The sequence below is a fragment of the Nocardia sp. BMG51109 genome, from assembly GCF_000526215.1.
Taxonomy (GTDB): Bacteria; Actinomycetota; Actinomycetes; order Mycobacteriales; family Mycobacteriaceae; genus Nocardia.
Genome location: NZ_JAFQ01000004.1, coordinates 7691391 through 7747542, shown reverse-complemented (window position 1 = coordinate 7747542; position 56152 = coordinate 7691391). Strand labels below are relative to the sequence as shown.

Annotated in this window: 54 protein-coding genes, 1 pseudogene and 1 riboswitch (1 of these 56 running past the window's edge); of the genes and pseudogenes, 33 read left to right on the top strand and 22 right to left on the bottom strand. The window is 70.6% G+C overall.

Annotation, left to right across the window (positions count from 1 at the left end):
• The first annotated feature begins 42 nt into the window (after positions 1–42).
• Positions 43–687 (top strand): TetR/AcrR family transcriptional regulator, encoded by a 645-nt coding sequence (locus D892_RS0136450; RefSeq protein WP_024805982.1) that lies wholly within the window; start codon positions 43–45, stop codon positions 685–687.
• A gap of 204 nt (positions 688–891) precedes the next feature.
• Here the strand turns inward: D892_RS0136450 and D892_RS0136445 are convergent, their stop codons facing one another.
• From D892_RS0136445 to D892_RS0136435, 3 genes are read right to left on the bottom strand one after another with little or no spacing between them, the layout of a single operon-like run.
• Complete coding sequence (locus tag D892_RS0136445) at positions 892–1728, bottom strand: ABC transporter ATP-binding protein (RefSeq protein ID WP_024805981.1); 837 nt, start codon at positions 1726–1728, stop codon at positions 892–894.
• Positions 1725–2723 (bottom strand): iron ABC transporter permease, encoded by a 999-nt coding sequence (locus D892_RS0136440; RefSeq protein WP_232236251.1) that lies wholly within the window; start codon positions 2721–2723, stop codon positions 1725–1727. The genes D892_RS0136445 and D892_RS0136440 overlap by 4 nt, the downstream gene beginning before the upstream one ends.
• A gap of 47 nt (positions 2724–2770) precedes the next feature.
• Positions 2771–3796 (bottom strand): ABC transporter substrate-binding protein, encoded by a 1026-nt coding sequence (locus D892_RS0136435; protein ID WP_024805979.1) that lies wholly within the window; start codon positions 3794–3796, stop codon positions 2771–2773.
• 40 nt (positions 3797–3836) lie between these two features.
• A riboswitch (cobalamin riboswitch) is annotated at positions 3837–3968 on the bottom strand.
• 164 nt (positions 3969–4132) lie between these two features.
• On the opposite strand from D892_RS0136435, the gene D892_RS0136430 reads away from it, so the two are divergent.
• The 13 genes from D892_RS0136430 (at position 4133) to D892_RS0136370 (ending at position 17069) form a co-directional block, all read left to right on the top strand.
• The gene (locus D892_RS0136430) at positions 4133–4789 is read left to right on the top strand and encodes a maleylpyruvate isomerase N-terminal domain-containing protein (protein ID WP_024805978.1); all 657 of its coding nucleotides are present in this window, start codon (positions 4133–4135) and stop codon (positions 4787–4789) included.
• A 189-nt stretch (positions 4790–4978) separates the two neighbouring features.
• Positions 4979–5920, top strand: coding sequence for a phosphate/phosphite/phosphonate ABC transporter substrate-binding protein (locus tag D892_RS0136425; RefSeq protein WP_024805977.1), 942 nt, complete (start codon positions 4979–4981; stop codon positions 5918–5920).
• Positions 5905–6678: a phosphonate ABC transporter ATP-binding protein gene (phnC, locus tag D892_RS0136420; protein WP_024805976.1), complete on the top strand. Its 774-nt coding sequence runs from the start codon at positions 5905–5907 to the stop codon at positions 6676–6678. The genes D892_RS0136425 and phnC overlap by 16 nt, the downstream gene beginning before the upstream one ends.
• Positions 6675–8261: a phosphonate ABC transporter, permease protein PhnE gene (gene phnE, locus D892_RS0136415; RefSeq protein WP_024805975.1), complete on the top strand. Its 1587-nt coding sequence runs from the start codon at positions 6675–6677 to the stop codon at positions 8259–8261. Before phnC ends, phnE begins: the two co-directional genes overlap by 4 nt.
• 307 nt (positions 8262–8568) lie before the next feature.
• On the top strand, positions 8569–8997 hold the full coding sequence (locus D892_RS43010) for a response regulator (protein ID WP_198037078.1): 429 nt from the start codon (positions 8569–8571) through the stop codon (positions 8995–8997).
• Between the two features lie 334 nt (positions 8998–9331).
• Entirely contained in the window at positions 9332–10057 is a 726-nt protein-coding gene (locus tag D892_RS0136405; RefSeq protein WP_024805973.1) for a GntR family transcriptional regulator, read from the top strand.
• Complete coding sequence (locus tag D892_RS0136400; protein ID WP_024805972.1) at positions 10054–10488, top strand: phosphonate C-P lyase system protein PhnG; 435 nt, start codon at positions 10054–10056, stop codon at positions 10486–10488. The genes D892_RS0136405 and D892_RS0136400 overlap by 4 nt, the downstream gene beginning before the upstream one ends.
• Positions 10485–11198, top strand: coding sequence for a phosphonate C-P lyase system protein PhnH (gene phnH, locus D892_RS0136395; RefSeq protein ID WP_024805971.1), 714 nt, complete (start codon positions 10485–10487; stop codon positions 11196–11198). The genes D892_RS0136400 and phnH overlap by 4 nt, the downstream gene beginning before the upstream one ends.
• Positions 11198–12310 carry a carbon-phosphorus lyase complex subunit PhnI gene (locus D892_RS0136390; RefSeq protein ID WP_024805970.1) on the top strand — a complete coding sequence of 371 codons (1113 nt, stop codon included), beginning with the start codon at positions 11198–11200 and terminating at the stop codon, positions 12308–12310. The genes phnH and D892_RS0136390 overlap by 1 nt, the downstream gene beginning before the upstream one ends.
• Positions 12310–14112 carry an alpha-D-ribose 1-methylphosphonate 5-phosphate C-P-lyase PhnJ gene (locus tag D892_RS0136385; protein ID WP_024805969.1) on the top strand — a complete coding sequence of 601 codons (1803 nt, stop codon included), beginning with the start codon at positions 12310–12312 and terminating at the stop codon, positions 14110–14112. Before D892_RS0136390 ends, D892_RS0136385 begins: the two co-directional genes overlap by 1 nt.
• Before the next feature lie 5 nt (positions 14113–14117).
• Positions 14118–14852 carry a phosphonate C-P lyase system protein PhnL gene (locus D892_RS0136380; protein ID WP_024805968.1) on the top strand — a complete coding sequence of 245 codons (735 nt, stop codon included), beginning with the start codon at positions 14118–14120 and terminating at the stop codon, positions 14850–14852.
• Positions 14849–16033, top strand: a complete 1185-nt coding sequence (locus D892_RS0136375; RefSeq protein ID WP_024805967.1) for an alpha-D-ribose 1-methylphosphonate 5-triphosphate diphosphatase — start codon at positions 14849–14851, stop codon at positions 16031–16033. Before D892_RS0136380 ends, D892_RS0136375 begins: the two co-directional genes overlap by 4 nt.
• 232 nt (positions 16034–16265) lie before the next feature.
• Positions 16266–17069 (top strand): inositol monophosphatase family protein, encoded by an 804-nt coding sequence (locus D892_RS0136370; protein ID WP_024805966.1) that lies wholly within the window; start codon positions 16266–16268, stop codon positions 17067–17069.
• A gap of 321 nt (positions 17070–17390) precedes the next feature.
• Here D892_RS0136370 and D892_RS0136360 read toward each other — a convergent pair whose 3' ends face one another.
• From D892_RS0136360 to D892_RS0136350, 3 genes are all read right to left on the bottom strand, one after another.
• Positions 17391–18035 carry a sulfatase-like hydrolase/transferase gene (locus D892_RS0136360; protein WP_024805965.1) on the bottom strand — a complete coding sequence of 215 codons (645 nt, stop codon included), beginning with the start codon at positions 18033–18035 and terminating at the stop codon, positions 17391–17393.
• An 18-nt stretch (positions 18036–18053) separates the two neighbouring features.
• Positions 18054–18680 carry a sulfatase-like hydrolase/transferase gene (locus D892_RS0136355; RefSeq protein WP_156959851.1) on the bottom strand — a complete coding sequence of 209 codons (627 nt, stop codon included), beginning with the start codon at positions 18678–18680 and terminating at the stop codon, positions 18054–18056.
• Between the two features lie 584 nt (positions 18681–19264).
• On the bottom strand, positions 19265–20338 hold the full coding sequence (locus D892_RS0136350; protein ID WP_024805963.1) for a YhjD/YihY/BrkB family envelope integrity protein: 1074 nt from the start codon (positions 20336–20338) through the stop codon (positions 19265–19267).
• Between the two features lie 288 nt (positions 20339–20626).
• Here D892_RS0136350 and D892_RS0136345 point away from each other — a divergent pair, with 288 nt between their 5' ends.
• A complete protein-coding gene (locus tag D892_RS0136345) occupies positions 20627–22345 on the top strand; it encodes a DEAD/DEAH box helicase family protein (protein WP_036567731.1) in 1719 nt (572 codons plus the stop codon).
• A 216-nt stretch (positions 22346–22561) separates the two neighbouring features.
• Here D892_RS0136345 and D892_RS0136340 read toward each other — a convergent pair whose 3' ends face one another.
• A complete protein-coding gene (locus D892_RS0136340) occupies positions 22562–23320 on the bottom strand; it encodes a helix-turn-helix transcriptional regulator (protein ID WP_232236418.1) in 759 nt (252 codons plus the stop codon).
• 111 nt (positions 23321–23431) lie between these two features.
• Between D892_RS0136340 and D892_RS0136335 the strand changes: the two genes are divergently transcribed.
• Positions 23432–24001 carry a class I SAM-dependent methyltransferase gene (locus D892_RS0136335; RefSeq protein ID WP_024805960.1) on the top strand — a complete coding sequence of 190 codons (570 nt, stop codon included), beginning with the start codon at positions 23432–23434 and terminating at the stop codon, positions 23999–24001.
• A 5-nt stretch (positions 24002–24006) separates the two neighbouring features.
• Here the strand turns inward: D892_RS0136335 and D892_RS0136330 are convergent, their stop codons facing one another.
• Together D892_RS0136330 and D892_RS0136325 are read right to left on the bottom strand one after the other, a co-directional pair.
• Complete coding sequence (locus D892_RS0136330; protein ID WP_024805959.1) at positions 24007–24567, bottom strand: PadR family transcriptional regulator; 561 nt, start codon at positions 24565–24567, stop codon at positions 24007–24009.
• A gap of 94 nt (positions 24568–24661) precedes the next feature.
• Positions 24662–25048, bottom strand: coding sequence for a hypothetical protein (locus D892_RS0136325; protein ID WP_036567730.1), 387 nt, complete (start codon positions 25046–25048; stop codon positions 24662–24664).
• Positions 25049–25625: 577 nt separating this feature from the next.
• Here D892_RS0136325 and D892_RS43005 point away from each other — a divergent pair.
• Complete coding sequence (locus D892_RS43005; RefSeq protein WP_051499334.1) at positions 25626–25850, top strand: hypothetical protein; 225 nt, start codon at positions 25626–25628, stop codon at positions 25848–25850.
• 48 nt (positions 25851–25898) lie between these two features.
• Here D892_RS43005 and D892_RS0136315 read toward each other — a convergent pair whose 3' ends face one another.
• Positions 25899–26492, bottom strand: a complete 594-nt coding sequence (locus tag D892_RS0136315; protein WP_024805957.1) for an SWIM zinc finger family protein — start codon at positions 26490–26492, stop codon at positions 25899–25901.
• 1 nt (position 26493) lies between these two features.
• Positions 26494–28563 (bottom strand): DEAD/DEAH box helicase, encoded by a 2070-nt coding sequence (locus D892_RS0136310; protein WP_024805956.1) that lies wholly within the window; start codon positions 28561–28563, stop codon positions 26494–26496.
• Positions 28564–28682: 119 nt separating this feature from the next.
• Between D892_RS0136310 and D892_RS0136305 the strand changes: the two genes are divergently transcribed.
• Positions 28683–29435, top strand: a complete 753-nt coding sequence (locus D892_RS0136305; RefSeq protein ID WP_024805955.1) for a TetR/AcrR family transcriptional regulator — start codon at positions 28683–28685, stop codon at positions 29433–29435.
• 88 nt (positions 29436–29523) lie between these two features.
• Here D892_RS0136305 and D892_RS0136300 read toward each other — a convergent pair whose 3' ends face one another.
• Positions 29524–29718, bottom strand: a complete 195-nt coding sequence (locus tag D892_RS0136300; protein WP_024805954.1) for a hypothetical protein — start codon at positions 29716–29718, stop codon at positions 29524–29526.
• 378 nt (positions 29719–30096) lie between these two features.
• Here D892_RS0136300 and D892_RS0136295 point away from each other — a divergent pair, with 378 nt between their 5' ends.
• From D892_RS0136295 to eutC, 6 genes are all read left to right on the top strand, one after another.
• Complete coding sequence (locus D892_RS0136295) at positions 30097–30504, top strand: DUF952 domain-containing protein (protein ID WP_024805953.1); 408 nt, start codon at positions 30097–30099, stop codon at positions 30502–30504.
• Between the two features lie 35 nt (positions 30505–30539).
• Complete coding sequence (locus D892_RS0136290; RefSeq protein WP_024805952.1) at positions 30540–31022, top strand: cation:proton antiporter regulatory subunit; 483 nt, start codon at positions 30540–30542, stop codon at positions 31020–31022.
• A gap of 4 nt (positions 31023–31026) precedes the next feature.
• On the top strand, positions 31027–32211 hold the full coding sequence (locus D892_RS0136285) for a cation:proton antiporter (RefSeq protein ID WP_024805951.1): 1185 nt from the start codon (positions 31027–31029) through the stop codon (positions 32209–32211).
• Between the two features lie 354 nt (positions 32212–32565).
• Positions 32566–33984, top strand: a complete 1419-nt coding sequence (gene eat / locus D892_RS0136280; protein WP_024805950.1) for an ethanolamine permease — start codon at positions 32566–32568, stop codon at positions 33982–33984.
• Complete coding sequence (locus D892_RS0136275; RefSeq protein WP_024805949.1) at positions 33981–35390, top strand: ethanolamine ammonia-lyase subunit EutB; 1410 nt, start codon at positions 33981–33983, stop codon at positions 35388–35390. Before eat ends, D892_RS0136275 begins: the two co-directional genes overlap by 4 nt.
• A gap of 343 nt (positions 35391–35733) precedes the next feature.
• Positions 35734–36543, top strand: coding sequence for an ethanolamine ammonia-lyase subunit EutC (eutC, locus tag D892_RS0136270; RefSeq protein ID WP_255360312.1), 810 nt, complete (start codon positions 35734–35736; stop codon positions 36541–36543).
• Positions 36544–36625: 82 nt separating this feature from the next.
• Here eutC and D892_RS0136265 read toward each other — a convergent pair whose 3' ends face one another.
• The 4 genes from D892_RS0136265 to ppgK form a co-directional block, all read right to left on the bottom strand.
• Positions 36626–37459 carry an MHYT domain-containing protein gene (locus tag D892_RS0136265; protein WP_024805947.1) on the bottom strand — a complete coding sequence of 278 codons (834 nt, stop codon included), beginning with the start codon at positions 37457–37459 and terminating at the stop codon, positions 36626–36628.
• Between the two features lie 657 nt (positions 37460–38116).
• Positions 38117–39709, bottom strand: coding sequence for a Na+/H+ antiporter (locus D892_RS0136260; RefSeq protein ID WP_024805946.1), 1593 nt, complete (start codon positions 39707–39709; stop codon positions 38117–38119).
• A gap of 194 nt (positions 39710–39903) precedes the next feature.
• Positions 39904–41253, bottom strand: a complete 1350-nt coding sequence (locus D892_RS0136255; RefSeq protein WP_232236248.1) for an RNA polymerase sigma factor — start codon at positions 41251–41253, stop codon at positions 39904–39906.
• Positions 41254–41480: 227 nt separating this feature from the next.
• A complete protein-coding gene (gene ppgK / locus D892_RS0136250) occupies positions 41481–42239 on the bottom strand; it encodes a polyphosphate--glucose phosphotransferase (RefSeq protein ID WP_024805944.1) in 759 nt (252 codons plus the stop codon).
• 169 nt (positions 42240–42408) lie between these two features.
• Here ppgK and D892_RS0136245 point away from each other — a divergent pair, with 169 nt between their 5' ends.
• Positions 42409–43332: an inositol monophosphatase family protein gene (locus tag D892_RS0136245; RefSeq protein ID WP_369801792.1), complete on the top strand. Its 924-nt coding sequence runs from the start codon at positions 42409–42411 to the stop codon at positions 43330–43332.
• 89 nt (positions 43333–43421) lie between these two features.
• Here D892_RS0136245 and cei read toward each other — a convergent pair whose 3' ends face one another.
• Complete coding sequence (gene cei / locus D892_RS0136240; protein WP_024805942.1) at positions 43422–44099, bottom strand: envelope integrity protein Cei; 678 nt, start codon at positions 44097–44099, stop codon at positions 43422–43424.
• Positions 44100–44655: 556 nt separating this feature from the next.
• On the opposite strand from cei, the gene D892_RS0136235 reads away from it, so the two are divergent.
• Entirely contained in the window at positions 44656–44958 is a 303-nt protein-coding gene (locus tag D892_RS0136235; protein WP_024805941.1) for a DUF4193 domain-containing protein, read from the top strand.
• A 117-nt stretch (positions 44959–45075) separates the two neighbouring features.
• On the opposite strand, the gene D892_RS0136230 is transcribed toward D892_RS0136235, so the two are convergent.
• On the bottom strand, positions 45076–45555 hold the full coding sequence (locus D892_RS0136230; RefSeq protein WP_024805940.1) for a DUF3093 domain-containing protein: 480 nt from the start codon (positions 45553–45555) through the stop codon (positions 45076–45078).
• 214 nt (positions 45556–45769) lie between these two features.
• On the opposite strand from D892_RS0136230, the gene dut reads away from it, so the two are divergent.
• A complete protein-coding gene (dut, locus tag D892_RS0136225) occupies positions 45770–46240 on the top strand; it encodes a dUTP diphosphatase (protein WP_051499333.1) in 471 nt (156 codons plus the stop codon).
• Positions 46241–47448: 1208 nt separating this feature from the next.
• Positions 47449–48189 (top strand): annotated as a pseudogene (locus D892_RS48995) (DUF3710 domain-containing protein); the annotation flags it as partial.
• Positions 48190–48201: 12 nt separating this feature from the next.
• Here D892_RS48995 and D892_RS0136215 read toward each other — a convergent pair.
• Positions 48202–48660, bottom strand: coding sequence for a nuclear transport factor 2 family protein (locus D892_RS0136215; RefSeq protein ID WP_024805937.1), 459 nt, complete (start codon positions 48658–48660; stop codon positions 48202–48204).
• A gap of 122 nt (positions 48661–48782) precedes the next feature.
• Entirely contained in the window at positions 48783–49499 is a 717-nt protein-coding gene (locus D892_RS0136210; protein ID WP_024805936.1) for an alpha/beta fold hydrolase, read from the bottom strand.
• 371 nt (positions 49500–49870) lie between these two features.
• Between D892_RS0136210 and D892_RS0136200 the strand changes: the two genes are divergently transcribed.
• From D892_RS0136200 to D892_RS0136190, 3 genes are all read left to right on the top strand, one after another.
• Positions 49871–50287, top strand: a complete 417-nt coding sequence (locus D892_RS0136200; RefSeq protein WP_084161360.1) for an OB-fold nucleic acid binding domain-containing protein — start codon at positions 49871–49873, stop codon at positions 50285–50287.
• A gap of 147 nt (positions 50288–50434) precedes the next feature.
• The gene (locus tag D892_RS42995) at positions 50435–51043 is read left to right on the top strand and encodes a DUF3159 domain-containing protein (protein ID WP_051500046.1); all 609 of its coding nucleotides are present in this window, start codon (positions 50435–50437) and stop codon (positions 51041–51043) included.
• 185 nt (positions 51044–51228) lie between these two features.
• A complete protein-coding gene (locus tag D892_RS0136190; RefSeq protein WP_051500044.1) occupies positions 51229–51858 on the top strand; it encodes a sigma-70 family RNA polymerase sigma factor in 630 nt (209 codons plus the stop codon).
• A gap of 65 nt (positions 51859–51923) precedes the next feature.
• Here D892_RS0136190 and D892_RS0136185 read toward each other — a convergent pair whose 3' ends face one another.
• Both D892_RS0136185 and D892_RS0136180 read right to left on the bottom strand, forming a co-directional pair.
• Positions 51924–52730, bottom strand: a complete 807-nt coding sequence (locus D892_RS0136185; protein ID WP_024805932.1) for a TrkA family potassium uptake protein — start codon at positions 52728–52730, stop codon at positions 51924–51926.
• Positions 52727–53398 carry a TrkA family potassium uptake protein gene (locus D892_RS0136180; RefSeq protein ID WP_024805931.1) on the bottom strand — a complete coding sequence of 224 codons (672 nt, stop codon included), beginning with the start codon at positions 53396–53398 and terminating at the stop codon, positions 52727–52729. The genes D892_RS0136185 and D892_RS0136180 overlap by 4 nt, the downstream gene beginning before the upstream one ends.
• Positions 53399–53619: 221 nt before the next feature.
• Between D892_RS0136180 and D892_RS0136175 the strand changes: the two genes are divergently transcribed.
• Both D892_RS0136175 and D892_RS0136170 read left to right on the top strand, forming a co-directional pair.
• Positions 53620–55608, top strand: coding sequence for an APC family permease (locus D892_RS0136175; RefSeq protein WP_024805930.1), 1989 nt, complete (start codon positions 53620–53622; stop codon positions 55606–55608).
• Positions 55609–55660: 52 nt separating this feature from the next.
• On the top strand, positions 55661–56152 hold the 5' end (the start) of the coding sequence (locus D892_RS0136170; protein WP_036571110.1) for a class I SAM-dependent RNA methyltransferase. It continues 813 nt past the right edge of the window; the window shows 492 of its 1305 coding nt (coding positions 1–492); the start codon lies at positions 55661–55663; its stop codon lies beyond the right edge, outside the window.

Here is a 56152-nt window from a genome sequence, read left to right as displayed (position 1 = left end):
CCTGACGGTAGTCAATAATTGAGGATCTGTAGAATGACTGGTATGTCGACAGTTTCGTCGGGTTCGAATGGTGACTACCGTCAGACACGAGCCGTGCCGGTCCGGGCCCGGTCGCACGCCAGCCGGGAGGCGATCGTGCAGGCCGCCCTGGCGTTGTGGCGCACCAAGGGGTTCGCCGGCACCACGGTCACCGATGTCTGCAAGGCCGCCGGGGTGTCGAAAGCGCTGTTCTACGTGTACTTCTCGCGCCGGGAGGACGTGCTGCTGGAGGCCGAGGTGTTCACGATGCGCGACGCCCACGCCGCCGCCGAGGCCGTCGTCGCCCGGCCCTACGAACTCCTCGACCTGATCGCGGCGATCATCGAAACCCTGCAGGAGCGTTTCCGCCGCTACCCGCCGGAGCTGGTCTTCGAAACGGTTCTGGAAACCTATCGGCTCGAGCAGCGCACCCTGGCCGACGGTGCCACGGAGGCCGACATCTCGTTCCTGTTCCTGGATCCCTTCCGGCAGGCTCAACGGGACGGCAAGCTCCCCGCGGACGTGGACGTCGAGCGGGCCGCCCGGGTCGCCCAGGTCCTGGTGGCCGACGGCGTAAGATGCTGGGCCGCAACAGGATTCGTCGGCACGTCACCGGCTCGATCGCTGGCCGCGGAGATCGGCACGCTCGTGCACGCGATCCGGCGCTAGTTCCGGCAGGGGCCGCCGCCATGTCCTCGCCCTCGGCAAGCTCCCGCCTCGGCACCGTCGTGCGCCGGCCGTTGTCCACATCGCTCGGCGTTCGGCCGTCATCACGGCATACTCCCGGCCCGGGTCCACTACCGGCACTGGTGGATCCGGGCCGAGGATGCGCCGGAACGGCAGAGGCGGCACGCCGGGAACCGGCGGGTGCCGTCACGGCGGAACGGCGGAACCGCCGGTCGTGGTACCGGGCGTTGCGGTGTGAGCCGGGTCTTCCGGTGGATCCGCGGCCCGGGCGGGGCGGCGGTAGTGCACCCGCGGAACGCCGTTCGCGACCGTGACCGTGGCCCGCACGCCGTAGACCTGTTCCACGAGGTGTTCGGTCAGGGTGTCGGCGGGGCTGCCGTGGGCGGCGACCCGGCCGCGGTCGAGGACCAGCACGTGGTCGCAGAACATGGCGGCCAGGTTGAGGTCGTGCAGGGCGACGACGGCGGTGAGCGGCAGGCGGGTGACCAGCTCCAGGATGTCGAGTTGATGGGCGATGTCGAGGTGGTTGGTGGGTTCGTCGAGGAGCAGTTCGCTCGGCTGCTGGGCGAGGGCGCGGGCGATCTGGGCGCGCTGCTGTTCGCCGCCCGACAGCGTGTGCCAGGTCCGCCGCGCATATCCGGTGAGGCCGGTGGCGGCCAGGGCGGCATCGATCGCGGCTTCCTCCTCGCCGTCGCGTCCGAACAGGTCGCGATGCGGAATCCTGCCGAGCCGCACCACATCTCGCACGGCGACATCGACATCGGTATGCGCATGCTGGCCGACCAGGGCGATGCGCCGGGCCAGCGGACGCCGGCCGAGCCGATGCACGTCGGAGCCGTCCAGGGTGATGGCGCCGCGGTCGGGCCGGGCGAGTCCGGCCAGCAGCCGCAGCAGCGAGGACTTGCCGGATCCGTTGGGGCCCAACAGTCCTACGGTCCGGCCGGGCTCCGGGGCGATACTCACCCCGTCGATGACGAGCGTCCCGCCGCGGGTCCACTCCAGGTGGCGCGCCTCCAGCGTCATACGGTGCTCCTCGTCCGCAGGAGCAGCAGCGCGAAGGCGGGCACGCCGATCAGCGCGGTGACGACCCCGACGGGCACCTCCTGCGGCGCGAAGACGGTGCGCGCCAACGCATCCACCCACACCAGGAACACCGCCCCGAGCACGGCCGTCACCGGCAGCAGCCGGCTGTGCCGGGGCCCGGCGAGCAGGCGCGCGGCGTGCGGCAGGACGAGCCCGACGAATCCGATCGCCCCGGCCGCGCTGACCAGGACCGCGGTGATCAGCGCGGTCACGGCCAGGAGCAGCAGCCGGGCGCGGGCCACCGCGATGCCGAGGGTGGCCGCGGTGGCGGCGCCGAAGGTGAACGCGTCGAGGGTCGGCGCCTGCCACAGGCACAGCGCGAACCCGGCGGCGCACACCGCCGCGGCCGCCGCGACATCGGTCCAGTCGGCCCCGGCCAGCGAGCCGAGCATCCAGAACAGCACGCCGCGGGTGCGTTCGGCATCGGCCGAGGACAAGACGACGACCGAGGTCAGCGCGGAGAACAGCTGGGTGATCGCGACACCGGCCAGCACCACCCGGGCGGTGCCGCCACCCGCGGCCGCGGCCAGGCCGAGCACGGCGCCGAAGGACACCAGCGCCCCGGCGAACGCCCCGGTGGACAGCGACACTGTGCCGCCGCCGAGGCCGAGCACCGCGATCGCCACCGCTCCGGTGGAGGCGCCCGAGGAGATGCCCAGCACGAACGGGTCGGCGAGCGGATTGCGCAGCAGCGACTGCATGATCACGCCGCACATCCCCAGACCGGCACCGCACAGCGCGGCCAGCAGGGCGCGCGGAAGGCGCAGTTCCCAGACGATGCCCGCGCGGATCGGCGACACCTCCGCGGCACCGACGCCCAGCCGGTCGAACAGCACCGCGTACACATCACCGACGGACAGCTCGGCCGGGCCGACGGTGACCGTCACCGCGATCGAGAGACCCAGCACGAGCAACCCGCACAGCACCGTCGTCACCGGTCGCAGGGTCGCCCCGTGATCGCGACCGACGGCCGTGCGCGGGCTCACGTTCCGTAACCCCACTGCTCCAGCGCGGCCGACACCTTCTCGACGCCGTCGACGGTGCGGATCGACGGATTCAGATCGGCGCCGCCCACCACGATGTAGCGGCGGTCGCGCACGGCACTCAGACGCGCTGTGACGGGGTCGGATTCGAGAAAGGAGATCTTGCTGTCCAGGCCGTCGCCGGTGATCGTGCGGCGGCTCAGGTCGGCGAGTACCAGGGCGGCCGGATCGCGGTCGAGCACGGTCTCCCAGCTCACCTGCGGCCACTCGTTCGTGGTGTCCTCGAACACGTTTCGGGCGCCGACGGCGTGCGTGATGATGCCCGACGAACCGCAGCAGCCCGCGACGTAGGGGGTATTCGTATCGGCGAACCAGAACGCCAGCGATGCCCGGCTCGCCGCGATCCGGCCGGCGGCCGCCTCGTAGCGGGTGCGCAGCTCGGTCACCAGCCGCTCGCCGCGCTCGCGGACATCGAACACCGCCGCCAGCTCCCGGACTTCCCGGTAGATCGCCTCCATCGTCAGTGGTCGGGTGCGGTTGCCGTCGGCGTTGACGCTGTTGTCGTCCATGCCGTCGCAGTCGGTCGGCGACAGGTAGGTCGGCACGCCCAGCCGCTCGAACCGGTCGCGCTCGGCGACCCCGCCGGGACCGAGGGTGCCGCCGAACGACGCGGAGACGAAATCGGGTTCGGTGTCGAGGACGACCTCGAAGGACGGATTGTTGTCGGCCAGGCGCGGCACCCGGGCGTTGGCCTCGGCGAGATTCGCGCGCACGGGATCGGTCCAGGTCGCGGTGCCGGCCATGCGATCGGCGAGGCCGAGCGACAACAGGATCTCCGCCGAGCCCTGGTTGAGCGCGACCGCGCGCCGCGGCGGCGCGTCGACGGTCACCCGGTGTCCGCAGTTGGTGAGGGTCATCGGGTGGCCGCCCGCGCCGGGCGCCGCCGCCCGGTCGGGACCGGAGGTCGAGCAACCGGTCGTCAGCAGAACGAGAAGTGCGGCGAAAACCGCGGCAGGACAGCGCATCTAGGCGTCGACTCCTTGCATCGGGGCCTGTACGCGAGGCCGGAATCACACTCGACGCGGGGAGCGATCGGACTTCACCCGAGGGTGTCACCGTTGCGCGCCAGTCCCGGATTCGCACCGGGTTCCCTCACCGCGTCACGGTCGCACAGCAACCGCGACGATGGTAACGGACGTTGCGATGTCCGGAACACGCGCATGCCAGGCGGGGACGGCCGTCAGGGTTCGGCGGCGATCGGCGTACCGCGCCCGCGCGCGATGGAATCGGCCGCCGGGCAGGATATCCCGGCGGGCGACGCGGGTGTGCTCGTGTCGGTGCCCGGCAATACGCTTGCCGCTGTGGACGCTTTCTCTCGTTCCTGGGCAGCCCTGCGCACGGCGGTTGCGGACCTTCCCGACGAGGACTTCGCCCGCCCGTCCGGATGTACGGGCTGGCTGGTGCGGGACCTGGTGTGCCACTTGATCATCGACGCGCAGGACGTGCTGATCACGCTCGTGACACCGGCGTACGCCGCGCCGACCCGCGACGAGGTGAGCTACTGGGAGGTCACCGATACGCCGCCGACGGGCGACCACCCGCTCGACGCGCTGACCGTCCGGCTGGCCGCCGCGTACCGGGAGCCGAGCCTGCTGAAATTCCACCTCGACGATGTCGGCTCTGCGGCCGGGCGCGCCGCCGAACTCGCCGATCCGAACCTGTCGGTCGGCACCCGCGACATGATCCTCACGGCGGGCGACTACCTCCGCACCTACGTCCTGGAGTGGACGCTGCACCACCTCGACCTGATCGCGCATCTCCCGCACGCGGCCGAACCACCCGAGGAAGGGCTGGCACGGGCCCGCAGACTACTGGAGAAGATCGCCGGGACGGCGTTCCCGGAGTCGCTGCCGGACAAGGACGCCCTGCTGATCGGCACGGGCCGGCGGGCCCCGACCGATGCGGAGCGGACCGAACTGGGCGACCTGGCGGCGCAACTCCCGTTCATCCTGGGCTGACTGCCGGGCCGCCGAGTATGCCCGGTGTTCGCCCGCGACCTATCAGGCGTCCGGCAAGTAGGCACCGGCAAGTTGTCCGGTCGAGTTACCGGAGAAAACCTGGTTCGTTCGATTGCTGGTAACCCGGGTTTCGTCGCCGTGGCATCGGCGCGCTACAGCCTCGTCGGCAGGACCAGCGAGGAGGACCAGATGGGCTATCAGTGGTGGCGCGGCGTGGCGCTGGCCGGAGCGGCGTTGCTGCTCTCGGCCTGCGGCCAGAGCGCGGTGAACGACGGCGGCGGCGACTCGCGCAATCCCGATGAACTGGTGTTCGCCGCGATTCCGAGCGAGAACGCGTCGAGCGTGCAGGCGAGTTTCCAGAACGTGATCGACCTGCTGCAGAAGGAGACCGGCAAGACCGTCCGGTTCCAGCAGGCCACCAACTACGCGGCCGTGATCGAGGCGCAGCGCAGCGGCAAGGTCGACATCGCGCAGTACGGGCCACTGTCCTACGTGGTCGCGCGCAACACCGGCGTCGAGGCGACGGCGATCGCCGCGCAGGTGCAGGAGAAGGGCCTGCCGCCCGGATACCGCTCCTACGGCGTGGTCGAGACCGGCTCGCCCATCCGGGACCTGGCCGGGTTCAAGGGCAAGAAGATCTGCTTCGTCGACCCGAACTCGACCTCGGGCACCCTCTACCCGCGGGCCGGTCTCGTCGATGCCGGCGTCAACCCCGACACCGACATCACCGCGGTGATGGCGGGCGGGCACGACGCGTCGGCGCTCGGTGTCGCCACGGGGCAGTGCGACGCCGGATTCGCCTACGACACGATGGTCGACAAGCAGCTGATCGAGAAGGGCCAGCTGAAGCCCGGCGACCTGACCACGGTGTGGAAGTCGGAGATCATCGCCGGTTCGCCGGTGGCGGTCAGCGACGACCTGGATCCGGCGCTGAAGGAGAAGGTGGCCACGGTCTTCCAGCAGCAGGCCAACGTCGACTATCTCGAGACGAGCGGGGTCTGCAAGCCCGGCGAGAAGTGTGAGGTCGACGACGCCGGCGACTGGGGCTACGCGAAGGTCGACGACGCATTCTTCGACACCGTCCGACACGTGTGTGACGTCACGAAGGCCGAACAATGCACGACCGCGTAGAGAATGCCGTCGAGTTCGCGGGTGTGACCAAGCGCTTCGGTCACACGGTCGCGCTGGAGGACGTGTCGTTCGACGTCCGGCGGGGCGAGGTGGTCGTGCTGCTCGGCCTGTCCGGATCCGGGAAGTCGACGCTGCTGCGGCACGTCGACGGCCTGCACACCCCGACCGGCGGCCGGGTGCTCGCGCTGGGGACCGACGTGGGCGAGGCGCGCGGCACGCGGCTGCGCGATCTGCGCCGCCGGATCGGGTTCGTCTTCCAGCAGTTCCATCTCGTCGGCAGCCTGTCGGTGCTGGAGAACGTGTGCACCGGCGCGCTCGGCCGGCTGCGCGGGCCGCGGCTCGGCCTGATCAGCTATCCGAGGTCGGTCCGGCTGGAGGCCGTGGAGCAGCTGGAACGGGTGGGCCTGGGGCCCCAGGTGTTCCAGCGCGCCGACACGCTGTCCGGCGGTCAGCAGCAGCGGGTCGCGGTCGCCCGGGCCCTCATGCAGCGGCCGGAGATCCTGCTCGCCGACGAGCCGGTCGCCTCCCTGGACCCCGAATCCTCGGCGCAGGTGATGCGGCTGATCCGGGACATCGCGGTGGAGCGGAACCTGACCGTGCTGTGCAGCCTGCACCAGGTCGAGCTGGCGCTGGCCTGGGCGGACCGGATCGTGGGGCTGCGTTCGGGGCGGGTCGTGCTGGACGGGCCCGCGCACAGCCTGGGCTCCGGTGCGGTATCGGCCGTCTACGGTGAGGTCCCGCTGGCGGCCACCGCATGACCGTTCGCACGCTGGACCGGCCGAAGGCCGCGCCGGTAGCCGGGACGCTCGTGCTGCTGGCGTTGTTCGCGCTGGCCGCGTGGGCGGTCGGCGACCTGCGGATCAACGCCGCGACGATGATCGACAGCGCCGGCAACGCCGCGGACTTCGCCGAGCGGATGTTCCCGCTCGACTTCCCGCCCGTCGGGGAGCTGCTGGGGCTCGCCGGGAAGACGCTGGCCATCGTCGTGTGCGCGACGCTGCTGTCGGTCGTGCTCAGCCTCGTGCTCGCCGTCCTCGCGGCGGGGAACACGACCCCGAACGGCGCCGCGCGGTTCGGCGCGCGGGCGGTCATCGTGGCGGCCCGCGCCCTGCCGGACGTGGTGCTCGCGATCGTGTTCTTCCGGGTGTTCGGGTTCGGCGCGCTCGCCGGGGTGCTGGCGATGGGCCTGCACTCGGTGGGCATGGTCGGCAAGCTCTACGCGGACGCGATCGAGCAGATCGACGAGGGCCCGCGGGCCGCCGTGCGCGCGGGTGGCGCCGCCTCCGGGCAGGAGCTCGTGGCGGGAGTGCTGCCGCAGGTGCTGCCCGCGCTCGTGGCGACCGCCCTGCACCGGCTGGATATCAATCTGCGGATCTCGGTGGTGCTCGGCTTCGTCGGTGTCGACGGGCTCGGTTTCGCCATCTCCACGTCGCTCCAGCAGCTGGACTACCGGCGCGGGATGGCGCTGGCGCTGATCGTGCTGGTGCTGTGCGTGCTGGTCGAGCTGCTGTCCGGGGCGGTCCGCCGAGCCCTGCTGCGCCCGAGCACCACCGTTCCGCCGCCGCTGCGGCCGGACCAGGTGAGTCCGCAGTGGACGGCGGGGCGGATCCGGAAGACCGCGTACGCGGCGCTGACCGTGCTCGTCGTGCTGGCCTCGATCCAGGGCGCCGGACTGTCGATGGGGCAGTTCTTCGGCGCGCTGGGCGATCTCGGGGATTCGATCGGCCTGTTCTGGCCGCCGAAGTTCATCCCCGGCCTGCTCGACGACCTGTGGGTGACGGTCAAGATCGCGCTCGCCGCCACCCTGCTGGGTGCGGTGCTGGCGGTGCCGCTCGGCGCGCTGGCCGCCCGGAACGTGGCGCCGCGCGTCGCTCGCGGGTTCCGGTTGGTGATCGTCGTCGTCCGGGGCATCCCCGAACTGGTGCTGGCGATCGTGTTCGTGGTGATCAGCGGGCTCGGCGCGGTCGCGGGCGCGCTCGCGCTGGCGGTCGGCGCCGTCGGATTGCTCGGCAAGCTGATCGCCGATTCGCTGGAGGAAGTCGACCCGGGCGTCGAGGAGGCGGTGCGCGCCACCGGCGCGGGTCGCTGGCAGGCATTCTTCTCCGCGACGTTGCCGCAGGCCGCACCGGCATTCGTCGCGCACGTGCTCTATCAGCTCGACACCAATATCCGCTCGGCCACGCTGCTGGGCATCGTCGGCGCGGGCGGGATCGGATTCGATCTGCTCACCGCGTCCCGGGTGCTGGAGTTCGGCGTCGTCACGGCGATTCTGCTGCTCGTGTTCGCGGTCGTGATGGCCGTCGAACTGCTCGCCGTCTGGCTGCGCCGCGTCGTCCGCTGAACCGGCGGGAATCCGGGCGCCGGATCGGGTCGGTGTCGAACGGTCGCCGTGCCGATGACCATCCGGTGATCGATGGGTTTCGATCCGGTCACGGTCGGCGGCCGGCGCGTTCGCGAACATCACGGTTCGGTGGCAATTGCGGGATTCCTGGCAGGAATCTCACATTCTTATTGCTGATCGGTAGCTGGCTGGCCTAGGTTCGAGATCCGGCGCGTGAAACCCGTCTGCTTCACAAGGGAGTCGGAGCAGGAGTCGATGGCGACGGACAACGATGGGTCGGGGCCCGATCGACGAACAGGTTCGCATTATGACTACATATCGCCTTTCGCCCGATCGGGCGCAGCAACCGCATATTTCCCGGCACGTTTCCGGCCCGGGGCTCGGCCGGGTGCTGGTGGTGGAAACCTATGCGACGACCGCCGAAATGGCGCTGATGGTGCTGTCCGCGGCCGGTTACGACGCGATGCGCAGCACATCCGCGCAGCAGGCCGTCGCCGCCGCGCAATGGTGGCGTCCCGACCTCGTCCTGCTCGATCTGATCCTGCCCGACCTGCCCGGCGTGCAAGCGTGCAGGCTGCTGCACGATCAGTCGCCCGCGCCGATCATGATCATGTCCACCGAGACCGACCCGGAGGTGATCTCGGCGGCCATAGCGGTCGGCGCGTGCGAATATTTGCCCAAGCCTTTCCGTACCGGGGAGCTGCTCACTCGTATTCACTCCCGCCTGCACGACTAGGAGACCGCGCCGCCGGCCCGAGGCGAGATTGATTCCGGACCGTCGAGCGGAAGAAATTCCGGGACTGTGCCCCGGAAGGGGCTCGATGCGATCGCGCCGGAATCGGTGTAGATCAAGGCCGTTGCGTCCGGTGAATCACAGCGGCGTCAGAAAGTCGTTGGGGCGGAAGCCGGTTGCCCGGACAATGGCGTCGGCGCGATATCCGCCCGCCCCGCCCCCGTTCCGAGTGCTGATCCGGTGGGCGAAACAACTGTTCCGGATGTTTACCTGCGGGCGCGGAGTCGTTGGTTCGCGGGCAGTTGTCCGGACAAGCTGAACCAGCAGGCTCTGCCTCGTGATTGGTTATCTGGAGATCGCGGACACGGTCGCCGCCGAACTGCACGGTTCCGCGCCGGGCACGCGGGTCGCGAGCGAGCCCGAACTGGCCGGCCGGTTCGGGGTGGGCCGGGCGGCCGCTCGGTCGGCGTTGCAGGAATTGGAGCGCCGCCTGCTGGTCCGCCGGGTGCAGGGCGCGGGGACGTTCGTCAACTCGCGCATCGACTATGTCATCTCACGCACCCGGCCGCCGTCGTGGCACGCGACCGTCGAGGCCGCCGGCGCGACACCCCGGTCGGTGGTGCGGGATGTCGAGCGGGTCGATCTGCCCGAGGCCGTCGCGACGCGGCTCGAACGGGAGCCGGGCACGCCCGCGCACCGCGTGATCCGCGAGTTCTACATCGACGACCTGCTGGCCGCCTGGACCGAGGAGTGGATCCCGGTCGATGTCGTGCCCAATCTGGACACCGCCCTGCAGGTCGTCGACTCGATCGACGCGGTGCTGCGGCAGATGGGCCGGGTCGTCCCGATCCGCGCGTGGTACCGGGTGAGCCTGGAGATGCCGCCCCCGCACGTGCTGCGCGAGCTGCGGGTGGAGTCGAGCTGCCCCGTGTACATGGGCGAGAGCCTCAGCCGCGACGCGGACAGCGGCCGGGTTCTGATGACCAGCGTCGGCTGGACCAGGGCGGATGCCGTCCGGGTGATCGTCGAGCTGTCCGAAACGATTCTGGAGGAACACCGATGACGGATGCCCTGAGCCGCGAACAGCGGTGTGCGCTGCTCGCCGAGGCCGAACGGGACGAGCTGGTCGCGCTGGCCGACGAATGCCTCGCCGACGGCGCCCCCGTGCGCGTGCTGACCGGTCCCGTGGTCGGCGTGGTCGTCGCGCAGGTCCGGGAACCCGTTCTGGCGGAACGGTTTCTGCTGGGCGACGTGCTCGCCTGCCGCGCCGAGGTCGAGCTGTCCGGGCGGCGCGGCTGGTCGATGCGCCTGGGTGACGACCGCGCCGCGACCCTGGCCGCCGCGGTGCTCGACGCGGAGGTCGAGGCCGCCCGCCCGGCCGCCGGGCGCGTCGACGACCTGTGCCACACGGTCGCGCGGCGGCGCACCGAGCGAGAGGCCGCGGAATGGGCCGAAATCGCCCCCACGATCGTCGAATTCGAGGAGCTGACATGACCGGAGTCGTGCTGGACCGGATCGCCGCGGCGACGTTGCGCCCGGATGAGTCCCGGCAGGTGTTCCGCGCGGTATTGGACGCGCTGTCGCGGCCCGGCCGGATCGAACAACTGCCGGCCGAACGTCTTCCCGCGACACCCGCGGCGCTGCTGCCGGTGCTGGCGCTGGCCGATCTCGGCACCGGCGTCGCGGTGCTCGACGACGGCGCGGCCTGGGCGGAGGTGATCGGAGTGGTCACGTCCGCACCCGAGGCGCCGCTGGGTACCGCCCGTTTCGTCGCCGCGACCCGGACACCGAGCCCCGGCGAACTGCGTGAGGCATGCCGAGGCCGAGCCCTCGCCCCGGAGGAGGGCGCCCTCGTCTGCTTCCCGGTGCCCGACCTCGACAGCACCGACCTCGGCGGCACCGCACCCGGTGGCACCGGAGTCGGCAGTGCCGGAATCGCTGGTGTCGGCGGCACGGCCCTCGCCGGTGAGAAAGTCGGCGTTACCGGAGTCGGCGGAACGAATGCCGTTGGTGCGGAATGGATCCTGTCCGGGCCCGGTGTCCCCGGCCGCCGCGCGCTGTCCGGCCCGGACGGTGCGCTGGTGGCGGCGCGGGCCGAGGCGGTGGCCGGTTTCCCGGCCGGTATCGATCTGCTGCTGATCACTCCGGACGGGCGGATGGCCGGGATCCCCCGCACGACCGTCATCGAAGGAAAGGATCTCTGATGGGGTATTCGGGAGCGCGCGGCGGGCTGGCGGCCATCCTCGCCGCGGAAGATCTGGTGCGCCACGCCCGCGACCACGCCCCGGCGCCGTGGGCGCCGACCGGGCAGATCACCGCCCGGTTCCGCCTGGCGGTGGACCGGGTGATGGGGGAGGGCGGCCTCTACCACGAGCCGACCGCCGCGGCGGCGCTGCGGCAGGCCGAGGGCGACACCCTCGAGGCCGCGCACCTGGTACGGGCGTACCGGTCCACATTGCCGCGGCTGGCGGTCAGCGAGCCCGCCGATCCGGACGAGATGACGGTGCTGCGCCGCATCGTGCCCGCATTCCGCGACCCGGGCGGCCCGCAATTGCTGGGCCGCACCACCGACTACACCGGCCGCCTGCTCGAACAGCCGCAGGCACAACCGGATTCGCCGGCGGACGGTCCCGAACCGGCGCCCGAGCGCACAGCCGAGCAGCGCCGGCCGGGCCGGTTCCTCGACCTGCTGCGCAAGATGGACCTCGTCGCCGATCAGCGCCTGCGCGACGATCCGGACCCGGTCGACATCACCCGGACCCCGGCCCGCCCGCCGGCCGCGCGGTCGGCGGTGCTGGCGTCGATGGCGCGCGCGGAGACCGGCGGCCTCGTCGGCCTGTGGTACCGGTCGATCCTCGGCCCGGACGGCGACGTCCACGAGGTGACGCTGGGCGAGGTCCGGCACGGCCGGATCCCGCTGCGGGTGCGCCACCCGCACACCGGAAATCCCGTGCGGCTGGGCGAGTTCCGGGCCTCCGAGGCCGAGGCGATCGAGAACCTGGACGGCGCCGACGAGGACCGCAGCAAGCTCGACGTCGGCTACGGGCTGTGCTTCGGCCACAACGAGCGCAAGGTGATCGCGATGGCCAACCTGGACATCGCCAACCGCCGCTTCGGCCGCACCGGCCCGCTGGAACAGCTGCTGCTGCTCACCACGGACGGACTGGATTCCACCGGATTCCTGGAACACCTGAAGCTGCCGCACTACGTCACGTTCCGCTCGATCGTGGAACGCAAGCAGGCCGTGCGGGCCGCCCTCGACGCCGGCGAGGAACCGGACGAGCGGGTCGCCGAACCCTTCGGAAAGGAATGCTGATGACCTCCACGATCGACCTGCTGCGGGAGACCGAGCAGGACCGGGGCATCCTGGACGACACCACCAAGCGGGAGATCCGGCGCGCGATCCTCACCGCCGTCTGCGTGCCCGGCTACCAGGTGCCGTTCGGTTCCCGGGAGATGCCCGTCGCGCGCGGCTGGGGTTCGGGCGGGCTGCAGGTGACGCTCGGCGTGATCGGCCCCGAGGACACCGTGAAGGTGATCGACCAGGGCGACGACGCCGGGGTCAACGCCACCAATCTGCGCCGCATGATCGCCTCGTCGGTCGGCTGCGCCGAATCCACCGACACCCGCGAGGCCACGGTCGTGCAGAGCCGGCACCGGATTCCGGAGGAGGCGCTCGGCGCGGAGCATGTGCTCGTGTTCCAGGTGCCCGTGCCGGAACCCCTTCGCGGCGTGGAGAAGTCGGTCGTCGAGTGCGCCCGCATGCATGCCGAGGACGACTACGCCAAGATCTGGGTCAGCCTCTACGAGGATCTGGTCCGCAACGGCATGATCACCAAGGGCAGCGGCTACCCGGTGCTGGTCGGCGGCCGCTACGTGATGGCGTCCAGCCCGATCCCGCGCTGGGACGTGCCCCGGTTCGATCACTGCGAACACCTGAACCTCTTCGGCGCCGGGCGGGAGAAGAAGATCTACGCGATCCCGCCGCACACCGACGTGCGCCCGCTGGCCTTCGACGATGTTCCCTTCGAGGTCGAGCACGCACCCGGCGCGCGGTGCCGGCTGTGCGGCAGCGACGACGTATTCCTCGTCGAGGCCGGTGCGGGCAACGGATACCTGTGCAGCGACACCGAATGGTGCGAGCGGCTGCGGTCCGGCGACGCCGACGTGGCCGCCCATCACGCCCGCGCGCCGCTGCATCTGCTGCCCGATCCCCACGCCCGCACGGCCGGGGCGAGCGCAGTCGAACCGTACGTGCCCCCGGCGCGCCGCACCGGCGGACCGGAGTGGGCCCTGCGCGTATCGGGTCTCGGGAAGGTGCACGGCCGGGGCGGCGGCGCCGCGGTGGCCGGCACCGGTCCCGAGCACGGGACCGCGATCAGCCCGGCCACCGGCGCGATCGTCGCCGCCTGGGACGTCTCGTTCGACGTCGCCCCCGGCGAGGCCCTCGGCGTGATCGGCGAGTCGGGTTCGGGGAAGTCCACCGTGCTCGGCTGCGTCATCGGCGACCAGGAGCCGACCGCGGGCCAGGTGCACCTTGCCGCGGTGGACGACGGAAACGTCGACGTGCTGCGCTTGCCCGCGGTGGATCGCCGTCGCCTGCGCATCACCGAAGTGGCTGTCGTGCACCAGGATCCGGCCGCGGGCCTCGATCTCGACGTGACCGCCGGCGGCAATATCGCCGAACGCCTCACCGCCGTCGGCTGGCGCGGCTTCCACGCCATCCGGCGCCGCGCCGCGGAGCTGCTCGACCGGGTCGAGGTCCCGCTGTCGCGGATGGACGATCCGGTCCGCACGTTCTCCGGCGGCATGCGCCAGCGCGTGCAGATCGCCAAGGCGCTGGCGACCGATCCGCCGGTGCTGCTGCTCGACGAGCCCACCACCGGACTCGACGCGTCGGTCGCGGCCGGGGTGCTCGACCTGCTGCGCGGCCTGCTCGCCGAGCGGGACGTGGCCGCCGTCGTGGTCAGCCACGACTTCGCGGTGATCGAGGCGCTCACCGACCGGACCGTGGTGATGCAGCTCGGGCGGATCGTCGAGCGCGGCCTGACCGATCAGCTGTTCCACGACCCGCACCACCCGTACACACAGCGGCTCGTCGCCGCGGCCAGGAGGTGACACCCATGGAGCCCGTTTTGACCGTGCGGGGACTGCGCAAGACGTTCGTCCTGCACACCATCGACGGCCGGACCGTCGAATCGCTACGCGGCGTCGATCTGGACGTGCGGGCCGGTGAGCACATCGCGCTCGCCGGTCCCAGCGGTGCCGGCAAGTCGTCGCTGCTGCGCTGCGTCTACCGCACCTATCTGCCCGACGCCGGCGAGGTCCGGCTGCACACCGGCGAGGCACCGGTGGAGCTGACGGGCCTGGCCGACCGGGCGATGGCGCGGCTGCGCGGCCGCGAGATCGGCTATGTGTCGCAATTCCTTTCGGCGCCGCCCCGGACCGGACCGTGGGAGGTCGTGGCGGCGGCCGCCCGCCGCCGCGGCCTCGATCGCGCGGCGGCCAAGGACGCCGCGGCGGCCTCGCTGCGGCGGCTGAACCTCGACGAGGCGCTGTGGGACATCGACTGCGGGGTGCTGTCGGGCGGAGAGCGGCAGCGGGTGAACCTGGCCGCGGGCACCGTCCGCCCGCCGCGGCTGCTGCTGCTCGACGAGCCGGTGTCGGCGCTCGACCCGGCGAACCGGGAGGCCGCCCTCGAACTCATCGATTCGCTGACCGCACAAGGGGTTGCCGTGCTCGCCGTATTCCACGACCTCGACGCCATGCACCGGCTCGCCGGCCGGGTCGTGCTGATGTCGGGCGGCGTGGTCGACAGGTCGGGCAGCCCGGCCGAGCTGCTGGCGGGTGTCGCATGAGCACCGCGATCGCCACCCCCTGGACGCTCGCCGCACCGCCGGCGGACTACGTGCTCGGCCACGTGCGGGCCGTACTGTCCGACCGCATTCTCGAGGACGCGCGAATCGTGGTCCGCGACAACCGCATTGCCGCGGTCGACCCGCATCCGGCGGGTTCCGCCGCCGACGTGGACGGCCAGGGCCTGCTGTGCCTGCCCGGGCTGGTCGACACGCACAGCGACGGCCTCGAGAACGAGCGGCTGCCGCGGCCGGGCGCCGAACTTCCGGTCGAGTTCGCCATGCTGTCGTTCGAGGGCAAGCTGCGCGCGGCGGGCGTGACGACGGTTTTCCACGGCGTCGGATTCGAGGAGAGCCACGGCCGCGGCATGCCGCGCACCGTCCAGCAGGCGAGGACGGTGTGCGGGGCGGTCGACTCCCACCGCGGCGGTCTCATCGACCACCGGATCCTGTACCGCCTCGACGTGCGCAGCGCGGAAGGGCTTGCCGCGCTACAGGATCGGCTCGACCGCGTGCCCGACGGCGCGCTGGTGTCGCACGAGGACCACACGCCGGGACAGGGCCAGTACGCCGACCGCGCCTACTACGAGCGCTACCTGGCCGGGCGCCGGGGGATGTCCGCGGCCGAGGCGCGCGACCACGTCGACCAGCTCATCGCCGACCGCGACCGCATGCTCGGCGTGCGCGAGCAGTCGCTGCGCTGGCTCGGCGCCCGCGCTGAGCGGATCCGGCTGCTGGGCCACGATCCCAGCTCGGCCGAGGAAATCGCCGAGCTCGTCGGCCGCGGTGGCACCATCGCCGAATTCCCGACCACGGTGGAGGCGGCCCGCGCCGCGCGCGAGCGCCGCCTGCCGGTCGTGATGGGCGCGCCCAACATCCTGCGCGGGGGCTCGCACAACGGGAACGCCTCCGGGCGGGATCTCGTGCGCCAGGGGCTGGTGACGGCGGTGGCGTCGGACTACCTGCCGTCCGGCCTGCTCGCGGCCGCGATGCTGCTGGTCGCGGAGGGACTGGCGACCCTGCCGGCCGCCGTGGGGCTGGTCACCAGCGGGCCAGCGGAGGTCGCCGGACTGGCCGACCGCGGCCGCCTCGCACCGGGTTTGCGGGCCGATCTCGTGCTCGCGGAGGCACGTGCGCCGTGGCCCGTCGTGCGGTCGGTGCTGTCGGTGGGAGGCCACCGATGATCGGAGAGGGGATTCCAGTCGCACCCGAAACACTCTTGGGCACTGGTGAATTCGTGCCGCTGCCGGGTTGCGGAGGATCGGTGGTGACGGCGTCGGTCACGCCCGGGGTTCGCCACAACCGGACCGGCCGCCGCCTGTGGACGAGCCATGTCTGCCGCATCCGATCGGCGGGACCCTGGGCGGATTCGGCTCTCGCCGAGTCGCTGTGGTCCTGCGGGCGGGGAGGTATGCGGTGACCGACATCGAGATTCCGGAGGGGACCCACCCGGCGCTGGCGGCCGTGGCCCGCGCCGCGGCGGCGGCATTCCACGACGCCCGGGCCCGGTACGCTCGCGCCGAACTCGCGGAGAAGGTGGCGATGGGCGCCGACGGCACCCCGACCACCCGGCTGGACCTGCTGGTCGATTCGGCCGTCGCGGACGCGGCCGCCGCCGCGCGGGTCAACCTGATCACCGAGGAGATCGGCGTGGTGGACAACGGCTCCGCCGTCACGCTGGTGGTCGACCCGGTCGACGGCACCGCGAATGCCGTTGCCGAGGTACCGTTTTCGGCATTCGCCGGGGTGGTGGCGATCGACGGCAAGGCGACCGAGTCGCTGACCACCTGGCTCGACACGGGCCGCAGCTGGCACGCCGAGACCGGCGAGCCGGTGCCCTGGCGCACGACCGGCCGCCGTCGTCTCGACGGCGCGGCGGTGAGCCTGCTGCGCCCGCACCGGGAGAACGAGGAGGCGTGGCTGCGGGTCGTCCGCCGGGCTTCCCGGGTGCGCATCCTGTCGAGCAGCTGCCTCGAGGCCGCACTCGTCGCCCAGGGTTCCACCGACGCCTTCGCCGACGCCGGCTCCGACACCCACCGCATCATGGATATCGCCGCCGCGGCCGTCCTTGTCCCCGCGGCGGGCGGCGCGGTGATCGACGCCTTCGGCCGCCCCGTCGAAATAGATCCGGACCTCAGCCGCCGCTGGTCCGGTGTGGTCGCCGCCACCCCCGAACTGGCGGATGAACTCGCCGCCGAGATCCGTGGCCTCGGTGCGTAGCCGACGCCGTCCGATTTCCTGGGATCGTTCCGAGCGATGTTGGTGCGGCGTGAATTCCGGACGCGAGCATGCGGAGTGCCGCGCTGCCGGACCGGGTTCGGATGGCCGTCGAACGCCGAGCACGCCGGGCGGTCGACGCACCCGCCTACCGGTTCGGGTGAACCCGGCCGACCGACGACGTCGGAGCGTCCCGGCCCGAACGTCGACCCGAACCGGTTACGTACCGAAATCCCGGACGCGCGGCATCGGCCGGCTCGAGGATCGGAGGACCGCAACGCGGGGGAGAGGACCGGTGCAACGGCGTGCAGTGGTTCCGCTGCTTCAGCGCCGTCCCGGGCCGGTGGGATGGAGCTGGTCGGCTGTCAGGGCGTCGACGAGGCCGTTGAGTTCGTCGACCAGGGGAGCGGCGCCGCCGTTGTGGGCGAGGTTGTGTAGTTCCAGCGGGTCTTCCTGGCGGTCGTAGAGTTCGTAGTCGAATTCGGTGCGGGGCCCGTCGAGGGAGTCGGGGGTGGAATAGCGGGCGAAGCTGTAGCGGGGTGTGATGGCGCCGCGCAGGCAGTATCTGACGCCGGGGCTCTGGCCGCCGCTGGATTTGGCGTCCGAGGTGAGCAGGAGGGCGTCGCGGACGCTGCCGCCGGGGGCGGACAGCAGCGGGCTCAGGTCGCGGCCGGCGACCGGGCCGAGAAGGTCGGTGCCGGCGAGGGCGGCCAGCGTGGGGACGATATCGATGTGGCTGGTCAGGCCGGTGACCGTGGTGCTGTGGGTGGCGGGGTTGCGTGGGTCGGCGATGGCGAGGGGGACGCGGTTGTTCTCGCGGTAGATCATCGCGCCCTCCTGCCGAAGCCCGTGCGCGCCACCGAGTTCGCCGTGGTCGGCGACCTTGACGACGACGGTGTTGCCCGCGGCCGCGCTGCCGTCCAGGGCGTCGAGCACCCGGGCCATCAATTCGTCGGTGTGGCGCAGCAATTCGAGATACCAGTTGCCTCACTGCCGCCATTGTTGTTGTCCGAGTGCGGAGTTCACCTCGTTGGGCATGACGCCGCCGACGGCCTCGTTCATGGTCCGCCACACGCTCTGTACCCGCGGCTTGGTCGACAGGTCGGATTCGAAGTTCGGGGGGACGTCGGCGCCGTAGTCGGGAACGGCGTCGAGCCGGTAGAACCGCGGGCAGTACATCATGTCGTGCGGGTTGACCATGCTGACCACACACAGCCACGGATCGGGACCGGTGCCGTTGCGGCCCAGCCAGTCGACGGCATGATCGACCACGCCGGGGTCCTCCTGCAGCCCCTCGTTCGGGCCGCCGCCGGACAGAATGTCGTACGCCTCGTCGAATCCATAGCCCGACAACGCCGTCGGGTCGGGGCCGACGGGATCGGACAGGTGCCACTTGCCGATGTAGGCGGTGCGATAGCCGGACTTCTTCAGCACGGTGCCGAGCGTGGGTATCGCGGTGTCGAGATCGGCGCTCGCCGTGCTCATTCCGCCGAGCAACTGCCCCATCGGATCGTTGCCCTTGACGTTGTCGGTCATCCGGCTGTCCGGCGCGTGCAGCCCCGTGAAGAACGTCGAGCGGGCCGGCGTGCACGGCGCGGTCGGCGTGTGATGCATGGCGAACCGCACCCGCCACCCTCGATCCTGGCCCGCGCGGGCAGGGTGAAACCTTGCGGCAGTACGACGTCGGCGCGTTCCTGATCGGTCATGATGACCAGGATGTTCGGGCGGTCCGCCGGGGCGGCGCCCGCCGGTGCGGAACTCAGCGCACCGACAGACGGAACGATCGGTGCGGCGGCCATCATGGACAGGATCCGCCGCCGGCTGGGATGCGGATCCGGGGTTCGAGGAGCGGTGGGGGCCACGGTAGAACCTTCCGTCGAGGGACAGGAGTGTGGGGTGTCGTGCGGCGGTCGATCGGTTCGCCGGTTTCACCGCGCCCCCATCCGATTCGCCTTCCGGTGATCGAATGGGCCGGTGTCCCGGCCGTGCTGTGGCTGGCGGCCCGCACGCCGCGAGCGGGTGCACCGCCTACTTGCGGACGAGGCCGCGGAGCGTGTCGGTGAAGACGGCGGTCAGGGCCGCCTGATCGAGACGTGCCCGCCGGCTCGACAGTCCCCGGAAGACGCCCGCTCCTCGGGCAGTGACATGCGACGACACCTGGCGGACGCGGCGGTGCCGAACGTGGCGTTCCTCGTCTGCTACGGAATGATGCGCAGGGTCTGCGTCCGGTCCGTGCGCGCCGGTTTCTTCGGTGATGCCGTCGGCGGAGTGTCGTCTCCCGGCGCCGGACCGTTGTTGCGCATCTGTTTGCCGAGCCAGCGCCGCAGCTGTTCGAACCGGGTGGTGCGGGCCGGCCAGAACTCCTGCACGGTGGCGTTGAACTCCGCCCCGAGAATCACCGCGAAGCCGAGGAAGAAGGTGAACAGCAGGAAGGCGATCGGGGTGGCCAGCGCGCCGTAGCTGATCCCGGCGCGGGTGATCCAGGCCAGGTAGCGCCGCAGGATTTCGCTGGCGGCCATGAAGAACAGGCCCGCCACCAGCGCGCCGCCGAACAGGCGGTGCCACGGCAGCGTCCGGTGCAGGGCGAGTTTGTACAGCGTGGTCAGCCCGACGATCAGCAACAGCGCCGTGGCCGGGTAGTAGAAGCCGTCGAGCAGCTGTAACCCGGGCTCACGCCAGCTATCGGGCAGCACCCGGCCGATGAGGGTCGGGCCCAGCGCCACGAGCGGCAGCACGAACACCGCGACCACCAGGAACAGCACGTACAGCAGCAGCGCGAAGATGCGCTGCCAGACCGGGTGGCGGGCGTCCTGCTGGTCGTGGGCGCTCACGATGGAATCGACGAAGGTCGCCATCGCCGACGAACCGGCCCACAGCGACAGCACGAACCCGAACGACACCACGGCGCCGCGCCCGCGCCCGAGCACATCGGCGACGGTCGGGGCGATCAGGTCGTCCACCACGGTCGAGCTGAACAGGTTCCGGCTGAAACTGATGATCTTGCTCTCGACGATCTCCACCGTGTCGGGCCCGAACCACCCGCCGACATAGCCGAGGCTGCCGAGCAGCCCCAGCAGCAGCGGCGCCAGCGACAGCGTCTGCCAGAACGCGGCCGCGGCGGACTTGGCGAAGATCGAATCGTTCCACGCCTTCACCGCGACACGCGCGATGACCTGCCAGGTCCGGTGCAGCGCGTGCCCGATGCGACGACGAACCGCCGCAACCGGACCGGCTGCGGCGCGGCGGGCGGCAGGTCCGTCGTGCGCATTCATCGTGCCTACAGCATCGCCCACGGCCGTGCCGTATAGGCAAATGGCTGGAGAACGTGTCGCGTGTGCCGTCCGGAGCGGTGGGCCATCTCACATATCCCCGGGACCGGGCGTGGCGCCGTCGGCGGCCGATGGCGCGCCGGCCGAGCCGCCGAGGGAGAAAGCAGGTGGCACAACCCCTTCCGCAGCCGGCGTGATCGGCCGGGCGCGATCGGCGAATCCGCCGGGCGGTCGAAGCCGAGCGCGCGTCGGATTGGCTTGGTGTCGGTGGGGGTCGCTAACCTCTGTGGAGTGACTTCGGGTGGTGCTGGTTCGTTACGTGCATGGCAGCGCAGGGCTCTCACCAAATACCTGACGTCGCAGCCACGCGATTTCCTCACGGTGGCGACGCCGGGCGCCGGTAAGACGACGTTCGCGCTGCGGCTCGCCTCGGAGCTGCTGGCCGACCGCACGGTCGATCAGATCACGGTCGTCGCGCCGACGGAGCACCTCAAGCACCAGTGGGCTGCCGCGGCGTCCTACGCCGGGATCGCGCTGGACTCCAACTTCTCCAATTCCACGGGCGGCACGTCCGGCGACTACCACGGCGTGGCCGTCACCTACGCCCAGGTCGCCTCGCATCCGTTCAAGCATCGGGTGCGCACCGAGAACCGCCGCACGCTGGTGATCCTGGACGAGATCCACCACGCCGGCGATGCGAAGAGCTGGGGCGACGCGGTCGCCGAGGCATTCGACGACGCGACCCGCCGGCTGGCGCTGACCGGTACTCCGTTCCGCAGCGACGATTCGCCGATCCCGTTCGTCACCTACGAGCCCGACGAATCCGGTTTCCCGCGCTCCAGCGCCGACTACTCCTACGGCTACTCGGAGGCGCTGGCCGACGGCGTGGTGCGTCCGGTGGTGTTCCTCGCCTACTCCGGCGACGCGCACTGGCGCGACAGCGCGGGCGAGGAGTATTCGGCCCGCCTGGGCGAGCCGCTGAGCGCGGAACAGACGGCCCGGGCCTGGCGCACCGCGCTGGACCCGGCCGGTGACTGGATGTCGAAGGTGCTCACCGCCGCCGACACCCGCCTGCGCCAGCTGCGGGCCACCGGCATGCCCGATGCGGGCGGCCTCGTGATCGCCACCGATCAGGACCGCGCCCGCGAGTACGCCGAGCTGCTGCAGCACATCTCCGGAACGAAGCCGACGGTGGTGCTGTCCGACGATCCCAGCTCGTCGGGCCGGATCGGCGAGTTCGCGGCGAATACCGAGCCGTGGATGGTCGCGGTGCGCATGGTGTCCGAGGGCGTGGACGTGCCGCGCCTGGCCGTCGGCGTATACGCCACCAGCGCCTCGACGCCGCTGTATTTCGCCCAGGCGATCGGCCGCTTCGTCCGCGCCCGCAGGCAGGGGGAGACGGCGAGCGTCTTCCTGCCGTCGGTGCCGGTGCTGCTGGATCTGGCCGCGCAGCTGGAGATCCAGCGCGATCACGTCATCGGCAAACCGCATCGGCAGAAGGACGGCCTCGACGACGAACTGCTGATCGAGGCCAACAAGCAGGAGGACGAGCCGGGCGAGGAGGAGCGCAAGTTCGTCGCGCTGGCCGCCGACGCCGAGCTGGATCAGGTGATCTACGACGGCGATTCGTTCGGCACCGCGACGTTCGTCGGCAGCGACGAGGAGGCGGATTACCTCGGCATCCCGGGCCTGCTGGATGCCGAGCAGATGCGCGCGCTGCTGCGCGAGCGCCAGACCCGCCAGATCAGCGAGCGCAGCGAGGCCGCCGCGGCCCCGGCGCCGGAACCCGGCCCGAGCGCCGCGGCCGCGGCCGAGCGGGTCGCCACCGCCGACCGCCTGAGCGAACTGCGCCGCGAACTCAACAGCCTGGTCGCCATGCACCACCACCGCACCGGCAAGCCGCACGGCGTCATCCACGGCGAGCTGCGCCGCGAATGCGGTGGGCCGCCGACGGCCCTGGCGACCACGGAGCAACTGTCCCAGCGCATCTCGGCGCTGCGCCGGATGTAGTTCGGGTGGTGAACGTGGCTTCGCCGATCGCCGCGGTCGTGGCCTTGCTCTGAGACATGGACCCACAGGATCGGCCGGTCCCCGACGCGGCGATGGACTATGATGCGATTTTCGCGCACGACGGCCGCTGCCGTGGCGACGAGGACTTCGCGCTGTACCTGTTCCGGTGGTCGGCGGTGTCCTCGGGACGGTCGGATGCGCAGCGACGCTCGGGCATCAGCGAGCGAAGTATCGGCCCGGTGAGATGCCGACCGCGCGGCGGAAGGCGGCGACGTAGGTGCTGGGGGAGGCGTAGCCGACTCGGTCGGCGATGCGGGCCAGTGGGAGTCCGGATGCCAATAGTGGTAACGAGGCCGCCAAGCGTATCTGGGTTCGCCACTGCCCGAAGGTGATTCCGGTTTCTGTGAGGAACAGCCGGGCCAGCGTGCGCGGGCCGGCAGCGGCCTGCGGGGCGAATTCCGCGAGCGTCCGGTCGTCGGTCGGGTTGTGCAGCAGTGCCTCGGCGACGACTCGCGCCCGGGGGTCGGTGGGCATCGGCGCGCCCACGGGGATCACCTCGACCGGTTCGAGGAGATCGAACACCACCGCCTCGGCCCGTCGCCGGCGATCCGGGTCGAGGGTGTCGCGGACACCGTGCAGTTCACCTGTGGCGCTGCCTTTTTCGTAGTTCCCTCCGGTGAGGTAGTCGAACAGCTCGTGCAGCAGGCCGCCGACCCGCAGCAGCGCGGGTGCGGCGAACCGCACCGGGCAGCGGTCCGGTTCGACGAAGATCCCGCGCATGGCCGCGCCGTCGGAGGTGCCGGTGCGATGCACCAGCCCGCCGGGAATCCAGAGGGCCCGGGTCGGCGGCAGCACCCACTGTCCGCCGTCGGCCTCCACGGCCAGGACTCCTCGTGAGGCCCAAGCGATTTGGTGCTGCGGGTGCCGATGCGGCTCGAACCAGTACCCGGCGGGGAGCGTGCCCACGCCGAACATCATCGCGGTGGGGCCGGTGGGAGCCGCGGCATTCGGAGGTTGACCGTTTAGCGACACGATCTGTCAGCGTAGCGTCTCGCGGCCAGCGTCGCGGGCTCCTACCGTCGGCTCATGGGAATGAATCTGCCGCACCGCCTGCTCTGCCGCTCCGCCGCGTGGGAACGCACCAGCGCGACCAAGATCGTGCCGTGGGCGGTCTCGGACGTCGACCTGGGCGACTCGGCCCTCGAGATCGGGCCGGGCTACGGCGCGAACGTCGAGGCACTGCGCCATCGCGTACCGCAGCTCACCGGGCTCGAAATCGACCCGGCACTCGCGACCCGCCTACGCGAACGCAAGAGCGGTCGGATGCGGGTACTCGACGGCGACGGCACCGCAATGCCGTTGCCGGACGAAGAATTCAGCTCGGTCGTCTGCTTCACCATGCTCCACCACGTGCCCTCGCCCGCACAGCAGGACGCCCTGTTCGCCGAGGCGTTCCGGGTACTCCGCCCCGACGGCACCTTCGCCGGCAGCGACGGCATCGACCGCCTCGGCTTCCGCCTGCTCCATATCGGCGACACCTGCGTCCCGGTCCCTCCGGACACGCTCACCGACCGCCTGACCCGCGCCGGTTTCACCGGTATCGAAATAGACACCACCGCAACAAGTTTCCGCTTCCGAGCCCGCCGCGCCGGCTGATCCGCTCAGTCGTCGGCCATCCGGAAGGCGCCGTCCTCGAGCCGTCCGATCAGTCGCCGGGTCCACGCCGCCCGGCTGTCGGCGGTGTCCAGCCACAGGCCGATGACCTCGCCGACCGGGCCCCAGGTGTCGAGATCGGTGTCCGGCGGAAGGTGGGTGGTGATGCTCGCCCGCCATTCGTCCAGCTCACCGGCTCGCTCTTCGAGCAGCGCAATGGCATCGGTACGGGACAGATCGTCGATGAACCCCACGGCCGCGGCGAGCACGTCCATTCGGGGGTCGCGGCGGGCCAGCGCCGAGCGCAGCAGCTCGAGATACGCCCGCTCGCCGCCGGCCGTCACCTCGTACTCCATGCGCGGTGGCCCACCCGCCTCGCTCGGTGCGGTGCCGTGCACGCGCAGCAGCTCGTCCCTGGTCAGGGATTTCAGTGCGTTGTACACCGAACCCGAAGTGGCCCTGGCCCATTCGTGTGCACCCCAGGACTCCAGGTCCGCGCGCACCTGGTAGCCGTGCGCGCGGCCGCGACGCCGGACCGCGCCGAGAACGAGCAATCGAACCGCCGTCACGGGGAGTCTCCTGTTCGAGGTATCAGGCGGTGCTGTTCCGCGCCTGATGGGGGCCTACGTGGTTACGCAAGCTACCTCCTTCGGCCCTGACCCATCAGGCGAGGGTGGTGACCCACCACAGTGTGCCGAACGGGTCGACGAAGCCACCCGTGCGGCTACCGTCGTCCTGGATGGTGACCGCCGCCGCGGACCGCGCGCCGGCGGCGATCGCCCGGTCGTGGACACCGTCCGGGTCCGGCACCGTGGCCCACAGCTGGACGTGCACCGGCTCGGCGGGTGAACTCAGGCAGCGGCCGCCGTCGGGACCCGAGTCGGCGAAGAACACCGAGCTGTCGCCGATGCGCGCCTCGGCGTGGATCACCCGCTCCGGGTTCGATTCCAAGGGGATCATGGTCGACACCTGTGCACCGAAGGTGCGTTCCAGGAACGCACCGTATACGCGCGCATCGTCGACCATGACGTAGGGCCTTATCGCAGACATCCGATCTCCTGACCAGCCATATGTGTTGACAGGTCGACCGTAGCTCGAGTAGCCAAATTTGGCTAGCTCGATTCCGTCGCCCCGGATGGTCGTCGAACAGCGGCCGGCGGTCGCTCATTCGTCCGATCGATCCGGTCGGTGTCGCAGCGACACGCAGGCGAAGCCGGGACGCTACGGCATGTGCCGAGGTTGCGTTCCTCGATGGGGGGGCACGCCGGTGTCCGTGACTCCGGGAACCGGCCCGGCACTGCTCTTCACGCCGGGGCGAACGGGATGCCGTCACCGCCGGCCTCGGCGGTGGCGGGTTCGACCGGCCCACGGGTCGACGACTCCTTCCTACGCTGGGTAATCGCAAGACGGAAACGGACTCGCGCCGAACGGGTTTCGGTACGAGGCCATTCAGTGGTGTCGAGTGGCCTTCGACCGGACGGCAGCCCATGAGTCTTCGAAACCGGCCGGTGAGCTGGTGGGGAGAATGGGCGCATGATCGGGCGTTCGACTACCTGGCGCCGTCCGCCGATCTCGGGGCGGCGTCGGCCGAGGAGTTCGGTGTCACCGATATCGACGGGTGCGGGCGATGGTTCTCGACCATCATCGGCTGCGGCGCACCGGCGACCGGAGGACGGAGACCTTCCGGGTCGCCGACCGTATCGACGCCGGCCGGGGTCCGGTGCGCCGGGCGGAGGTGAAAGCCGTTGTCGCCGAGCTGCCGTACCTCGGGTTCCACACCTTCCTCCTGCGATACGCCGCAGCCTACGGTCTCCGGCACCCGACGCGACCGCTCCCCATGCTCCGCTGGTAGCCGAGACTGCCTGGACGGGCGTGTACTGGTGCGGGAGATACGCAGAAGTTACTGTCCCTCATGCACATTCGCGGATCTTCCACTCCCGTCCGGGACCGGACCGAAGAACATCGCGGGATCGAGGGTGTCGATCGGTGTCCAGCGGGGTGGCGGCGCGTCGGTGTCGGCGGGGGCGTTGTCGGTGTCCCGGTATCCCTGTAACTCCAGGGCCAGCCAGGGGTTCTCGTCCACGGCACGGGCGAGGGCATAGCAGGTGGCGAGCAGGTGCAGGCAGCGGGACTTACGGGCCGAGCAGGAGCAATCGCTGTTATGCAGCCGCGGGGCCACGGAGATCCCCGCGTCGCGCAGTGCCCGGTGCGCGCTGTCGGGGAGTTCGACCGTGCCGGAGGGGATCCGGGCCGAAACCGCCCCGATCGTCTCGGCGGACAGGGGTTCCACCTCGAGATAGGTTACCGATGCCTCGGATCCGCGATGGATGGCGGCGCGCACCGTCCGCCCTTCGAGCTCCAGCTGAACTCCGCCGTTGCGGGCGACGCTGCGCGCCCGGGGAAGTAGCGGTTCGGGCCGCGAGATCGATACCGGCTCGGCCAGGCGCACCCAGTCCATACCCCAGGCGGTGTATCCGAATTCGTTGTCGGCCAAGTCAGTTCACTCGCTTCCGGCGCAGGATATCCAGCAGATGGTCGTCGTCCAGGCGAGCCAGGGCGGCGATGCCCGAATCGCCGCCCGCCGCACCGGTATCGGTGAGGTCGGCGAGGGCGGACTTGCGGCCGTGCATGCCGGCGATGTGCTCCTCCACGGTGGTACCGGTGGTGAGCGTGGTGATGGTGACCGGGCGGGTCTGGCCGATCCGGTGTGCCCGGTCGGACGCCTGGGATTCGACGGCCGGATTCCACCAGCGGTCGTAGTGCACCACGTCGGCGGCGCGGGTCAGCGTCAGCCCCGTACCGGCCGCGCGCAGGCTCAGCACCAGCACCGGTGGGCCGTCCTCGGACTGGAAGCGGCGCACGATCTCGCCGCGCTCGGTCGCGTTCAGCCCGCCGTGGAAGAACGGCGCCGCGACCCCGAGCTGCTCGGCACAGTACCGGACCAGCAACTCTCCGGTGCGCCGGTACTGCGTGAAAACCAGTGTGGGCGAACCGGTATCGAGATTGTTGGCCAAAATGTCGGCACAGACGTCGAACTTGCCGGAGCGGCCCGTCAACTCGTCCAAGTCCCCGCTCACCAGCCCCGGATGGTTGCACACCTGCTTGAGGGCGGTGAGCGCCGCCAGCACGCGGGTGTGCCGCTGTGCACCACTGCCGAAGCCGTCGGCCTCGGCCCGGTCGAGCACCTCGTCGTAGAGGCGCTGCTGCTCACCGGTGAGATCGCAGACCAGATCGCAGTGGATCTTCGGCGGCAGGGCGGCCGCCACCTGAATCTTCTTGCGTGCCAGCACGATCGGTTCGATAGTGTCGCGCAGGCGGACCGCGGCCGCCGTGGAGCCCTCGTGGATCGGCCGCACGAACCGCCGCCGGAACTGCGCCTTGTGCGTGAACGCCCCGGGCGTCACGAGATTGAGCAACGCCCACAGCTCGTCGAGATGGTTCTCCACCGGAGTGCCGGTGAGCGCGATCCGGGCATCGGCCGCCAGCGCCCGCGCCGCCCGCGACACCTGCGTCCGCGGATTCTTCAGCACCTGCGCCTCATCGAAAACCACGGTCGCCCACTGCTGTTCGGCCAGGATGCGGCCGTGCCCGCGCAGCGTCGGATACCCGGTCACCACGATCGTCCCCGGTTCGGCGGCATCGAGATCACCACCGCGCCACATGACCGGACGCAGCCCCGGCGCGAACCGCTCGATCTCGTGCACCCAGTTGCCGACCAGCGAGGTCGGACAGACCACCAACTGCGGCCCCGCGCCGGCGCGACCGAGCAGATACCCGATCGCCTGCACCGTCTTGCCCAGACCCATCTCGTCGGCGAGCACGGCCCCACCGTGCGCGGCGACCGTCTCGCGCAGCCAGGCGATTCCGCGCGCCTGATAGGGCCGCAGTTCGGCCTTCAGCGTTGCGCGTAGTTCGCCCGCGACGGCCTGAGTCCCCGTGCAGGCCCGCACCGCTCGCTCGGCCGAGACGATCGCCGTCCCCGCGGCATTCGGTACAGCGTGCCCGGCGGGCGGCAACTCGGCCGCCGCGCGATCCGTCTTCGCCGCCTCGCGCTCGGCGTCGGTCGTCGAACCCGCCTCGGCCGCAGTGCGCTTCGTGTCGGTCGCTGTGCGGTGGATCCAGGTCGTGACGCCGGCGTTGCTCGCGGTGCGGTCCGCGCCGATCGCACTGTGCACAGCGCCCGGCGCAGTGTGGTCGGCGTCGAGTGCGGTGTGGTCGGCACGCGCCGTGATGCGGCCGACGCCCAGTGCGGAGCCTTCGGCGTCCGCCGTGGGGCCTGCGGTGGTCGCAGTCTGTTCCGTGTCGGTTTCCGTGCCGTCCGTACCGGTCGCGATTCGGTCCGCAGCCAGGTCGGCATCCAGAATCCTGCGCCAGGCAATGACCGACGGCCCCGGATCGGCGACGGGCAACCCCGCGAAGCGCTCGGGTTCGGCCAGTGTGCACTCGACCGCGACGACGGCGATCTCCGCATCGCCGGTCGCCGGCACGGCGAGCGGGACCGGCTCGATCTCCGCGGTGGGCGGATGGCCCGGACCGGAACCGGTCCACGTCCACAGCGCGAACATGTGCCGATCCGGCAGATACGTGGCGTGGGTGGTAGGCAGGGCAGCCCCCTTCGGATCTGCGTACGACGTACGAGGTATTCTAACTTCGTACATCGTACCGATATTCCCCGAGGAGTGCCGTGGCCGAACAATCGGCCGTCGACCAGGCCGAACAGCTGCTGAACCTGCTGTGGCGCCGAGAGTTGCCACCGCGCTCGTCCACTCGCGGCCCGCGGCAGGGGGTCAGTGTCGACGAGGTGGTGCGCGCCGCCGTGGCGATCGCCGACCGGGACGGCTACGAGAAGGTGTCCATCCGCGCCGTCGCCGCCGAACTCGGCCTCGGCCCGATGACCCTGTACACCTACGTGCCCAGCAAGTGGGCGCTGATCATCCTGATGGTCGACGAGGTCGCCGCCGAGGACGCGCCGATCGACGCGTCCAGGCCCCTGCCCGAGCGGCTGGCGGCGATCACCGGCCAGGTGCGTGCCGAACTGCTGCGGCATCCCTGGCTGCTGGAGGTGCCGCCGTGGCGGCTGGTGCTGGGGCCGGGCCGGATGCGCCGCTACGAGCGGCAGCTGGCCGCCCTGGACGGTGCGGGCATGACCGATCTGGAGATGGATCGGGTGATCGCGGTGCTGTCGGAATTCGCGACCGGCAACGCCCGGATGGCCGTCGCCGCGCGGCGCAGCGCGCAGGAGATGAGCGACGCGCAGTGGTGGGAAGTGCACGGCCCCTTGCTGACCCGGGTGATGCCCGCCGAGGAGTTCCCGCTGTCGTCGCGGGTCGGCGCCACGGTGGGGGAGAAGTACCAGGCGCCCGCCGACCCGGACGGCGCCTTCGGGTATGGACTGGACCGCTTGCTCGCGGGCATCGAGGCGGGACTGCCCCGGTGACGAAGAACGGGCGGCCATATGGCCGCCCGTTGCGTGGTGTTCGAAGTGGGAGGGTTCAATTGTCTGTCGAGCGGACTGAAGGAGCTGATTACAGCGCCGGTGCCGACTCCGTGTCGATCACGGCTTCGAGCTCACGGAGACGATCCATGTGCTCATTGGCGTGATGCTGGCAGAAGAGCAACTCGCCACCACCGGGAAGGATCGCGCGCACGCGCGCGGCCGCCCCGCAACGGTCGCAACGATCGACCGCGGTCAGTGGGGTGCTAGTCAGTGTTCCTGGCATGACTCCTCCGTCCTGGATCCCGGCGCAGAAGACCGTTCACCTGGTTTTGGGGCCCACGGTCCCTTCCGTGGACTCGCTACCGCTACTTCCCAGCAGTGGTTCATGACTACTTTGTCAGACGTTCGGGACGGGGGCTTTGTTCCCGGAGATGTTTCTTTGTGTTATCCCTAACATGACCAGGTATTTCGCGGACAGCGAACACCAGGCCAGCGCAGGGTTACATCCAGGTACCCACTTCCGCGAACAGGCCGATCCAGTTGTCTATCGGGAGACTACCCCGGGCCACCGACAATCACACTCCAGAAGTGGCAAACTTCGAGGCCACCAGCGGTTTCGGCGGCCGTGCGGCCGGCCGCGCCGACCGGATAGGGTCGAGTCATGGCCGTCGACAACGCTCTGAACAGCGACAACACCCGAGAAGGCAAGGCGGACAGCCTGGTTCACATGTGCACCCGGGAGGAGTGGGAGGCCGACCGGTCGGCCGCGCAGCGCAGCCCGCAATCGCTGCGCAGCGAGGGTTTCATCCACCTGTCCACGCCCGAACAGGTGCGGTTGCCCGCGAACCGTCTGTTCCCCGGGCGGCAGGACGTGCTGCTGCTGTGGCTGGATCCGGAGCGGCTCGGCGCGCCCGTGCGGTGGGAGCCCGGTGTTCCGGGCGATCCGGCGGCAATGCGTTTCCCGCACCTGTACGGTCCGCTGCCGGTCGCGGCGGTCACGGCCGTCACCGAATACCGGCCGGGTCCGGACGGCACCTTCGGCGCGCCGTCGCCGCCACCGACCGCCTGAGCCGCCGAACCCGGACATCCGCCTAGTCTGGATCTGTGAACGTCGATGTGACAGCGCTGCCCGGGATCGGGGTACGCAAGGACTTCGAGGTCCGGTCGGGTCGCCGGGTCGGTGTCGTCGCCCATCGCGACGGCGGGCTCGACCTGATCCTGTCCAAACAGGAGGATCAGGACGCCTGCGCCGCGCAGGTCCCGCTGACCACCGACGAGGCCGCGGCCCTGGCCAACCTGCTCGGTGCGCCGCAACTGGTCGAGAAGCTGAACGCCGACCACCGTGACATGCCGGGCATCGTCACCCGGCAGCTGCCGGTCGGTGAACAGTCGCCGTACGAGGGCCGCATGCTCGGGGAGACGCGGATGCGCACCCGGACCAAGGCCTCCATCGTCGCGGCGATGCGGGCAGGACAGGTGCACCCGTCGCCGGGCCCGGATTTCGTACTGTCCGCCGGCGATCTCCTGGTCGTCGTCGGAACACCCGACGGGCTGGACGCGTCCCTGGCGATTCTGACCGACGGGTGAACCGGTGGGCGCCACCGCGTTAGCCCTGGTCCAACTCGGTTCGATCCTGTTCGTCCTCGGTGTGCTCGGGCGCGTGGCCGGCCGGTTCGGGATGTCGCCGATCCCGCTGTATCTGCTGGGCGGCCTGGCGTTCGGCAAGGGTGGCGTGATCGAGCTGCAGTCGGCCAGCGAGTTCGGCCACGTGGCCGGCGAGATCGGCGTGGTGCTGCTGCTGTTGCTGCTGGGCCTCGAGTACACCGCGCCGGAGCTGGTGACCGGACTGCGGCGCTCCTGGCTCGCCGGTCTGGTCGACATCGTCGCGAACGCGACACCGGGCGTCGTGGTGGCGCTGCTGCTCGGCTGGGGCCTCGTCGGCGCCGTCACGCTGGGTGGGGTCACCTACATCTCGTCGTCGGGGATCGCGGCCAAGGTGCTCAACGATCTGGGCCGGCTGGGTAACCGGGAGACGCCGGTGGTGCTGTCCATCCTGGTGTTCGAGGACCTGGCGATGGCGGTGTATCTGCCGATCCTGACGACGCTGCTGGCGGGCATGGGCTATCTGGCGGGGCTGCGCACGCTGGCGGTCGCGCTGCTGGCGATCACCGTCGTGCTGCTGATGGCGCTGCGCTTCGGCAAGTACGTGTCGGCCCTCGTGGACTCTGCCGACCGGGAGGTGTTCCTGCTCCAACTGCTGGGCGCGGCGCTGCTGGTGGCCGGGCTGGCCTCGGAACTGAACGTCTCGACCGCGGTCGGCGCGTTCCTGCTGGGCATCGCCATCTCCGGATCGACGGCGCAGAACGCGGCCCGGCTGCTGGAACCGCTGCGCGATCTGTTCGCGGCGATCTTCTTCGTGGCGTTCGGGCTCAACACCGATCCGAAAGCCATACCGCCCGTGCTGGTCTGGGCTCTGTTGCTGGCGGTGGTGACCACGGTGACCAAGATCGGCACCGGCTGGTGGGCGTCGGCGCGGCAGCGCATCGGCCTGATGGGCCGGGCGCGGGCCGGGGCCGCCCTGGTGGCGCGCGGCGAATTCTCCATCGTCATCGCGGGACTGGCCGTGACGGTGGGCGCGATGGACGAGAAGCTGGCCGCGCTCGCCTCGGCCTATGTGCTGTTCATGGCCGTGCTGGGCCCGATCGCCGCCCGGGTGGCCGAACCGGTGGTGCGCTCGGTGCAGCGGCTGCGGCGGCCCGCGCCTGTCGGCGGCTGAGCCACCGCGATCCGGCTGGCGCGATCGCGCCCACCAGGAAGCCGATCAGCACCGCGGTCAGAGGGCCGTAGTCGGTGACGGTGCGCCCCTGCCAGGCCGCCGCATCGAACCAGATCAGCAGCCCGCCCGCCCACACCGTCACACCGGACAGTCTCACCCGTGCCGGACCGTCCGGCGAGCCGACGCGCCTCGCCGGCACCCACGGCCGACCGTACTGAACAATTGTCCAGTCGTAACACGCCGACACCATGTGCCAACCGGGCAGCAACATTGCCCGGCCACAATTGCCTGCCAGGCGCCCGGCAGGCCGCGGGCGCGGCGCCGTCGCGAGCGGCCGGAGCGTGAGGAGTACGGATGTCCACCGATGCTGTGCCCGCGACCACGAGCACCGACGAGTATCTGGCGAAACGGACGCTGCGCTCCGGCTCGGCGGGATGGCTGCTACTGGCCGGGCTCGGCGTCAGTTATGTGATCTCCGGCGACTACTCGGGCTGGAACTTCGGTCTGGCGGAGGGCGGTTTCGGCGGTCTGCTGATCGCCACGGTGCTCATCGCGGCGATGTACTTCGCCATGGTGCTGGGCATGGCCGAACTGTCGGCCGCGCTGCCCGCCGCCGGCGGGGGCTACACCTTCGCCCGCCGCGCCCTCGGGCCGTGGGGCGGATTCGCCACGGGCACGGCGATTCTCCTCGAATACGCGATCGCGCCGGCCGCCATCGCCACCTTCATCGGCGCCTATGTGGAATCGCTGAACCTGTTCGGGATCACCGACGGCTGGTGGGTGTATCTGGCGGTGTACGCGCTGTTCATCGGGATCCACCTGGCCGGAGTCGGCGAGGCGCTGAAGGCGATGTTCGTGATCACCGCGATCGCGCTGGTGGGGCTGGTGGTGTTCGCCGTGGCCGCCTGGGGGCGCTTCGAGACCGCCAACCTGACCGACATCCCCGTGTCCGCCGACGCCCTCGGCGCGTCGGAGTTCCTGCCGTCCGGGGTATTCGGGATCTGGGCTGCGGTGCCGTTCGCGATCTGGTTCTTCCTCGCCGTCGAGGGGGTGCCGCTGGCGGCGGAGGAGGCGCGCGAACCGGAGAAGAACGTGCCGAAGGGCATCATCATCAGCATGTCCGTGCTGCTCGTCACCGGGGCGGCGGTGCTGGTCCTGTCCACCGGGGCGCTGGGTGCCGAGGCGCTGTCGGGGTCGGGTAATCCGCTGGTGGAGGCGCTCGGCGACGGCGGCACGGCGAAGGCGGTGAACTACATCGGCCTGGCCGGGCTGGTCGCGAGCTTCTTCTCCATCGTGTATGCGTACTCGCGGCAGACCTTCGCGCTGTCGCGGGCGGGCTATCTGCCGACCGGCCTGTCGGTGACCAACCGGCGGAAGGCCCCGATCCTGGCGTTGATCGTGCCCGGCATCGCCGGATTCGTCCTCTCGCTGACCGGTGCCGGTGCCATGCTGTTGAATATGGCCGTCTTCGGCGCCGCCGTGTCGTATGTGCTGATGATGGTCAGCCATATCGTGCTGCGGGTCCGCGAGCCCCGCATGCGGCGGCCGTACCGCACGCCGGGCGGGGTGGTCACCACCGGATTCGCTCTGGTGGTCGCCTGCGCCGCGGTGGTGGCGACGTTCCTGGTCGATCCGGTGGCCGCGGCGTGGACACTGGCGGCCTTCGTCGCCTTTCTGCTGTACTTCGCCCTCTACAGTCGGCGCCGCCTGGTCGCGAACTCGCCGGACGAGGAGTTCGCGGTGCTGGCGCGCGCGGAACAGGAGCTCGAATGACGGTGTACCGGCAGCGAATCGGTGGTACCGGCTACGCCTTCGAAGGACTGGTCGAGCTGCTGGCCAAGGCCACGCCGCGCCGCAGCGGCGACGAGCTCGCGGGCTGCGCGGCACGGTCGGACGCCGAGCGGGCCGCGGCGCAGTGGGCGCTGGCCGAGGTCCCGCTGCCGGAGTTCCTGGCCGAGCCGGTGGTGCCGTACGAGACCGACGAGGTCACCCGGCTGATCATCGACACGCACGATCGGTCGGCGTTCGCGCGGGTGTCCCACCTGACCGTGGGCGACCTGCGGGACTGGCTGCTGTCGGCGGCGGCCCGCGACGATGCGGCGGCACTGGCCGCCGTGGCGCCGGGCCTGACCCCGGAGATGGTGGCCGCGGTCAGCAAGATCATGCGCAACCAGGATCTGATCGCGGTGGCCCGGGCGGTGCGGGTGCGGTCCGGGTTCCGCACCACCATCGGCCTGCCCGGCACCCTGGCCACCCGGTTGCAGCCCAACCATCCGACCGACGACCCGCGCGGTATCGCCGCGGCGGTGCTGGACGGGCTGCTGCTCGGCTGCGGCGACGCCGTGATCGGGATCAATCCGGCGACCGACTCGCCGCGCGCCACGGCCGATTTGCTCGCCCTGCTGGACGAGGTGCGGCGGCGCTACGAGATTCCCGCCCAGTCCTGCGTGCTGGCCCACGTCACGACCACGCTGGAGCTGATCTCCGCCGGTGCGCCGGTCGATCTGGTGTTCCAGTCGATCGCCGGCACCGAGGGCGCGAATTCCGGCTTCGGCGTGAACCTTTCGCTGTTGCGCGAGGCGAACGAGGCGGGCCGGTCGCTGCGCCGCGGCACCGTCGGCGACAACGTCATGTACTTCGAGACCGGTCAGGGGTCGGCGCTGAGCGCGGACGCCCACCGGGGCGCCGGCGGCGCCCCGGTGGATCAGCAGACCCTCGAGGCCCGCGCGTACGCCGTTGCGCGGGAACTGGATCCGCTGCTGGTGAACACGGTGGTCGGCTTCATCGGACCGGAGTACCTCTACGACGGCAAACAGATCGTCCGGGCCGGCCTGGAGGACCACTTCTGCGGCAAGCTGCTCGGCCTCCCGATGGGTGTCGACGTCTGCTACACCAACCACGCCGAGGCCGACTCCGACGATATGGACACCCTGCTGACCCTGCTGGGCGCCGCGGGCGCGGCCTTCGTCATCGCCGTCCCGGGCGCCGACGACGTGATGCTCGGCTACCAGAGCCTGAGCTTCCACGACGCCCTCTATGCCCGAAAGGTGCTCGGCCTGAGGCCCGCCCCGGAATTCGCCGACTGGCTCGACCGCCTCGGCCTGCTGGACGCGCAGGGACGCATCCGCGAGGTCGAACCGCTGTCCTCACCCCTGCGCGCCCTGGCGGGCGGGGGATGAACCTGCCGGAGAGCGAATTCCGCCGTGCCGGTGCGTCGTCGTGTTCCGCCGGTAGGCCGGCACGTCGGTCCGGATCGAAGCGGGCGCCCGATCCGGATGGCAGGCTCCCGGTCGAACAGAGGGATTGCGGGCGTGCCGGGGCGTCCGCCTCGGTCGGTCCGGGGGTCGAGCGGGTCGGCAAGTCGTTCGGCCGCGATGTCGGCGAGAGGGACATATATCGAATACGGTGTGCGCGAGGGCGGTCGGGATGCCGCAAGTATGGCGTACCGCTCGTGCGGCGGAGACCGGAGTCGTGCGGGGAGTCGAGGTGAGGCGAGTGCCCGAGTTCGTGGCCGACGATGCGGTGGCAGGCGGGGCCGGTTCGGCCGCTTCTACGGAATCCGATGTGTCCCAGGAGTTCTGGGACGCGCTGCGAGTGACCACCCAGGCGCGGATCGGGCTCGGGCGGGCGGGTGATGCGTTGCCGACGCGGCGGGTGCTGGAGTTCGCGGCGGCGCACGCGGAGGCCCGCGACGCCGTGCACGCGCCGTTGGCGGTGGATACCCTTGCCGCGCAGGTGGCCGAGATCGGCTGGGGCAGACCGGTGCACGTGCGCAGCCGGGCGGTGGATCGTTCGCAGTACCTGCGGCGGCCGGATCTGGGGCGATTGCCGGAAACCGATCTCGGGCAGGAACTGTCACCGGCCGAGGGTGCGGATATCGGCGTCGTCCTGGCCGACGGGCTCTCGCCGCGTGCGCTGCACGAGCACGGGCCCGCGATGCTCGCGGCCCTGAAAGCCGAACTGGAGCAACGGTATCGGCTCGCGCCGCCGGTGCTGGCCACCCAGGCGCGAGTGGCGCTCGGCGACCACATCGGACAGGCACTCGGCGTGCGGACCGTGCTGGTGCTGATCGGGGAGCGTCCGGGGCTCTCGGTGGCCGACAGCCTCGGCATCTATCTCACGCACGAGCCGCGTCCGGGACGCGCCGACTCCGAACGCAACTGCGTCTCGAATATCCACCCACCGGAAGGACTCGGTTACGCGGCCGCTGCGGCGGTGGCCGCCGGGCTGGTGGCCGGTGCGCGCCGGCTGGGCCGGTCCGGGGTCGAACTCAAGGACACCACCGACCACACCGGATCGCGGAGCATCGAGGGAGGTGCGGGGGCGACCTGAATCGGGTTCCGGTGCGCGTTCGGTGGACAACATGCCGGAAAACCACACTGCCACAACGGCATTAGCATCCACATCCGGCGGTTCACCACCACCGCCGGCGGCGGCGCGGATCGAACTCGGGTGCCTCGTGGGCGCCGGGTTGTGAGCGGCTGGGCCAATAGCGGCTGGCGTGCTGGCCGCGGATGCGGCTGAGATCCGGTTCGTCGATCTCGGTGATACCGACCTGGATCAACAGCAGCATGGTGACCATGCTGACGCCGACGATCAACGGGGCCAGCAGTTGATGGGCCTGGGCGCCGGCCGGTGCGTGCAGGTGCGGATCGCCCTGTGCGTACATGGCGAACATTCCGGTGTAGTGCATGCCGCACACCGCGATCCCCATGATCAGCGCCGCGCCGAGGGTCGCTGCGAGGCCGCGAATGTGCAGGGCGAACCACAGCGCCGCGGTCGCCGCCACCACCGCGATCACGATCGACAGCAGCACCATCCACGGGTTGTACCGCACGGCCACATCGGCCTTCATCGCATACATCCCCGCGTAGTGCATGGCGCCGACGCCGAGCCCGGTGACGCCCCCGCCGATCGGCAATGCGAAATCGCCGCCCTGCCTGCGGATGACGATCGACAACCCGACCCACACCACGGCGACCGCGACCGCCGCGCTGAACAGCGTGATCGGAATGTTGTACCGGATGGTCGCCGAGTGCACCGAAAACCCCAGCATCGCAATGAAATGCATGACCCAGATCCCGGTCCCGCCGAGCGCCACGGCCGCCGCAGCGAGCCAGCCGTTGTGCCGGCTGCTCGCGCGGGCCCGGACCATGCAGCGCAGCGCCAGCAACGAGCCGACGACCGACATGAGATAGGCCAGAACGGGAGTGAGCAACCCGTAGGTGAAGTGATCGATATCGAGCATGCCGGCTCCTTGCCAGGATGGTTCCCGCCGACCGATCGTCGGCAACAGGCCGAACCATAGCGGCGTACTCGCAGGTAGTAAATTTGCAGCAGAATGATCCTGAAAATATTTCGGATTTGCCGGGCGGCATGCGCCCTGCTGACGGCCCTCTCGGAGGCCCGGCGCGGCACAGAGTTGCGTGTCGATCCCGCTTGACGCCCGTCGGGCCGGGTAGAGCAAACCGTCCGCACTGACCACCCGGTATGGAACCGCCACGCGGACAAGCACACTCGCACCAGGGTCGGAGGAGTGCCGATCAGTGCACCGAGATTCGCGCCTTGCCAGGGGTGCAGCGGTACTCGGTTGGCCGGAACTGCGCTGTGGGCGTACGGGTTCCAGAGGGGTTGTAGCGGCGCACAGGGAGCAGTACCGGTACTCGAAGAGTTCGAAGTAGCACGCGCGGGTCGAAGCGGTAGTCGGACCGGTTGTCGGGGAACCGCAAGGCGTACAGGATATCGCCGTTCCGCCTGGAGGTAGCGGAGGCGCCGGAAAGTCCTAGTGGCACAGGAGAAGTCGGCACCGTTGGCCGTCATAGCGCGTCGACGCGGCGCAGGAGCGCGGACGGCCCGGCGTGGGTGTCGGCGGCCCGCCCGCACACCGATCCGCGGCGTACGTGGACTACATCGGCGGCATCGGGCGCAGGTCCATCCGGCGCATCATCCGGTCGACGAGGTCGGGCGGAATCCCGGGTTCGCGGCGGGCGGCCATCGCCTCGGTGCGTCCCGCGTCCATCACCTGGTTGCTGATCGCGCGCATCTTGCCGGTGAAGCGCAGCGCGCGGTCGACGGACTTGGCGTCGTCGTCGGCGGCCTCCGCGGCCTCCGGGTCGGCGCGGGCGAGCCGGCGCTCGAATCCCTCGCGCAGGCGCTGGTAGACCTCGTCGGGCAGATCCTCGGTATCGGTGATCTCCTCCAGCCGGGCCAGCTCGGCGCGCAGGATCCGGGTCCACAGCCGGCGTTCCAGGACGCGTTCCTGCTCGGTGTCGGCCTCCACATGCGTCGCGCGCACCACCGCGGGCAGCGTCGGCCCCTGCACCAGCAGGGTGAACAGCACGACGGCGAAGGCGATGAACAGGATCTCGGCCCGGCCCTCGAAGGCCTCGCCGGTGTCGGTGGTGAGGGGGAGTGCCACCGCCAGCGCCACCGTGACCACGCCGCGCATACCGGCCCACCAGGTGACGATCGATTCTCGCCAGGTGTGCGGCTCGTCGGCGTCGCCGCGTCGCCACCACCGTTGGAACACCTCGGTGGTGGCCAGCAACCAGACCAGCCGCAGCAGCACCACCACCGCGACCACGGCGGCGGCGCCCCCGAGCAGGCGCTCCCAGTCGGGGCCGGTGGCCGACAGCACGGTGGTCAGCTCGAGACCGATCAGTCCGAAGGCGATACCGGTGACCAGCAGGTCGATGACGTCCCAGAACGAATCGCCGACGATGCGGTAGGCGCTGTCGCTGAAGTCGGTGGCGGCGTCGGTCAGATACAGCGCGCAGACCAGCACGGCCAGCACCGCGGAACCGTGCCAGGCGTCGGCGAGCCCGTAGGCGGCGAACGGCAGCACCAGCCCCAGCGCGACCTGCCAGGCGGCCTCGTCCAGCTTGCGCATGATCCGGCTGCCGGCCCACCCCAGCGCCAAGCCGACCGCGATCGCGACCACCGCCGACACCACGAACTCGACCGCGGTGTGCCAGGCCGAGAAGCGCCCGGTCACCACCGCCTGCACCGCCACCTCGTAGAGCACGACCGCGGTGACATCGTTGAACAGGCCCTCGCCCTCGAGCACGGAGACCAGGCGGCGCGGCAGCCCGAGCCGGTCGGCCACCGCGCTGAACGCCACCGGATCGGGCGGCGCCACCAGGGCGCCCAGCGCGAGGGCCGCGGCCAGCGGTACCGCCGGGTACCAGGCGTGGAATACCGCGGCCACCGCCACCGCCGTGGCCACGACCAGGCCGACCGCGCGCAGCAGGATCGGGCCGGAGTTGGCGGCGAACTGCTGCCAGGAGGCGCGCCGCGCGGACGCGTAGAGCAGCGGCGGCAGGACCAGCGGCAGGATCAGCTCGGGATTGATATCGATATCCGGCACGAACGGCAGCACCGCCAGGACCAGCCCGAACACCGTCATCAGCACGGCCGGGGCCAGGCCGATCCGGCGCCCCACCGGTTGCGCCAGGATGGTCGCGAAGGCCAGCACGAACACCAATACCAACTGATCCACGACCGTCGAGTCTGCTGGCGGATCGCGGAGAATACCCGTAAGCGGTCCGGCGAGTCGGCGTGGATCCGGTTGCGGCCGAGCCGCTCACGCGGGGTGGCCGCGGGTGGCGGGCCGGGTCCGGCCGCGGTACCCGCACCGAAAGCAGGACGCCCCCGCGGACCCGTCCGCGGGGGCGCCCGATGCGGGTGTCGCGCTCAGTCCAGGTAGTCGCGCAGGACCTGCGACCGGCTGGGGTGGCGCAGCTTGCTCATCGTCTTCGATTCGATCTGACGGATGCGCTCGCGGGTCACGCCGTACACCTGGCCGATCTCGTCGAGGGTGCGGGGCTGGCCGTCGGTCAGGCCGAAGCGCAGCCGCACCACGCCGGCCTCACGCTCGGACAGCGTCTCCAGCACCGACTGCAGCTGGTCCTGCAGCAGCGTGAAGCTCACCGCGTCGACCGCGACGACCGCCTCGGAATCCTCGATGAAATCGCCCAGCTGCGAATCGCCCTCGTCGCCGATGGTCTGATCCAGCGAGATGGGCTCGCGGGCGTACTGCTGGATCTCGAGGACCTTCTCCGGGGTGATGTCCATTTCCTTGGCGAGCTCCTCGGGCGTGGGCTCGCGGCCCAGGTCCTGCAGCAGCTCGCGCTGGATACGGCCCAGCTTGTTGATGACCTCGACCATGTGCACCGGAATGCGGATCGTCCGGGCCTGGTCGGCCATGGCGCGTGTTATGGCCTGCCGGATCCACCAGGTGGCGTACGTGGAGAACTTGTAGCCCTTGGTGTAGTCGAACTTCTCCACGGCGCGGATCAGGCCCAGGTTGCCCTCCTGGATCAGGTCCAGGAAGGCCATGCCGCGGCCGGTGTAGCGCTTGGCGAGCGAGACCACGAGCCGGAGGTTGGCCTCCAGCAGGTGGTTCTTCGCGCGGTTGCCGTCGCGCATGATCCAGTTCAGGTCGCGCCGGACCTGGACGGCCGGCTTCTCGCCCTTGTCGGAGAGTTCCCGCAGCTTCTCGGTGGCGTACAGGCCGGCCTCGATGCGTTTGGCGAGTTCGACCTCCTCCTCGGCGTTGAGCAGCGCGACCTTGCCGATCTGCTTGAGATAGGCGCGCACCGAGTCGGCGGAGGCGGTGAGCTCGGCGTCCTTGCGGGCCTGCCGCAGCGCCTCGGACTCCTCCTCGTCCCAGACGAAGTCGCCGGAGGCCTTGTCCTTCTCGGTCGGCTCGTCGGCCTCGTCCTCGTCGTCGGCGACGGTGACCGCCTCCGCGACGAGTTCGCCGTCCTCGGCCAGGTCGTCGTCGGTGACCTCGAGGGTGTCCAGGTCGTCGAGTTCGATCGACTCGTCGTCGACGGCCTCGCCCGATGCGTTCTCGGCGCCGGGCGCGGCCTTCTTCGCAGCGGCCTTCTTGGCCGGTGCTTTCTTGGCCGCTTTTGCCGGGGCCTTCTTGGCGGGTGCCTTCTTCGCGGCGGTCTTCTTGGCGGGAGCCTTTTTGGCGGCAGCCTTCTTGACCGGCCGTGCTGTGCTGCTTTCGGAGGAGTCGGCGGCAGGGGATTCCATGTCGGCCGATTCGGCGGTCTCTCGGGTATTCGTGGCTACCACGTACGCCCTTTCGTGACGGTCTCGTGCGGCGTCACGCCAGATTATTCTTCCGGCGGAGCGGTTCTGTCGGGTTCAGCCCGGCTCTCCGGCCGGGTTCGGGTTCCGGCTCACCGCCGGTCATGCGTTCCATTGTAACGATCCGGACCGAGTGCTATGCCGCAGCCTCGCTGGCGGTTCGCCTCCGATCATGGCGCGAGACCGGTATCGGCGGCCATGGCGGCCCCGACGATGCCCGCGGTATTCCGCAGATGCGCCGCGACGACCGGAGTCCGGTTGCCCAGCAACGGAATCCATGCCTCGGCGTCGCGGCTGATGCCGCCACCGGCGACGAACACGTCCGGCCAGAGCAGGTTCTCGAGCGTGACGAGCACCTTGGTCACCTGTGCGGACCAGTCCTTGTAGGACAGCTTTTTTCGTTCCTTCACCGAGGAGGCGGCGCGGTGCTCGGCCTCCTTGCCGCCGACCTCGATGTGGCCGAACTCGGTATTGGGCACCAGCGTGCCGTGGTACAGCAGCGCGGAACCGATCCCCGTCCCGAAGGTCAGCAGCATGACCAGGCCGTCGATATCGCGCGCCGCGCCGTAGCGGTCCTCGGCCAGCCCGGCCGCGTCGGCATCGTTGAGCACCACCACCTCGCGCCCGCCCAGTGCCACGGAGAACAACTGCCGCGCGTCGGTGTCGATCCATGCCTTGTCGATATTGGCGGCGGTGCGCGCGATGCCGTTGACGACGACGCTGGGCAGCGTGATGCCGACGGGGCCGTCCCAGGCGGCCCGGGTGACCAGCTCGGCCACCGTCTCGGCGACGGCGTTCGGTGTCGAGGGCTGCGGCGTGGCGATCTTGATGCGTTCGTGGGCGAGTTCGCCGGTGCTCAGATCCACGGCCGCGCCCTTGACGCCGCTCCCCCCGATGTCTATCCCGAATGCTTGCCCCCGAGCGGACATTGACGGTCTCCTCGTTCCCTGTGGTGCCGGCCTGATCGCAGGTGCGCGCGGCACGATACACGGCTTTGTGTCGAAACATGGTCTCACCCACCGCGTCCGGCCCGCCGCTACGGGTCGTGCCGGACCAGCCTGATGCGCGTTGTGTGAGATCTGTGCTGCGATGGGTGTCGTGCGCGAAACGAATCCCTCACCGCCCGCCGCCGCGGCCGATCGGCCCCGGACTGCCCCGGACCCTGCCGCCCCCGACGATATCGCCGAATTGCGCCGTGTCGCAGTGCATCTGGCACAGACCGCGGCCGCGCACGTGCGGGCCCGCCGCCCCGAGGTCTTCGGGCCGGGCGCGGCCGCATCGGGCGCCGTGCGGGCCAAGAGCTCGCCCACCGATCCGGTAACGGTGGTCGACACCGAGACCGAGCAGTTGATCCGGCGGCTGCTCGCCGAGCTGCGGCCGGGCGAGCGGGTGCTGGGGGAGGAGGGTGGCGGCAGCGTGGGGGACGCCGAGCAGGTGGTGTGGGTGGTGGATCCGATCGACGGCACCGTGAACTTCATGTACGGCATCCCCGCCTACGCGGTATCGGTCGGCGCGATGCGCGGCGGGCGGTCGCTCGCCGGCGCGGTGGTGGATGTCGTCGCCGGGCAGACCTACAGCGCCGGACTGGGCGCCGGCGCCACCCGGACCGACCCCGACGGAACGGCGCACACGCTGCGCTGCAACGAGATCGAATCGGTCGGTATGACGCTGCTGGCGACCGGCTTCGGCTACGGGGCGGCCCGGCGCGCCCGGCAGGGCAGGCTGATCGCCGAACTGCTGCCGCACGTGCGCGATATCCGCCGGATGGGTTCGGCCGCCCTCGACCTGTGCATGGTGGCCGCCGGCCGCGTCGACGCGCACTACGAGCACGGGCTCAACACCTGGGACTGGGCCGCCGGAGCGCTCGTCGCCGCCGAGGCCGGCGCCCGCCTGGTCCTGCCGCCGGCGGGGACGGCCGGCGGCACCGGCGAGCTGGTGGTGGCCGCGGCGCCGGGGATCGCCGGAGAATTGCTCGATCTGTTCGATCGGCTCGGCGTGTCGAAGGCGATTCCGGAGGGCTGAACGATCCCCGCCGGCCGAGCAACGATCCTGCACGGCGGAGCGCGGCCCACGGCCGGCCCGGTCGCCCGCGGCGGCGACCGGGCTCCGGATCAGCACGTTCCCTTGCGGGCCGCCTCGAGCAGCGTCGAGTCGATCGCCGGTCCGCCCGGCGCCGGATTCTTCAGTGAGCGCAGCACCTCCTCGGCGTCGGTGGACGGGCGCACCTCGTTGCCGAACACCGAGCCGAGCGCCAGGTCGACGGTGTCGTCGGCGCGCTTGTCCTCGACCAGCTCCGCGCAGGGCGCCACCAGCTGCACGGCCGCCGCGGCCTGCCGGCCGTCGACGCCGAACCGGATCTGACCGGTGCAGACCAGGTCGCCGTTGACGTAGACCGGATCGTTGGAGAACTGCGGCGCGGGCGGGCTGGCGAATCCCAGATCGCGCAGTCGGGAGGCGATGTGCTCGGCCAGGCCGCGCTGTCCGGAGGCGTTGTAGACGCGGACCTTGGACTGCGTCAGCGGCGCCGGTTCCACATCCTGCAGCCGCGACGCCGGCACCCGCTGCCCCAGCGGCTCCGGCTGCTTGGCGTTCGGGTCGGCAGCCGGTGTGGGGGAGTTGCAGGCCATCGCCGCATGGCTCTCCGCCTCGGTGGTCATCGCCTTGATCCACACGATCGCGGAGATCAATGCCAGGATCGCCACCAGGGCTACCCAGGGCTGATATCGGCGGCGCGAGTACGGGCGCCCTTTGTCGTCGGCGGCGCGGCCTTCGGTGATCAGTGAAACCACACGCACACCTTACGAGTTCGTGCCGGGCGATCGTGCGCGCGGACGCCTGCGTGGCGGAAGCGGGGCGGACGCGGCAGGCCGCTCGACGGCCTACCGCGGGGTATGACGGCGTATCGCGGGGTATGACGGCGTATCGCGGGGTATGACGGCGTATCGCGGGGTGTCGCGGGGTATGCGGTAGATATCGCCCGGGTAACGATTCGTTCGACGCCCGGGCACGGAATGGGGGTGTGTACGGGTGGCGATGACGATTACTCGTCGGTTTCGACTCGCTTGTGTTTTGATTGCGACTTTTGCTCCCGTGTCCGCTATTGTCTGGCGGCCGATTCGAATCGAACGATGTGAATCAAGGCCGAGTTTTCGGGAACAACCAGGGCATGTCCTGCGTTGACCGAGCGCGATCCGGTACAGGTCCGCCAGGCCTGGCCCGGTCGGCGACAGGTGTACACGTGATGTACGCCACCGGCGGGACGGCGCTCGCCGAGCCGATTCCCAAGGGGTCGGCCGCGGCGGGGCCGGTCCGGGATATACGGAGTAAGGACGAGGGGAAGACGACATGGCAACCGACTATGACGCACCGAGGCGTACTGAGTCCGACGAGGTGTCGGAGGACTCGCTGGAGGAGCTGAAGGCTCGTCGCAACGAGGCCGCGTCCGCCGTCGTGGACGTCGACGACAGCGACACCGCGGAATCGTTCGAACTTCCCGGCGCAGATCTGTCCGAGGAAGTGCTGTCGGTCCGGGTGATCCCGAAGCAGGCCGACGAGTTCACCTGCTCGAGCTGTTTTCTGGTTCATCACCGCAGCCGGCTCGCCAGCGAATCCGGTGGTCAGCCGGTCTGCATGGATTGTGCAGCCTGATCATTCGGCACCGGATCATTCGGCACCGGAGTAATTTCGCCGGCTCGCGCCCGGTTCGCCGGGCGCGGCCGAGACCGGCGTGTGCCCGGCGCAGGTCGACCGGCCTTTCGGCGCCGGTCAGCCCGCGTTGCGCACGCCCAATGCTTTCAGGACCCGGTCCGGTCGGCGCGTACTGATCAGCCAGTACGGCGTCGGATCGTCGGGGTCGTCGAGTACGAGCAATATCAGCGACCCGATCCAGGGTCGATGCTGAACGTAGGCGGCCGGGTCGAGCTGCCTGCCCAGCGCCGCGCTCTTGGCGCTGCCCGGGACCGCCGCCGCCCGGGCCACATACGTTACCGGCAGATGTGCACGGTCCGCGCGCAATTCGGCCGTTCCGTCCGCATCCGGCCCGACCTCCACCCGATGGCGGCTCAGCCACAGCAGCGCCCACACCGGCACCGGCAGCAGCAGGACGTACGGCAGCCAGGCCCGGACGCCCGGCGCGCCCATGTGGACCTCGGCCGCCAGCAGGCCCGCGATCGCCAGGCCGATGGGCCACCACCACCACGGCACCCACAGCCGCTCGCTGTAGGCGGCGGTCTCGGGTCGGCTCATGGTCTCTGGGGGTGTGGCGGAGGGAGCGGACTCGGGGGATGCCGCGGGCTGGTCGGACACGTCCCCAGACTAGTTCGGCGCGCCCGGCTCGATCGCGGCGGGAGCAGGTTGTTTCGTGGCCGTGCCCGGGGGCGGGCATCCTGCCATGTCCTCGCAACGGGCGAGGAGCAACCGCGTAGTCTCGCTGTACGTGACCGGTATTCCACCCATCCCCATGCTGCGGCTCGATCCCGGCATCCCCGCACCCACCCGCGCGCATCCGGGTGACGCGGGCGTGGACCTGTGCACCACCGAAGATGTCATCCTGGAGCCGGGCGAGCGGATGCTCGTCGGCACGGGTGTGGCAGTGGCGCTTCCGATCGGCACGGTCGGCCTGATCCATCCGCGTTCCGGGCTGGCGGCCAAGACCGGACTGTCGATCGTCAACACCCCCGGCACGATCGACGCCGGATATCGCGGTGAGATCAAGGTCTGCCTGATCAACCACGACCCGCGCACCCCGATCGAGCTGCGCCGCGGCGACCGCATCGCGCAGCTGGTGGTGCAGCGGGTGGAGCTGGTGGATTTCGTGGCGGTCGATCGGCTCGACGACACCGCGCGCGGCACGGGTGGACACGGGTCCAGCGGCGGGCATGCGAGCCTGGCCGCGGAGGCGGCCGGTGCGCCTGCCGGCGAGGAGGCATGACGATGTTCGGGCGGAAGAAGAAGCAGGCCGGAGACGATTACCCCCCGAGACGGGGACGCTACGAGGACGACTGGTACGACGAGGTCGAGTACGACGAGTCGGGCTACGCCGGCCCGGAGTACGCCGAGGGCGGGTACGACGCCGACTACGGATACGCGGACGACGCCCGAACCGCGTCCGGCGCAGACGATTACTACCGGTCCGGGTATCGGACGGGCCAGTACGAGCAGCCCGGATATCAGGCCGGTCGGCCCGAGCAGGCCGGGTACCCGCAGGAGCAGCGTGAGCAGCCCGGATACCGGACAGGTGAGCATGAGCAGCCCGGGTACCGAACCGGTCAGTATGCGCAACCTGAGTATCGGACGGGTCAGCATGTGCAACCCGGCTACCGGACCGGTCAGCATGAGCGGCCCGGGTATAGCCCGGATCAGCGTGAGCAGGCTGGGTATCGGACGGGCCAGCATGCGCAGCCGGGGTATCGCCCCGATCAGCGCGAGCAGCCCGGGTATAGCCCGGGCCAGCGTGAGCAGGCCGGGTATCCGACGGGCCAACATGGGCAGCCGGGGTATCGCACGGATCAGCGTGAGCAGCCCGGGTACCGCACGGGTGAGCACGAGCAGCCCGCGTATCGGACAGGCCAACATGGGCAGCCGGGGTATCGCACGGATCAGCGTGAGCAGCCCGGGTACCGCACGGGTGAGCACGAGCAGCCCGCGTATCGGACAGGCCAGCATGGGCAGCCGGGGTATCGCACGGATCAGCGTGAGCAGCCCGGGTACCGCACGGGTGAGCACGAGCAGCCCGCGTATCGGACAGGCCAGCATGGGCAGCCGGGGTATCGCACGGATCAGCGTGAGCAGCCCGGGTACCGCACGGGTGAGCATGAACAGCCCGCGTATCGGACAGGCCAGCATGGGCAGCCCGGGTATCGCACGGATCAGCGTGAGCAGGCCGGGTATCGGACTGGGGAGCATGAGCAGCCTGCGTACCGGACGGGTGAGCATGAGCAGCCTGCGTACCGAACTGGGGAGCACGAGCAGCCTGCGTACCGAACTGGGGAGCACGAGCAGCCTGCGTACCGGACGGGGGAGCACGAGCAGCCCGCGTACCGGACGGGTGAGCACGAGCAGCCTGCGTACCGGACGGGTGAGCACGAGCAGCCCGCGTACCGGACGGGTGAGCACGAGCAGCCCGCGTACCGGACCGGGGAGTACGAGGCCGTCGGGCGTGGCGAGCAGCAGTCCGGCTCCGGTCCGTACGACTACGAGGACGTCGCCGATCTGCTCGACGACATCAACGATCAGCGACTGGACCTGGGCTCGGTCATCCTGCCGGTGCCCGACGGCGGCCAGTTGCAGGTCGAGATGACGCCCGAGGGCACCCCGCAGGCGGTGCATCTGGCCACCGAGCACGGCCGCCTGACGGTGGCCGCCTATGCCGCCCCGAAGTCACCGGGGCAGTGGCGCTCGGTGGTCAACGATCTGAGCGAGTCGCTGCGCAAGGACGGCGCGCAGGTATCGGTCCAGGCCGGTCCGTGGGGCCGTGAGCTATACGCCGTGACCGAGGGCGCCGATCTGCGGTTCATCGGCGTGGACGGCTATCGCTGGATGCTGCGCCTGGTCGCGGCCGGCCCGTCCGGTTCGGTGGACGAGGGCCGCCCGCTGGTGCAGGCCGCCCGCGCGGTCGTCGCCGAGACCGTGGTGCGCCGCGGCGAGGAGCCGCTGCCGGTACGCGAGCCGCTTCCGGTGGTGCTGCCCCAGCAGCTGGCCGACCAGCTGACGGCCGCTCACGAGCAGCAGATGCAGGCCCAGCAGCAGGCGGCGGCCGAGCAGGCAGCTGCGGCACGGGCCCACGCCACCGGCCAGCACCCGGTGATCACCCCGGACCAGCCCCCGCAACCCCGCCGCGGCGTCGAGGGCTCGGCCATGCAGCAGCTGGGCCACAACTGATCGCGTCCGCTTTCAGGTGTTGCCCGGTGGTCGAGGGGGGTCGTCGAATGCCCGGGCCACGGCGAGGCTGTCCTCGTAGATGTGCTGGCGGGTGACCAGGCCGTTGTCGACGGTCAGGTGAAGGGCGAAGCGGGCGCGGTAGGGGCGGTCCGTAGCCAGGGCGGTCTGCCGGATCTCGCCGAGCACCACGGCATCCGGGCCGTCGACGAGGATGCGTTCGATCACCGTCGCCACCTGTTCGGGGTCGTGGTGCGCGGCGAGTTGCCGGTAGTGGGCGGCGATGTCGTCGCGGGTGCGGCGGTGGACGATCCACGGCGTGGCGGCGCGGCCGTGCTCGGCCTCGGGCCAGTTCACCTTCCAGTCGACCTCCGGCGCATACAGTTCGGCGATCCGTCCGGGGTCGCCCGCGGCGATGCGGCGGAGCAACTCCTGCACGATGGCCCGGGTCGTGCCCCCGGCTTCGATGATCATGAGATCACGATGCCCGGTGCGGTCGTGCCGGTCGATTACCTCCGAGGTAAAGCGATTGGGCCGCAGGAGATTCGGCTCGCGCCGCCGGCATCCGCGGCAGGCACGCCGCCGTTCCCGGTCGATTATCGGTGTGTCGCTTGGCGTCCGGCGAGGCGGGACAGGCCGCGGCAGCCGAGGATCGCGGGATCGGCGCCGAGTTCGGCGAGGGTGATGCGGTGCAGCTCCGCCCGGGGAATCAGGGCGGCCCACTGTTCGGCGACCGGCAGCGGATGCACGGGATCGTCGACGGCGGTCACGATGGTCGCCGGGACATGCAGTGCGGCAAGGGTTTCCGGGGCCGGCCAGGAGTAGGTCGCGGCCTCGTCGAGGGCGTCGGGCAGGTGCGGCCACTGCGCCGCCCACGACTGGCTCAGCGCCGCGCCCAGCCAGGCCGGGCTGCTGCCGGTCATGCGTTCCACGACCGCGTCCAGGCCGTCGGCGCGCAACTGCGCGGCGGTGGTGGCGGCACTGATGGCCGCCGGGCACTCGGCGGTGTCGGAGCCGGTCCAGGCCGGCAGCGCGGCGATCACCCCGAAGGCGGAATCGGTTCGCGCGCGGGCCCATTCGACCGCGATGGCGGCGCCCAGCGAGATACCGGCGGCCAGCACCGGCCCGGAGCGGGCCGCGGTGTCCAGCGCGGCGCGGCAGCTGTCCACCACCGCGCGCGGATCCGGTTCGACGGCGAGGAACGGCAGATCCAGTGCGGCACAGGCCGGCCCGAAGGCGCGGCGGGCGAAATCGGCGTCGGATCCGGTGCCGGGCAGGGCGACGACGAGCGCCGGGCGGGGTAGATCGGGCACGTGCCGAAGCCTACGCGGCACCGCCGGCGGTGCCGGTGAGGACCGCGCCCGGCGCCGCCGGAGACAACGGCGTTCGCGACCGGGTGTGCGGGGCCGGAACTACCGGGCCGCACCGTCTCCGGATGCCCGCCGCGCGGCCGCGATCACCGGGTTTCCGGGCGTGTCGGCAACCTCGTCGGTGACGTGCGCCACGGCTGTGGGACCGAGGTGGAAAATCGCTGCATATGGGGTACTCACCCGGCGTGGGCAGCCTCGCGTGGCGGGGCCGGAACTGCCCATCTACAGTTGGCGGCATACGGCCGGTCGGCCGGTCGTATGGGATACCCGACGACGTGTGATCCACGCCGTCTGCAGTGCAGGAAGTGTGCGAAATGCCTTTCACAGGCGGTAACAGGGCCGGCTCCGGAATCAAGGTGGGGCCGGACAGCGGATATTTCCGGCGGTTGGGCCGTCGGCTGACAGCCGATCTGGACCGCCTCGACGCCGAAGAACTGGCCGAGACGTCCGAGGCCTCCGGGGCGTGCCGGGCGGACGAATGCCGGCGTGGCGAGGAGGTCACCATGCTGGGCAAGCTGCGCAGCGTGGAGGCGTGCCCGAAGGCGGCGGGCGCCAATCTGCAGGCCGAGTTCTACGACGGCACCGATGCGGTCACGCTGGTGTGGATCGGGCGACGACGCATCCCGGGAATCGAGTCGGGACGCCGTATCCTGGTCCGCGGTCGCATCGGGGAACGTGATGGGGCCAAGGTGATCTTCAACCCCTACTACGAACTACGCGAGAATTCCTGACGCATGCCGATTCCCAGCAGCGACGACGGGCCCGAGCGCGCCGCGGTCGCCGACAGCGGGCGGGCCGCCGAGCCCGCCGACGACGACTACGAGGCCGACTACGAGGCCGAGCGCGAGGAGGCGCCGCAGCAGACCCTGCTGGACCAGATGGGCGGCCTGAGCGGACTGGTCTACTCGACGCTGCCCGTGGTGGTGTTCGTCCCCGTCAATGCGCTGGGGGGATTGACCGCGGCCATCTGGGCGGCGCTGGGCGTCGCGGCGGCGATCCTGGTGTGGCGGCTGGTCCGTCGCGACGCGATCCAGCCGGCCATCTCCGGCTTCATCGGCGTCGGCGTCTGCGCGTTCATCGCCTACCGGATGGGTGCCGCGAAGGGTTTCTTCGCCTTCGGCATCTGGACCAGCCTGGTGTACGGGGCGGTGTTCCTGGCGTCGCTGCTGGTGCGCTGGCCGCTGGCCGGCGTGATCTGGGGGCTGCTCAACGGCCACGGCACCGACTGGCGCTCCGACCGGCGGGTGTTGCACCTCTACGACCTGGCCACCGCGGTGTGGGTGCTGGTGTTCGGCGCCCGCTACCTCGTCCAGTCGCAGCTGTACGACGACGACGCCACCGGACTGCTCGCGGTGGCCCGCATCGCCATGGGCTGGCCGCTGACCGCGATCGCGCTGCTGGTCACCGTGTGGGCGGTGCGCCGGGCGGGCCATCTGCCCGCGCGGGCCGGCGCCCGCTCGGGCCGGCATCAGGCTCGTCCGGACTGAATCGCCCGGTCGGAGCCGAACTGCCGCGCGTGCCCACACCTTTGGGGGCGCCGAGCGCATCCAGGTGGGGTGGAACCCACCCCTGGGGTACCTATTTCGAGACCCCGGATAGTCGCACGATCGTTGGTGAGATCAGCGATCGGCGAAAGGATCCGCCAGTGGGTACCGAGAACAGCACGGTGGCGTTGCAGGAACGGCCGCGGGGCCGGGGCACCAGGTCGCCCAAGACCGGCGCCGTCGGCTCGGAGAGCCGCCGGGCCGCGGCCGAGCTGGACCGGTTGATCGGGCCGGCCGCCGCGGGAGACCGGCAGGCGGTGAACGACATCGTCAAGATCGTGCAGCCGCTCGTGCGGCGTTACTGCGCGGCCCGGATCGGCGGGGGCGGGCACCTGCACGTCACCGCCGAGGACATCGCCCAGGAGATCTGCATCGCGACCGTGCAGGCCATCCCGCGCTACCGCGATCAGGGCAAGTCGTTCCTGGCATTCGTCTACGGCATCTCCGCCAACAAGGTGGCCGACGCGTTCCGCCGCGCCCAGCAGCATCCGGCCTACCCGGTCGCCGAATTCCCGGACGAGCCGTGCACGGCGGCGGGCCCGGAGGAGATGGCGCTGGTGTCCGAGCGGCGGCGTGCCACCCGCGAACTGATGAAGGTGCTGGCGCCCGCGCACCGCGAGGTGCTGGTGATGCGGATCGTGCTGGGCTGGACCGCGGCACAGACCGCGGAGGCGATCGGCACCAGCCCGGGCGTCGTGCGGGTGATGCAGCACCGGGCGCTGAACAAGCTGCGCGCCGAGCTGAAGGTGGTGCGCTGACCCGCACGTGCGGGCGCGCGGGAGTTCGCCAGGACCCTCCGGCGTCCGCCGCGCACGTCGAACGGCTACTCCGCGGCCGCGTCGAAGCCGTTGACGCCCAACGCCTTACGGAGTTCGTCCTCGGTTTCGACCGCGGCCACGAAGAGCAGTTCGTCGTCGCCTTCGAGCGGGTCGTCGGCCTGCGGGACGATGACCCGGCCGCCGCGCAGGATCGTGACCAGGGCGACGTCGCGCGGCAGCGCCAGGCTGCGCACCGCCCGCCCGGCCAGCGGGGTGTCGGCCGGGAGGGTGATCTCCACCAGATTGGCCTGGCCCCGCCGCAGCGTCATCAGCCGGACCAGATCGCCGACCGAGACGGCCTCCTCGGCCAGCGAGGCCAGCAGTCGCGGCGTCGACACCGCGACGTCGACGCCCCAGGAACTGTCGAACAGCCACTCGTTGCGCGGATCGTTGACCCGGGCCACCACCCGCCGCACCCCGAACTCGGTCTTGGCGAGCAGGCTGAACACCAGATTCGCCTTGTCGTCGCCGGTGGCGGCGATCACCACCTCGTGATCCTGCAGCCGGGCCTCCTCGAGCAGTTCCAGCTCGCAGGCGTCGCCGTGCACCCATGTCACGGCGGAAGCGACGCGACCGGAGGCGGCAGCCCGCGTCACCACGGAGGGAGCCGCATCGGACCCAGCGGGAGCGACGCGACCGGAGGCGGTGGCTTGCGTAGCCACGGGGGGAGCCGCGGACGCCGCATCGGACCCGGCGGCCGGGTCGACGTGATCTATGCGGCGTTCCAGCAGCATCACCTCGTGGCCGCCGCGTAGCAGTTCCTGGGCGATGGATCGGCCGACCGCGCCGGCCCCGGCGATCGCTACCTTCACGACTTGTCCTCGCTCGACGGAGATGTGGCGGCCAGCGCGACGGCCGCGCCGACGCTGCCGGAGGTGGCCGCGACGTACACGGTGTCGTCGGCCTGCAAGACGGTCTTGCCGGTGGGCAGGACGCCCTGCCCGAAGCGGATCAGGAAGGCCACCCGGGCGCCGATCGTGTCCTCCAGTTCCCGGACCGTGCGGCCGTACCAGTCCTCGTGCAGGCCGAGTTCGGTGACCGCCACCGTGCCGGTGGGGTCGCGCCAGGTGGTGCCGCCGTCCTCGTCGAGCAGCGTGCGCAGGAAACGGTCCGTCGTCCACGGCACCGTCGCGATGGTCGGGATGCCCAGGCGCTCGTAGACGGCCGCGCGCTTGGCGTCGTAGATGCGGGCCACCACGCGCTCCACCCCGAAGGTCTCCCGGGCCACCCGGGCCGAGATGATGTTGGAGTTGTCGCCGGAGGAGACCGCCGCGAAGGCGCCGGCCCGCCCGATTCCCGCGCGCTCCAGCACATCCCGGTCGAAGCCGACACCGGTGATCCGGTCACCGGCGAAGTCCTTGCCCAGGCGCAGGAACGCGCTGGAGTCCCGGTCGATCACGGCCACCTCGTGACCGACCCGGACCAGGGCGCGCGCGAGCGAGGAGCCGACCCGGCCACACCCCATGATCACTACGTACACCGTGCCAACCCCAATTCCGAAAACCGTGATGCGTGGTCTGGTTTTCCCGTGCACGAACGGTACCCGCCGACCATCGACGACACCCACTTTCCCCCTCCGGGCGGGCTTCAAACCGCGACGAGACGAGAACGACGCCGGGATGGCATCCGTCCGGCAATCGGTTTGCGCCGACGATTCGTGGCAGCCGGACGGACCGATCGGCACTCCCTTATGCTCGCGGGGTGTCCAAGCTGACGACGGCCGCGAAGCGAATGGTGGTCGGCCGCCCTTTCCGTAGCGACTCGCTGGGGCATACCTTGCTGCCCAAGCGGATCGCGCTGCCGGTGTTCGCCTCCGATCCGATGTCCTCGGTCGCCTACGCACCGGAGGAGATCTTCCTGGTGCTGTCGGTGGGCGGATTGTCGGCGTTCGTCTTCGCGCCGTGGATCGGTGTCGTGGTGGCTGTCGTGCTGACGATCGTCGTCGCCAGCTATCGGCAGAACGTGCACGCCTACCCATCGGGTGGGGGAGATTTCGAGGTCGCCACCGTCAACCTCGGCGAAACGGCCGGCCTGGTGGTCGGCAGCGCCCTGCTGGTCGACTACGTGCTGACCGTCGCGGTCTCGATCGCCTCGGCCGCCAGCAACATCGGGTCGGCGATCCCGTTCGTCGGGACGCACAAGGTGTTGTTCGCCGTGGTTGCCATCGTGGTGCTGACGGCGATGAATCTGCGCGGTATCCGCGAGTCCGGTACCGCGTTCGCGATTCCTGCCTACGCGTTCTTGTTCGGCATGTTCGGCATGTTGGGCTGGGGGCTGCTGCGGGTGTTCGTGTTCGGCGATGAGGTGCGCGCCGAGTCGGCGGGGTTCGAGCTGCGGGCCGAGGACCAGCACCTGTTCGGGATCGCGCTGGTGTTCCTGCTGGCGCGGGCATTCTCCTCCGGGTGTGCCGCGCTGACCGGAGTGGAGGCGATCAGCAACGGCGTACCGGCCTTCCGCAAGCCGAAGTCGCGCAATGCCGCGACCACCCTGCTGATGCTCGGCATCATCGCGATCACGCTGTTCATCGGGATGATCGTGCTGGCTCGCAGGATCGGTGCGGTCATCGCGGAGCATCCCGATCAGCTGATCGGCGCGCCTCCCGGATACCAGCAGAAGACTCTCATCGCGCAGATCGCACACGCCGTGTTCAGCGGGTTCCCGGTCGGGTTCTACTTCGTCACCGGAGTGACGGCGCTGATCCTGGTGCTGGCGGCGAACACCGCGTTCAACGGGTTCCCGGTGCTCGGTTCGGTGTTGGCGCAGAACCGCTTTCTGCCCCGGCAGCTGCACACCCGGGGGGATCGGCTGGCATTCAGCAACGGGATCCTGTTCCTGTCCGGCGCGGCGATCGCGTTCGTGGTGGCCTTCGGCGCCGAGGTCACCAAGTTGATTCAGTTGTACATCATCGGTGTGTTCGTGTCGTTCACGCTGAGCCAGACCGGCATGCTGCGGCACTGGACGCGACTGCTGCGGACCGAGACCGATCCGGCGCAGCGTTCCCGGATGAAGCGCTCCCGGGTGATCAACGCGCTCGGCCTGGTGGCCACCGGTTCGGTGTTGGTGATCGTGCTGGTCACCAAGTTCCTGGCCGGAGCGTGGATCGCGATCGTCACCATGGGGGCGATCTTCGTGGTGATGAAGATGATTCGCCGGCACTATGATTCGGTGTCGCGGGAGCTGGACGAGCAGGAGTGGGACGGCGTGCTGCCGAGCCGGACCCATTCGATCGTGCTGGTGTCGAAGCTGCACCTGCCGACCCGGCGGGCGATCGGCTACGCGCGGGCAACGCGGCCGGACGTGCTCGAGGCGGTGACGGTGAACGTCGACGAGACCGACACCCGGCAGTTGGTGCGCGAATGGGAGAAGAGCGATATTCCGGTGCCGCTGAAGGTGATCGAATCGCCGTATCGCGAGATCACCAAGCCGGTGGTCGATTACGTCAAGCGGGTGCGGCGCGATTCGCCGCGCGATGTGGTGACGGTGTTCATCCCCGAGTACGTGGTGGGGCACTGGTGGGAACAGGTGCTGCACAACCAGAGTGCGCTGCGGTTGAAGGGCAGGCTGCTGTTCGAGCCCGGCGTGATGGTGACCAGCGTGCCGTGGCAGCTGAGTTCCTCGTCGGCCAAGGCCGATCAGGGTATCGAGAACGCGCCGGGTGCGGTGCGGCGCGGGTACGGCGAGCGGTCGTGAGCACGCACTCGGTTCGTCCTGTGCCGAAACGGTTTTCCGGTGCGGGTGCGCGGTGAGCGCGGCCGGCGGATCGAACTGGGCCGGGTCGGTCGTCGAGCTCCGGCTGGGCGCGCCCGGGCACGGTGGTTTCTGTGTGGCGCGGCACGAGGGGCGGGTCGTGTTCGTCCGGCACGGGCTGCCGGGGGAACTGGTGCGGGCGCGGGTGACCGAGGACCGGGGCAAGTCGTTCTGCCGGGCCGAGGCGATCGAGATCGTCGAGGCATCGCCGGACCGGGTGCCGGCGACGTGTCCGGTATCGGGTCCGGGCGGTGCGGGATGCTGTGATTTCGCCTTCGCGACGCCACCGGCGCAACGGGCGCTGAAGGCGGCGGTGGTGGCTGAGCAGCTGCGCCGGCTGGCGCGGTGGGAGACGAAGGTGGAGGTCGAGCCGATCCCGTTGGCGGACGGGGCGTTCGGCTCGGTGTCCGGCGGCTGGCGCACCCGGATCCGGCTTGCGGTCGATGCCGCGGGCCGGGCGGGCGTGCATCGGTACCGCAGCACCGAG

What these genes read in the sequence shown, in the direction of transcription:
- D892_RS0136445 (WP_024805981.1), bottom strand. Translation starts at nt 1,728, where the DNA reads ATGACGCTGGAGGCGCGCCACCTGGAGTGGACCCGCGGCGGGACGCTC.
- D892_RS0136450 (WP_024805982.1), top strand. Translation starts at nt 43, where the DNA reads ATGTCGACAGTTTCGTCGGGTTCGAATGGTGACTACCGTCAGACACGA.
- D892_RS43010 (WP_198037078.1), top strand. Translation starts at nt 8,569, where the DNA reads ATGACTACATATCGCCTTTCGCCCGATCGGGCGCAGCAACCGCATATT.
- D892_RS0136425 (WP_024805977.1), top strand. Translation starts at nt 4,979, where the DNA reads ATGGGCTATCAGTGGTGGCGCGGCGTGGCGCTGGCCGGAGCGGCGTTG.
- D892_RS0136400 (WP_024805972.1), top strand. Translation starts at nt 10,054, where the DNA reads ATGACGGATGCCCTGAGCCGCGAACAGCGGTGTGCGCTGCTCGCCGAG.
- D892_RS0136340 (WP_232236418.1), bottom strand. Translation starts at nt 23,320, where the DNA reads ATGTTCGGCGTGGGCACGCTCCCCGCCGGGTACTGGTTCGAGCCGCAT.
- D892_RS43005 (WP_051499334.1), top strand. Translation starts at nt 25,626, where the DNA reads ATGGTTCTCGACCATCATCGGCTGCGGCGCACCGGCGACCGGAGGACG.
- D892_RS0136230 (WP_024805940.1), bottom strand. Translation starts at nt 45,555, where the DNA reads ATGAGCCGACCCGAGACCGCCGCCTACAGCGAGCGGCTGTGGGTGCCG.
- D892_RS0136335 (WP_024805960.1), top strand. Translation starts at nt 23,432, where the DNA reads ATGGGAATGAATCTGCCGCACCGCCTGCTCTGCCGCTCCGCCGCGTGG.
- eat (WP_024805950.1), top strand. Translation starts at nt 32,566, where the DNA reads ATGTCCACCGATGCTGTGCCCGCGACCACGAGCACCGACGAGTATCTG.
- D892_RS0136310 (WP_024805956.1), bottom strand. Translation starts at nt 28,563, where the DNA reads ATGTTCGCGCTGTGGACGTGGACCGGTTCCGGTCCGGGCCATCCGCCC.
- D892_RS0136390 (WP_024805970.1), top strand. Translation starts at nt 11,198, where the DNA reads ATGGGGTATTCGGGAGCGCGCGGCGGGCTGGCGGCCATCCTCGCCGCG.
- D892_RS0136435 (WP_024805979.1), bottom strand. Translation starts at nt 3,796, where the DNA reads ATGCGCTGTCCTGCCGCGGTTTTCGCCGCACTTCTCGTTCTGCTGACG.
- D892_RS0136275 (WP_024805949.1), top strand. Translation starts at nt 33,981, where the DNA reads ATGACGGTGTACCGGCAGCGAATCGGTGGTACCGGCTACGCCTTCGAA.
- D892_RS0136215 (WP_024805937.1), bottom strand. Translation starts at nt 48,660, where the DNA reads ATGATCATCGAAGCCGGGGGCACGACCCGGGCCATCGTGCAGGAGTTG.
- D892_RS0136385 (WP_024805969.1), top strand. Translation starts at nt 12,310, where the DNA reads ATGACCTCCACGATCGACCTGCTGCGGGAGACCGAGCAGGACCGGGGC.
- phnE (WP_024805975.1), top strand. Translation starts at nt 6,675, where the DNA reads ATGACCGTTCGCACGCTGGACCGGCCGAAGGCCGCGCCGGTAGCCGGG.
- D892_RS0136355 (WP_156959851.1), bottom strand. Translation starts at nt 18,680, where the DNA reads ATGCATCACACGCCGACCGCGCCGTGCACGCCGGCCCGCTCGACGTTC.
- D892_RS0136255 (WP_232236248.1), bottom strand. Translation starts at nt 41,253, where the DNA reads ATGGAATCCCCTGCCGCCGACTCCTCCGAAAGCAGCACAGCACGGCCG.
- D892_RS0136325 (WP_036567730.1), bottom strand. Translation starts at nt 25,048, where the DNA reads ATGTCTGCGATAAGGCCCTACGTCATGGTCGACGATGCGCGCGTATAC.
- ppgK (WP_024805944.1), bottom strand. Translation starts at nt 42,239, where the DNA reads ATGTCCGCTCGGGGGCAAGCATTCGGGATAGACATCGGGGGGAGCGGC.
- D892_RS0136300 (WP_024805954.1), bottom strand. Translation starts at nt 29,718, where the DNA reads ATGCCAGGAACACTGACTAGCACCCCACTGACCGCGGTCGATCGTTGC.
- D892_RS0136375 (WP_024805967.1), top strand. Translation starts at nt 14,849, where the DNA reads ATGAGCACCGCGATCGCCACCCCCTGGACGCTCGCCGCACCGCCGGCG.
- D892_RS0136265 (WP_024805947.1), bottom strand. Translation starts at nt 37,459, where the DNA reads ATGCTCGATATCGATCACTTCACCTACGGGTTGCTCACTCCCGTTCTG.
- D892_RS0136200 (WP_084161360.1), top strand. Translation starts at nt 49,871, where the DNA reads ATGCCTTTCACAGGCGGTAACAGGGCCGGCTCCGGAATCAAGGTGGGG.
- dut (WP_051499333.1), top strand. Translation starts at nt 45,770, where the DNA reads ATGCTGCGGCTCGATCCCGGCATCCCCGCACCCACCCGCGCGCATCCG.
- phnH (WP_024805971.1), top strand. Translation starts at nt 10,485, where the DNA reads ATGACCGGAGTCGTGCTGGACCGGATCGCCGCGGCGACGTTGCGCCCG.
- D892_RS0136380 (WP_024805968.1), top strand. Translation starts at nt 14,118, where the DNA reads ATGGAGCCCGTTTTGACCGTGCGGGGACTGCGCAAGACGTTCGTCCTG.
- D892_RS0136235 (WP_024805941.1), top strand. Translation starts at nt 44,656, where the DNA reads ATGGCAACCGACTATGACGCACCGAGGCGTACTGAGTCCGACGAGGTG.
- phnC (WP_024805976.1), top strand. Translation starts at nt 5,905, where the DNA reads ATGCACGACCGCGTAGAGAATGCCGTCGAGTTCGCGGGTGTGACCAAG.
- D892_RS0136350 (WP_024805963.1), bottom strand. Translation starts at nt 20,338, where the DNA reads ATGAATGCGCACGACGGACCTGCCGCCCGCCGCGCCGCAGCCGGTCCG.
- D892_RS42995 (WP_051500046.1), top strand. Translation starts at nt 50,435, where the DNA reads ATGGGCGGCCTGAGCGGACTGGTCTACTCGACGCTGCCCGTGGTGGTG.
- D892_RS0136295 (WP_024805953.1), top strand. Translation starts at nt 30,097, where the DNA reads ATGGCCGTCGACAACGCTCTGAACAGCGACAACACCCGAGAAGGCAAG.